General features: G+C 70.4%; 57 protein-coding genes and 8 pseudogenes (1 of these 65 cut by a window edge). 34 read left to right on the top strand and 31 right to left on the bottom strand.

Features of this window, described 5'->3' with window-relative positions; genetic code table 11:
• The 4 genes and pseudogenes from AC31A1_RS03370 to AC31A1_RS03355 form a co-directional block, all read left to right on the top strand.
• Positions 1-94: the 3' end of an alpha/beta fold hydrolase gene (locus AC31A1_RS03370; RefSeq protein WP_489651730.1), read on the top strand. 734 nt of this gene lie to the left of the window's left edge; the window shows 94 of its 828 coding nt (coding positions 735-828); its start codon lies beyond the left edge, outside the window; it ends in the stop codon at positions 92-94.
• A gap of 119 nt (positions 95-213) precedes the next feature.
• On the top strand, positions 214-393 hold the full coding sequence (locus AC31A1_RS03365; protein WP_489651729.1) for a hypothetical protein: 180 nt from the start codon (positions 214-216) through the stop codon (positions 391-393).
• 138 nt (positions 394-531) lie between these two features.
• Positions 532-2,333 (top strand): annotated as a pseudogene (locus AC31A1_RS03360) (thiamine pyrophosphate-requiring protein).
• A 97-nt stretch (positions 2,334-2,430) separates the two neighbouring features.
• Complete coding sequence (locus AC31A1_RS03355; protein ID WP_489651728.1) at positions 2,431-3,003, top strand: Dps family protein; 573 nt, start codon at positions 2,431-2,433, stop codon at positions 3,001-3,003.
• A 219-nt stretch (positions 3,004-3,222) separates the two neighbouring features.
• Here AC31A1_RS03355 and AC31A1_RS03350 read toward each other — a convergent pair whose 3' ends face one another.
• The gene (locus AC31A1_RS03350; protein WP_489651727.1) at positions 3,223-3,708 is read right to left on the bottom strand and encodes a MarR family transcriptional regulator; all 486 of its coding nucleotides are present in this window, start codon (positions 3,706-3,708) and stop codon (positions 3,223-3,225) included.
• A 160-nt stretch (positions 3,709-3,868) separates the two neighbouring features.
• Here AC31A1_RS03350 and AC31A1_RS03345 point away from each other — a divergent pair, with 160 nt between their 5' ends.
• On the top strand, positions 3,869-5,020 hold the full coding sequence (locus AC31A1_RS03345; protein ID WP_489651743.1) for a PP2C family protein-serine/threonine phosphatase: 1,152 nt from the start codon (positions 3,869-3,871) through the stop codon (positions 5,018-5,020).
• Positions 5,021-5,094: 74 nt separating this feature from the next.
• Positions 5,095-6,120 (top strand): PP2C family protein-serine/threonine phosphatase, encoded by a 1,026-nt coding sequence (locus tag AC31A1_RS03340; RefSeq protein ID WP_489651726.1) that lies wholly within the window; start codon positions 5,095-5,097, stop codon positions 6,118-6,120.
• On the opposite strand, the pseudogene AC31A1_RS03335 reads toward AC31A1_RS03340, so the two are convergent.
• Positions 6,104-6,869: pseudogene (locus AC31A1_RS03335) on the bottom strand (PP2C family protein-serine/threonine phosphatase); the annotation flags it as partial. The gene AC31A1_RS03340 and the pseudogene AC31A1_RS03335 sit on opposite strands and share 17 nt — an antisense overlap.
• Before the next feature lie 530 nt (positions 6,870-7,399).
• A complete protein-coding gene (locus tag AC31A1_RS03330; RefSeq protein WP_489651725.1) occupies positions 7,400-8,194 on the bottom strand; it encodes a SigB/SigF/SigG family RNA polymerase sigma factor in 795 nt (264 codons plus the stop codon).
• A gap of 305 nt (positions 8,195-8,499) precedes the next feature.
• Between AC31A1_RS03330 and AC31A1_RS03325 the strand changes: the two genes are divergently transcribed.
• From AC31A1_RS03325 to AC31A1_RS03315, 3 genes and pseudogenes are all read left to right on the top strand, one after another.
• Positions 8,500-8,898 (top strand): DUF2795 domain-containing protein, encoded by a 399-nt coding sequence (locus tag AC31A1_RS03325; protein WP_489651724.1) that lies wholly within the window; start codon positions 8,500-8,502, stop codon positions 8,896-8,898.
• A 575-nt stretch (positions 8,899-9,473) separates the two neighbouring features.
• Positions 9,474-9,656, top strand: coding sequence for a hypothetical protein (locus AC31A1_RS03320; protein WP_489651723.1), 183 nt, complete (start codon positions 9,474-9,476; stop codon positions 9,654-9,656).
• A 99-nt stretch (positions 9,657-9,755) separates the two neighbouring features.
• Positions 9,756-9,839: pseudogene (locus AC31A1_RS03315) on the top strand (ANTAR domain-containing protein); the annotation flags it as partial.
• Between the two features lie 166 nt (positions 9,840-10,005).
• Here AC31A1_RS03315 and AC31A1_RS03310 read toward each other — a convergent pair.
• The 3 genes from AC31A1_RS03310 to AC31A1_RS03300 form a co-directional block, all read right to left on the bottom strand.
• On the bottom strand, positions 10,006-11,034 hold the full coding sequence (locus AC31A1_RS03310; protein ID WP_489651722.1) for a Ppx/GppA family phosphatase: 1,029 nt from the start codon (positions 11,032-11,034) through the stop codon (positions 10,006-10,008).
• A gap of 70 nt (positions 11,035-11,104) precedes the next feature.
• Positions 11,105-12,055, bottom strand: coding sequence for a non-homologous end-joining DNA ligase (ligD, locus tag AC31A1_RS03305; RefSeq protein WP_489651721.1), 951 nt, complete (start codon positions 12,053-12,055; stop codon positions 11,105-11,107).
• Complete coding sequence (locus tag AC31A1_RS03300; protein WP_489651720.1) at positions 12,055-12,402, bottom strand: DUF6479 family protein; 348 nt, start codon at positions 12,400-12,402, stop codon at positions 12,055-12,057. Before AC31A1_RS03300 ends, ligD begins: the two co-directional genes overlap by 1 nt.
• A gap of 144 nt (positions 12,403-12,546) precedes the next feature.
• Between AC31A1_RS03300 and AC31A1_RS03295 the strand changes: the two genes are divergently transcribed.
• From AC31A1_RS03295 to AC31A1_RS03285, 3 genes are all read left to right on the top strand, one after another.
• Positions 12,547-13,131 carry a carboxymuconolactone decarboxylase family protein gene (locus tag AC31A1_RS03295; RefSeq protein ID WP_489651719.1) on the top strand — a complete coding sequence of 195 codons (585 nt, stop codon included), beginning with the start codon at positions 12,547-12,549 and terminating at the stop codon, positions 13,129-13,131.
• Between the two features lie 11 nt (positions 13,132-13,142).
• On the top strand, positions 13,143-14,009 hold the full coding sequence (locus AC31A1_RS03290) for an RNA polymerase sigma-70 factor (protein WP_489651742.1): 867 nt from the start codon (positions 13,143-13,145) through the stop codon (positions 14,007-14,009).
• 317 nt (positions 14,010-14,326) lie between these two features.
• A complete protein-coding gene (locus AC31A1_RS03285) occupies positions 14,327-15,319 on the top strand; it encodes a helix-turn-helix domain-containing protein (protein WP_489651718.1) in 993 nt (330 codons plus the stop codon).
• A gap of 24 nt (positions 15,320-15,343) precedes the next feature.
• Here AC31A1_RS03285 and AC31A1_RS03280 read toward each other — a convergent pair whose 3' ends face one another.
• From AC31A1_RS03280 to AC31A1_RS03270, 3 genes are read right to left on the bottom strand one after another with little or no spacing between them, the layout of a single operon-like run.
• Positions 15,344-16,351: an ABC transporter substrate-binding protein gene (locus AC31A1_RS03280; RefSeq protein ID WP_489651717.1), complete on the bottom strand. Its 1,008-nt coding sequence runs from the start codon at positions 16,349-16,351 to the stop codon at positions 15,344-15,346.
• A 16-nt stretch (positions 16,352-16,367) separates the two neighbouring features.
• The gene (locus tag AC31A1_RS03275; RefSeq protein WP_489651716.1) at positions 16,368-17,135 is read right to left on the bottom strand and encodes an ABC transporter ATP-binding protein; all 768 of its coding nucleotides are present in this window, start codon (positions 17,133-17,135) and stop codon (positions 16,368-16,370) included.
• Entirely contained in the window at positions 17,135-18,226 is a 1,092-nt protein-coding gene (locus AC31A1_RS03270; protein ID WP_489651715.1) for a FecCD family ABC transporter permease, read from the bottom strand. Before AC31A1_RS03270 ends, AC31A1_RS03275 begins: the two co-directional genes overlap by 1 nt.
• A gap of 478 nt (positions 18,227-18,704) precedes the next feature.
• On the opposite strand from AC31A1_RS03270, the gene AC31A1_RS03265 reads away from it, so the two are divergent.
• Entirely contained in the window at positions 18,705-19,250 is a 546-nt protein-coding gene (locus AC31A1_RS03265) for a hypothetical protein (protein ID WP_489651714.1), read from the top strand.
• 19 nt (positions 19,251-19,269) lie between these two features.
• On the opposite strand, the gene AC31A1_RS03260 is transcribed toward AC31A1_RS03265, so the two are convergent.
• From AC31A1_RS03260 to AC31A1_RS03250, 3 genes are all read right to left on the bottom strand, one after another.
• Positions 19,270-20,172 carry a helix-turn-helix transcriptional regulator gene (locus AC31A1_RS03260; protein WP_489651713.1) on the bottom strand — a complete coding sequence of 301 codons (903 nt, stop codon included), beginning with the start codon at positions 20,170-20,172 and terminating at the stop codon, positions 19,270-19,272.
• 109 nt (positions 20,173-20,281) lie between these two features.
• Positions 20,282-21,226, bottom strand: a complete 945-nt coding sequence (locus AC31A1_RS03255) for an alpha/beta hydrolase (protein WP_489651712.1) — start codon at positions 21,224-21,226, stop codon at positions 20,282-20,284.
• Positions 21,227-21,278: 52 nt separating this feature from the next.
• Entirely contained in the window at positions 21,279-21,746 is a 468-nt protein-coding gene (locus tag AC31A1_RS03250) for a cupin domain-containing protein (protein ID WP_366492747.1), read from the bottom strand.
• Positions 21,747-21,933: 187 nt separating this feature from the next.
• On the opposite strand from AC31A1_RS03250, the gene AC31A1_RS03245 reads away from it, so the two are divergent.
• Positions 21,934-22,596, top strand: coding sequence for a TMEM175 family protein (locus AC31A1_RS03245; protein ID WP_489651711.1), 663 nt, complete (start codon positions 21,934-21,936; stop codon positions 22,594-22,596).
• A 60-nt stretch (positions 22,597-22,656) separates the two neighbouring features.
• Here the strand turns inward: AC31A1_RS03245 and AC31A1_RS03240 are convergent, their stop codons facing one another.
• The 3 genes from AC31A1_RS03240 to AC31A1_RS03230 all read right to left on the bottom strand — a co-directional run bounded on the left by AC31A1_RS03240 (position 22,657) and on the right by AC31A1_RS03230 (position 24,704).
• Positions 22,657-23,436 carry an alpha/beta hydrolase gene (locus AC31A1_RS03240; protein WP_489651710.1) on the bottom strand — a complete coding sequence of 260 codons (780 nt, stop codon included), beginning with the start codon at positions 23,434-23,436 and terminating at the stop codon, positions 22,657-22,659.
• A gap of 2 nt (positions 23,437-23,438) precedes the next feature.
• Positions 23,439-23,771: an SDR family NAD(P)-dependent oxidoreductase gene (locus tag AC31A1_RS03235; protein WP_489651709.1), complete on the bottom strand. Its 333-nt coding sequence runs from the start codon at positions 23,769-23,771 to the stop codon at positions 23,439-23,441.
• 270 nt (positions 23,772-24,041) lie between these two features.
• Complete coding sequence (locus AC31A1_RS03230; protein ID WP_489651708.1) at positions 24,042-24,704, bottom strand: ScbR family autoregulator-binding transcription factor; 663 nt, start codon at positions 24,702-24,704, stop codon at positions 24,042-24,044.
• A 181-nt stretch (positions 24,705-24,885) separates the two neighbouring features.
• On the opposite strand from AC31A1_RS03230, the gene AC31A1_RS03225 reads away from it, so the two are divergent.
• From AC31A1_RS03225 to AC31A1_RS03205, 5 genes and pseudogenes are all read left to right on the top strand, one after another.
• The gene (locus AC31A1_RS03225) at positions 24,886-25,767 is read left to right on the top strand and encodes a ScbA/BarX family gamma-butyrolactone biosynthesis protein (RefSeq protein ID WP_489651707.1); all 882 of its coding nucleotides are present in this window, start codon (positions 24,886-24,888) and stop codon (positions 25,765-25,767) included.
• Positions 25,768-26,014: 247 nt separating this feature from the next.
• Positions 26,015-26,407, top strand: coding sequence for a hypothetical protein (locus AC31A1_RS03220; protein WP_489651706.1), 393 nt, complete (start codon positions 26,015-26,017; stop codon positions 26,405-26,407).
• A 420-nt stretch (positions 26,408-26,827) separates the two neighbouring features.
• The gene (locus AC31A1_RS03215; protein WP_489651705.1) at positions 26,828-27,340 is read left to right on the top strand and encodes a hypothetical protein; all 513 of its coding nucleotides are present in this window, start codon (positions 26,828-26,830) and stop codon (positions 27,338-27,340) included.
• Between the two features lie 190 nt (positions 27,341-27,530).
• Positions 27,531-28,172 (top strand): annotated as a pseudogene (locus tag AC31A1_RS03210) (ATP-binding cassette domain-containing protein); the annotation flags it as partial.
• A 256-nt stretch (positions 28,173-28,428) separates the two neighbouring features.
• Positions 28,429-29,451, top strand: a complete 1,023-nt coding sequence (locus AC31A1_RS03205) for a DNA-directed RNA polymerase subunit alpha (RefSeq protein ID WP_033280953.1) — start codon at positions 28,429-28,431, stop codon at positions 29,449-29,451.
• Positions 29,452-29,586: 135 nt separating this feature from the next.
• On the opposite strand, the gene AC31A1_RS03200 is transcribed toward AC31A1_RS03205, so the two are convergent.
• Both AC31A1_RS03200 and AC31A1_RS03195 read right to left on the bottom strand, forming a co-directional pair.
• Entirely contained in the window at positions 29,587-30,162 is a 576-nt protein-coding gene (locus AC31A1_RS03200) for a hypothetical protein (RefSeq protein WP_489651741.1), read from the bottom strand.
• Positions 30,163-30,289: 127 nt separating this feature from the next.
• Entirely contained in the window at positions 30,290-30,862 is a 573-nt protein-coding gene (locus tag AC31A1_RS03195; RefSeq protein WP_489651704.1) for an RICIN domain-containing protein, read from the bottom strand.
• A gap of 724 nt (positions 30,863-31,586) precedes the next feature.
• Between AC31A1_RS03195 and AC31A1_RS03190 the strand changes: the two are divergent.
• Positions 31,587-31,988 (top strand): annotated as a pseudogene (locus tag AC31A1_RS03190) (carbohydrate binding domain-containing protein); the annotation flags it as partial.
• Positions 31,989-32,058: 70 nt separating this feature from the next.
• Here AC31A1_RS03190 and AC31A1_RS03185 read toward each other — a convergent pair.
• Positions 32,059-32,266: pseudogene (locus AC31A1_RS03185) on the bottom strand (IS5/IS1182 family transposase); the annotation flags it as partial.
• Between AC31A1_RS03185 and AC31A1_RS03180 the strand changes: the two are divergent.
• A complete protein-coding gene (locus tag AC31A1_RS03180) occupies positions 32,174-32,407 on the top strand; it encodes a hypothetical protein (RefSeq protein WP_489651746.1) in 234 nt (77 codons plus the stop codon). The pseudogene AC31A1_RS03185 and the gene AC31A1_RS03180 sit on opposite strands and share 93 nt — an antisense overlap.
• 93 nt (positions 32,408-32,500) lie before the next feature.
• Here AC31A1_RS03180 and AC31A1_RS03175 read toward each other — a convergent pair.
• A pseudogene (locus AC31A1_RS03175) lies at positions 32,501-32,665 on the bottom strand (alcohol dehydrogenase); the annotation flags it as partial.
• 119 nt (positions 32,666-32,784) lie between these two features.
• Between AC31A1_RS03175 and AC31A1_RS03170 the strand changes: the two are divergent.
• The 3 genes from AC31A1_RS03170 to AC31A1_RS03160 all read left to right on the top strand — a co-directional run bounded on the left by AC31A1_RS03170 (position 32,785) and on the right by AC31A1_RS03160 (position 35,263).
• Positions 32,785-33,177 (top strand): STAS domain-containing protein, encoded by a 393-nt coding sequence (locus AC31A1_RS03170; protein WP_489651703.1) that lies wholly within the window; start codon positions 32,785-32,787, stop codon positions 33,175-33,177.
• Positions 33,178-33,302: 125 nt separating this feature from the next.
• Positions 33,303-33,893, top strand: coding sequence for an Rv1733c family protein (locus AC31A1_RS03165; protein ID WP_489651702.1), 591 nt, complete (start codon positions 33,303-33,305; stop codon positions 33,891-33,893).
• A gap of 92 nt (positions 33,894-33,985) precedes the next feature.
• Positions 33,986-35,263, top strand: a complete 1,278-nt coding sequence (locus AC31A1_RS03160; protein WP_489651701.1) for an APC family permease — start codon at positions 33,986-33,988, stop codon at positions 35,261-35,263.
• A 31-nt stretch (positions 35,264-35,294) separates the two neighbouring features.
• Here the strand turns inward: AC31A1_RS03160 and AC31A1_RS03155 are convergent, their stop codons facing one another.
• Both AC31A1_RS03155 and AC31A1_RS03150 read right to left on the bottom strand, forming a co-directional pair.
• The gene (locus AC31A1_RS03155; RefSeq protein ID WP_489651700.1) at positions 35,295-35,960 is read right to left on the bottom strand and encodes a VOC family protein; all 666 of its coding nucleotides are present in this window, start codon (positions 35,958-35,960) and stop codon (positions 35,295-35,297) included.
• A gap of 13 nt (positions 35,961-35,973) precedes the next feature.
• Entirely contained in the window at positions 35,974-36,198 is a 225-nt protein-coding gene (locus tag AC31A1_RS03150; protein ID WP_489651699.1) for a hypothetical protein, read from the bottom strand.
• Between the two features lie 32 nt (positions 36,199-36,230).
• Here AC31A1_RS03150 and AC31A1_RS03145 point away from each other — a divergent pair, with 32 nt between their 5' ends.
• Complete coding sequence (locus tag AC31A1_RS03145; RefSeq protein WP_489651698.1) at positions 36,231-36,689, top strand: hypothetical protein; 459 nt, start codon at positions 36,231-36,233, stop codon at positions 36,687-36,689.
• A 143-nt stretch (positions 36,690-36,832) separates the two neighbouring features.
• Here the strand turns inward: AC31A1_RS03145 and AC31A1_RS03140 are convergent, their stop codons facing one another.
• On the bottom strand, positions 36,833-37,348 hold the full coding sequence (locus AC31A1_RS03140) for a DUF2231 domain-containing protein (protein WP_489651697.1): 516 nt from the start codon (positions 37,346-37,348) through the stop codon (positions 36,833-36,835).
• Positions 37,349-37,710: 362 nt separating this feature from the next.
• The gene (locus tag AC31A1_RS03135) at positions 37,711-39,303 is read right to left on the bottom strand and encodes a peptidoglycan-binding protein (RefSeq protein WP_489651696.1); all 1,593 of its coding nucleotides are present in this window, start codon (positions 39,301-39,303) and stop codon (positions 37,711-37,713) included.
• A gap of 468 nt (positions 39,304-39,771) precedes the next feature.
• On the opposite strand from AC31A1_RS03135, the gene AC31A1_RS03130 reads away from it, so the two are divergent.
• The 3 genes from AC31A1_RS03130 (at position 39,772) to AC31A1_RS03120 (ending at position 40,717) form a co-directional block, all read left to right on the top strand.
• The gene (locus tag AC31A1_RS03130; RefSeq protein WP_489651695.1) at positions 39,772-40,095 is read left to right on the top strand and encodes a transposase family protein; all 324 of its coding nucleotides are present in this window, start codon (positions 39,772-39,774) and stop codon (positions 40,093-40,095) included.
• Entirely contained in the window at positions 40,059-40,223 is a 165-nt protein-coding gene (locus AC31A1_RS03125; RefSeq protein WP_489651694.1) for a hypothetical protein, read from the top strand. Before AC31A1_RS03130 ends, AC31A1_RS03125 begins: the two co-directional genes overlap by 37 nt.
• A 332-nt stretch (positions 40,224-40,555) precedes the next feature.
• The gene (locus AC31A1_RS03120) at positions 40,556-40,717 is read left to right on the top strand and encodes a transposase (protein ID WP_489651693.1); all 162 of its coding nucleotides are present in this window, start codon (positions 40,556-40,558) and stop codon (positions 40,715-40,717) included.
• 154 nt (positions 40,718-40,871) lie between these two features.
• On the opposite strand, the gene AC31A1_RS03115 is transcribed toward AC31A1_RS03120, so the two are convergent.
• The gene (locus tag AC31A1_RS03115) at positions 40,872-41,414 is read right to left on the bottom strand and encodes an EF-hand domain-containing protein (protein WP_489651692.1); all 543 of its coding nucleotides are present in this window, start codon (positions 41,412-41,414) and stop codon (positions 40,872-40,874) included.
• Positions 41,415-41,640: 226 nt separating this feature from the next.
• On the opposite strand from AC31A1_RS03115, the gene AC31A1_RS03110 reads away from it, so the two are divergent.
• Positions 41,641-42,540 (top strand): NAD-dependent protein deacetylase, encoded by a 900-nt coding sequence (locus AC31A1_RS03110; RefSeq protein WP_489651691.1) that lies wholly within the window; start codon positions 41,641-41,643, stop codon positions 42,538-42,540.
• Between the two features lie 374 nt (positions 42,541-42,914).
• Here the strand turns inward: AC31A1_RS03110 and AC31A1_RS03105 are convergent, their stop codons facing one another.
• Positions 42,915-44,474 (bottom strand): glycoside hydrolase family 32 protein, encoded by a 1,560-nt coding sequence (locus tag AC31A1_RS03105; RefSeq protein ID WP_489651690.1) that lies wholly within the window; start codon positions 44,472-44,474, stop codon positions 42,915-42,917.
• A gap of 223 nt (positions 44,475-44,697) precedes the next feature.
• On the opposite strand from AC31A1_RS03105, the gene AC31A1_RS03100 reads away from it, so the two are divergent.
• Genes AC31A1_RS03100 through AC31A1_RS03085 form a run of 4 tightly spaced genes read left to right on the top strand, consistent with a single transcriptional unit; the run spans position 44,698 to position 49,349 of the window.
• The gene (locus AC31A1_RS03100; protein ID WP_489651689.1) at positions 44,698-46,107 is read left to right on the top strand and encodes an extracellular solute-binding protein; all 1,410 of its coding nucleotides are present in this window, start codon (positions 44,698-44,700) and stop codon (positions 46,105-46,107) included.
• Positions 46,104-47,066, top strand: a complete 963-nt coding sequence (locus tag AC31A1_RS03095; protein ID WP_489651688.1) for a carbohydrate ABC transporter permease — start codon at positions 46,104-46,106, stop codon at positions 47,064-47,066. The genes AC31A1_RS03100 and AC31A1_RS03095 overlap by 4 nt, the downstream gene beginning before the upstream one ends.
• Positions 47,067-47,088: 22 nt before the next feature.
• On the top strand, positions 47,089-47,961 hold the full coding sequence (locus AC31A1_RS03090) for a carbohydrate ABC transporter permease (RefSeq protein ID WP_489651687.1): 873 nt from the start codon (positions 47,089-47,091) through the stop codon (positions 47,959-47,961).
• Positions 47,958-49,349, top strand: coding sequence for a glycoside hydrolase family 32 protein (locus tag AC31A1_RS03085; protein ID WP_489651686.1), 1,392 nt, complete (start codon positions 47,958-47,960; stop codon positions 49,347-49,349). Before AC31A1_RS03090 ends, AC31A1_RS03085 begins: the two co-directional genes overlap by 4 nt.
• A gap of 102 nt (positions 49,350-49,451) precedes the next feature.
• On the opposite strand, the gene AC31A1_RS03080 is transcribed toward AC31A1_RS03085, so the two are convergent.
• The gene (locus AC31A1_RS03080; protein WP_489651685.1) at positions 49,452-50,516 is read right to left on the bottom strand and encodes a LacI family DNA-binding transcriptional regulator; all 1,065 of its coding nucleotides are present in this window, start codon (positions 50,514-50,516) and stop codon (positions 49,452-49,454) included.
• 310 nt (positions 50,517-50,826) lie between these two features.
• On the opposite strand from AC31A1_RS03080, the gene gad reads away from it, so the two are divergent.
• Entirely contained in the window at positions 50,827-52,227 is a 1,401-nt protein-coding gene (gad, locus tag AC31A1_RS03075) for a glutamate decarboxylase (RefSeq protein ID WP_489651684.1), read from the top strand.
• A 113-nt stretch (positions 52,228-52,340) separates the two neighbouring features.
• On the opposite strand, the gene AC31A1_RS03070 is transcribed toward gad, so the two are convergent.
• The 5 genes and pseudogenes from AC31A1_RS03070 to AC31A1_RS03050 all read right to left on the bottom strand — a co-directional run.
• Complete coding sequence (locus AC31A1_RS03070) at positions 52,341-52,583, bottom strand: hypothetical protein (RefSeq protein WP_489651683.1); 243 nt, start codon at positions 52,581-52,583, stop codon at positions 52,341-52,343.
• A gap of 45 nt (positions 52,584-52,628) precedes the next feature.
• The gene (locus tag AC31A1_RS03065) at positions 52,629-53,405 is read right to left on the bottom strand and encodes a threonine aldolase family protein (protein ID WP_489651740.1); all 777 of its coding nucleotides are present in this window, start codon (positions 53,403-53,405) and stop codon (positions 52,629-52,631) included.
• 55 nt (positions 53,406-53,460) lie between these two features.
• Positions 53,461-53,733, bottom strand: a complete 273-nt coding sequence (locus AC31A1_RS03060; RefSeq protein ID WP_489651745.1) for a cupin domain-containing protein — start codon at positions 53,731-53,733, stop codon at positions 53,461-53,463.
• A gap of 116 nt (positions 53,734-53,849) precedes the next feature.
• A pseudogene (locus AC31A1_RS03055) lies at positions 53,850-53,930 on the bottom strand (helix-turn-helix domain-containing protein); the annotation flags it as partial.
• 104 nt (positions 53,931-54,034) lie between these two features.
• On the bottom strand, positions 54,035-54,496 hold a 462-nt coding region (locus AC31A1_RS03050), incomplete at its 5' end, for an alanyl-tRNA editing protein (RefSeq protein WP_489651682.1).

Genomic DNA, 54,496 nt, shown 5'->3' with positions numbered 1-54,496 from the left:
CAAGGTCTATCCGGGAGCTCCGCACGGCCTGGCGATGGTGCCGAAATTCGCCGAGAGGTTCAATGCTGATCTTCTTGAATTCGCCCGGAGTTGATCGCCACGATCCTGCCGCCGAGTCCGCCAGGCGGCGTTTGAGTCCACGTTCGCAGGGGACCCGAACTGTTAGCTCAAAGGGCCGTATATTTCTGACGCGGAGAGAGAAGTTGAAGCGCTGTGACCGCGCGCACCGTCAAAAAGCAAGACCTGCATCTGCCGCCCGAGACCGGTTGGGCGAAGGCCCGTCGTCGTAGCGGGAAGGCCGTACGCACCTGCATCCCGCCCGTCGACGACAACAGCGTGACACCGCCTCCGCAGACACTCACCGAGGGCAACATCGTCAGAGGAGACGACTGACGAGCCGGAGGAGCAGGGGCCGGACAACGGGCCGGAGGCCGAGGGCTTCCGGCCCGCGGCATGTCGTCGGGGCGGCTTCCGGGGTACCCGACGTAGGTCCGTACCGGACGGACACCCTCCACCGGAAGGACCCCGCCCATGTCCGCCAAGGTCTCCGACCACCTCCTCCAGCGATTGCGCGAGTGGGACATCACGCACGTCTTCGCCTACCCGGGCGACGGCATCAACGGACTGCTCGCCGCCTGGGGCCGCGCGGACGACAACCCCCGCTTCGTCCAGGCACGGCACGAGGAGATGTCCGCGTTCGAGGCCGTCGGCTACGCCAAGTTCTCCGGCAAGGTCGGTGTCTGCGTCGCCACTTCGGGGCCCGGCGCGATCCATCTCCTCAACGGCCTCTACGACGCGAAGCTCGACCATGTTCCCGTCGTGGCGATCGTCGGACAGACCAACCGCAGCGCCATGGGCGGCAGTTACCAGGAGGAGGTCGATCTGCTGAGCCTCTACAAGGACGTCGCCTCCGACTTCTGCGAGATGGTCACCGTCCCGGAGCAGTTGCCCAATGTCGTCGACCGTGCCATGCGCACCGCCATGGCGCGCCGCTCGGTGACCGCGGTGATCATCCCGTCGGACGTCCAGGAACTCGACTACGCGCCGCCGGAGCACGCCTTCAAGATGGTGCCGTCCAGTCTGGGCATGCCGCACTCCACGGTGGTGCCGGACGAGGACGATCTGCGGCGGGCCGCCGATGTGCTCAACTCCGGTGGAAAGACGGCCGTCTTGATCGGGCAGGGCGCGCGGGGTGCCCGTGAGGAGGTGAAGGCGGTCGCCGACCGGCTCGGTGCCGGGGTTGCCAAAGCCCTGCTGGGCAAGGACGCGCTGGACGACGACCTGCCCTATGTCACCGGTTCCATCGGGCTGTTGGGCACCCGGCCGTCCTACGAGATGATGCGGGAGTGCGACTCCCTCCTGGTGATCGGGTCGTCGTTCCCCTATGCGCAGTTCCTGCCGAAGTTCGGGAAGGCGCGGGGCGTGCAGATCGACATCGATCCGCACATGGTGGGGATGCGCTATCCCTTCGAGGTGAACCTCGTCGGTGACGCCGCCGCGACGCTGCGCCGGCTGCTGCCGTTGCTGGAGCAGATGGAGGATCCGGCGTGGCGGGTCAAGATCGAGGCCAATGTGGCCCGTTGGTGGGGGTCATGGAGCGGCGGGCCGCCGTCGAGGCCGATCCGGTCAACCCGGAGTACGTCGTGCACGCGCTCAGCGGGCTGCTGCCGGACGATGTGATCCTGTCCGCCGACTCCGGTTCGGCCGCCAACTGGTATGCCCGGCACCTGAAGTTGAGCGGTGCGATGCGCGGCTCGCTGTCGGGGACGCTCGCCACGATGGGTGCCGGTGTGCCGTATGCCATCGGCGCGAAGTTCGTGCACGGTGACCGGCCGGCCATCGCGCTCGTGGGTGACGGGGCGATGCAGATGAACGGCATGGCCGAGTTGATCACCGTCGCCAAGTACTGGCAGGAATGGTCGGATCCGCGGCTGATCGTCGCCGTGCTGAACAACCGGGATCTGAATCAGGTGACTTGGGGGATGCGGGCGATGGAGGGCGCCCCGCAGTTCCTGCCCTCGCAGTCGATCCCGGACGTCGCCTACGCCGACTTCGCCCGCGCCCTGGGCCTGACCGGCACCCGGGTGGAGAAGCCGGAGGAAGTGACCGGCGCCTGGGAGAGCGCGCTCGCGGCCGACCGGCCGTGCGTGCTGGACTTCGTGACCGACCCCGCCGTACCGCCGATCCCGCCGCACTCCACCCTGGAGCAGATCGAGGCCGCCGCGTCCTCCGTCCTCAAGGGCGACAGTGACCGCGCCGCCGTGCTCAGGCAGGGGTTCAAGGCGAAGATCCAGGATCTCCTGCCCGGCGGACGGCACTCGGGCCATTCGTGACGTATCGCTCAGCGACGGGATGTCTGACCGCGCCGGACAGGGGCACCCGTGAGCAGGTAAGGAACCGCACGCCCGACCCAATGCCCCGAGGTGAACCATGACCAAGGAGATCAAGGACCTGACCCCGAAGTACACCGTTCCCGGTATCCAGCGCGAGGCCGCGGGCCGGCTGATCGGTGTGCTGCGCCTGCGGCTCCACTCGCTGAACGATCTCCACCTGACGTTGAAGCACATGCACTGGAACGTCGTCGGCCCGCACTTCATCGCCGTGCACGAGATGATCGACCCCCAGGTCGACCGGGTGCGCGAGATGGCCGACGACGTGGCCGAGCGCATCGCCGCGCTGGGCGGAGTCGCGCCGGGCACGCCGGGCGCGCTGGTGGCCGAGCGCACCTGGGACGACTACTCCATCGGCCGGGCCGACGCCATCGCCCACCTCGGCGCGCTCAACCTCGTCTACACGGGGCTGATCGAGGACGTCCGGGCCGGGATCAAGGAGGCGGGCGAGATCGACCCCGCGACCGAGGACCTGCTGATCGAGCAACTGCGCGACCTGGAGCAGTTCCAGTGGTTCGTGCGGGCGCACCTGGAGAGCGCGGGCGGCACCCTCGCCACCGGTGACGCGCACTCCGAGTCCGAGGCCGCGGCCAAAGGCGCCGAACTCGGCTGACCGGCCGGAACCCGCACACAACTTCCCCTGCCCGACCGCACGTCGGCAGCGGCACTCGTAAAACTTGCCGTTTGACAACTATGGCCATGAGGCAAGAAAGGAGCGGGTGTCGTCGCAGCAGGGGGAAGGATCCGGGATGTCCCGGTCGGCGGGGGCCACTCCGTGCGCCGGCCACGAAGAGCGGGCGGCCGCCGGGCGGTCGGCTGTCGGACGGCTCTGTCAGGCGGTACGGCTGCTGGAGGAGTCGCCGTGGTCGTGTATCTGCGCCGCGGCCACCGCACAGAACGCCTCAAGGCCGGTGAGGAGCGCGCTGCGCCCCGCGGCCGGCATCTGTTCCAGTACCGCCCCGAGCGCCTCCTCGCGCCGGGCACGCAGGTCCGACAGGAAGGACCGCCCCAGGCTGCTGAGGTACAGGCGCACCTCGCGCCGGTCCGTGGGACTCACCTCGCGGTCGACGAAGCCGACCGCCTGCAGACGGTCGCACAGCCGGCTGGTCGACGGCGGGGTCGAGGCGAGATGGTCGGCGAGGGTGCGCAGGTTGATGCCCTCGTGGTGTTCCAGGATGAACAGGACCCGCAGCTGCGAGGCGGACGCGGGCGCCGTCGAGGCGCGCCCCCACAGGACTTCCAGCAGTTCCGCGGCCGTAGAGGTGACGCGCGCGACCTCGTCGGGTTCGGGGCGGGGGTGGAAGGACGTCACGGTCACACTCTCGCAGGCACAGGGACGGCCTCAGCCTACTAGGCACACGCAACGGACACGGATGGACGAGACGACACGCGGCGCCGGGGCCGTACGGCCCACCGCGGAGCGGGGCGACGCGTGCCTCGGGTGAGAGATTGGCATACCTACGATCGTGAACAGATTCATGGCTGTCCAGCGGGCGCTGTGCACGGCGGCTCCCCACGAACTGCCCGACGTCGTCGGGCAGTTGCTGGGTCGGCACTACGCGGCGGACTCCGTGGACCTGCTCATGGCCGACTACGGCCTGACCGTGCTGCAGCCCGTGACCGACCTGCCGCACACCCTGCCGCCGGTCTCTGTGCACAACACCCCGGCGGGACGGGCCTTCGGCGCCCAGGAACCGTTTGTGGAGGGCAACCTCGGCGACGGCAGCGTGCGCGCGCATCTTCCGATCAGCGTGCGCGGGGACCGTCTCGGCGTGCTCTCGGTGACACTGCCCGGCGGCGACCACGTACGCGAGTGCCTGCCCGAACTGACCGAGCTGGCCGAGGTGTTGGGGCACGAGGTGCTGGTCGCCGAGCGCGACACCGACCTGTATCTGCGGGCCAGGCGCAAGGACCGGCTCACGCTGGCGGCGGAGATGCAGTGGCAGCTGCTGCCCGGCCGCTCGTGCTCCCGCTCCGAGTTCGACCTGGGCGCGCAGTTGGAGCCCGCGTACGCGATCCACGGGGACAACTTCGACTGGTCCGCCACGGCCGATCACCTCACGCTCTACGTCTCGAACGGCATGGGCGAGGGCATAGAGGCATCCCTCCTGACGAACCTGTCGGTCAACGCCCTGCGCAACGCGCGCCGGGCGGGCATCCCCCTCGCCGACCAGGCGGCCCTCGCGGACCAGGCCGTGTACGCGCACTACCAGGGCCGTAGCCATATGTCGGTGTTGATGTTCGACTTCGACCTCACCACCGGGCTGGCGCGGGTGGTGGACGCCGGATCGCCGCAGACGCTGCGGCTGCGCGACGGGGTGGTGGAGCGGATCGCCTTCGACGCGCAGTTGCCGCTCGGCATGTTCGAGGAGACCGACTACGTCGAGCAGGACTTCCGGATCGAGCCCGGGGACCGGCTCCTCTTCGTCAGCGACGGGGTGTACGCCGTCGCCTCGCCCCAGGGTGAGGCGTACGGGGACGCGGCGCTGGCACGGGCGATCCAGCACACGAGGCTGCTGCCCGCCGCCGAGGTGCCGCGGGCCGTGCTGCGCGAGCTGACCGGCCATCGCGGTACGCCGACTCCGGACGACGACGCCTTGGTGGTGTGCCTGGACTGGCGGGGGCGGTGAGCTGCACCCTGCCGTACCCCGCACCCACCGGCGCGGCGCCAGTGTGAAGACACTGAGCCGGAAGGGTGAACGCCGTGAGCACCTCTGAGTCGCTCCCGTCCATCGAGAGCGAGTTGCGATCGGCCCCGCCCAACTCCCTGGTGGAAACGACCCGCCGCCTGCTCGATGACCGGGCCGGAGCCCGGGACGTCACCCTCCTCCTCGCCGACTACGGCCTGCGCGTGCTGCGCCCGGTCGCCCCGCTGCCGGGCACCGGCGAACCGCTGTCCGCCTACGACGGCCCGGCGGGACGGGCCTTCACCGTGCAGACGCCCATCGTCGAACCGGCCGAGGACGCGACGGCCACCGTGTATGTGCCGGTCACCGTGCGCGGTGACCGGCTCGGCGTTCTCTCCGCCCGCCTGCCCGCCGCCGGTGCCGACACCGCCGGGGTGCGCGGGCTCGCCGAGTTCGCGACCGCCCTGGCCCACGAGATCGCCACGGCGGAACGCGACACCGACCTGTACCTCCTGGCCCGCCGCACCCGGCGCCTCACGCTTGCCGCCGAGATGCAGTGGCAGCTTCTTCCTGGACGCGGCTGCGGTCACCCGGAGTTCGTGATCGGCGCCCATCTGGAGCCCGCGTACACCGTCGGCGGCGACAACTTCAACTGGAGCACCGACGGCAGCCGGCTCACCGTGACGGCGACCGACGGCATGGGCCGCGGCATCGACGCCTCCCTGCTCACCAGCGTCACGGTGGGCGCCCTGCGCAACGCCTGCCGGGCCGGCGTGAGCCTCTCCGACCAGGCCCGCCTCGCCGACCAGGCCGTCTACGCCCAGTTCGGCGGCAAGGTGTACGCCTTGACCCTGCTGCTCCGCCTCGACCTCGCGACCGGCACCGTCCAGGCCGTCGACGCGGGCTCGCCCCGGCTCTACCGCCGCCGCGGCGACACGGTCACGCAGATCGACCTGGAGGCACAGCTCCCCCTCGGCATGTTCGAGGAGACCGCCTACGAGGAGCAGATCTTCACCGTACGCCCCGGCGACCGGCCCGTGGCGGTGAGCACCGGCGTTCACGGGGCCCGGTTCCCCGGAGGGCGCCCTGTTCGGCGCCCGTGACACCGCTGAGGACCAGCGTGCGCCAGGCGATGCGCAGGGCCACACCGAGGGGCGGCCTCGTCGGGACCGTGCCCGGAGACGTCACCGACGGCCGCGTGGACCGTGCCGTCGACGCTCTGCACGATGTCGTAGAAGTCGCCTCCGAGCAGCGCCTGCGCGCGCCCGGGACGGTAGCGGGCCACCGCTTCGACGCCCTCGCCGCGCAGCAGGGGGCGAGGCAGCAGTCCCCGTTCCAGACGGGCGTTCTCCTGGGCCTGCATGCGGCTGGCCTGCAATGCGACCGCCGCCCCATCGGCCCGCTTGCGCTGGATCGCGTAGCGCACGGCCCGTCCGAACAGGCCCGGCTCGACCCGGTCCTTGACCAGCTAGTCCTGCGCGCCGGCGGCGACGGCGGCCAGTCCGGTCTCCTCCTCGGCGAGGCCGGTGAGGACCACGACAGCGGCCCGCTCGGCGCCCGCCCGGACCCGGGAGAGCGCCTCAAGTCCCTGTGCGTCAGGGAGATGCAGATCGAGGAGCACGCAGTCCGGTACCTCGGCCGCGAGCGCCTCGGCGGCCTCGGCCATCGACCGCACCCACTGCAGCCGTATCTTCAGCGCGCTGTCGGCGACCAGTTCCTCCACCAACAGCGCGTCACCGGCGTCGTCCTCGACCAGCAGGACGGCGGGCTGCCAGGCCACCCAGGTTTCCGGGCCGACCCCTTCGCCACCCACCGACAGCAGGTCGTCGGCCCGCGGCTGTGGCACCACCATGGCCCTGCCCTCCCCACCGCACGATTTCCCGCGAATATAGTTGCCATAAGACAACAGTTGAGAGCATACCGGTACGCCGGGACGTCCCGTACGCGCTCACCCCGACCATCAGTGGAACGGCCCAACAGGCCCTGCGTTCCGCGTTGTTGAGGGTACGACGGCCACCTGGGAGCCGGCGAGGAACCCCTCCCCCTCACCGGCCTGTGACCACGCGAACACGGCGGGCGGCCGGCGACGGATCGTCCGGCCGCCGGTCCGTACGACGCGTCGCCCAGTGGGCCGGTTGTTGTTTGAGCCGGCCCCAGCCCGGTAGTCCGAGGAGGGTGGCAGGCTGCCCAACCGCTCCCGGGAGGGTTCGGCAGTGAGCCCGCCACCGGCCGCCCTCGGGAGAAGTCCCACAGGGCGGCCGGCCCGCCTCAGAGGCGGGCCCTGAAGGGCCCGAAGGGCCTTCAGGGGCGCGGGGAACTGCGCGACCAGCCACGACGTCGCCGCAGCCGAACAACAGACCATCGCGGCACCCAGCGGAGCGCCTACGCGGCGTCGGCCAGTACGCGTTCGCGCACCTGGGCGCAGGAGGTGCTGATCAGCCGGGAGACGTGCATCTGGGAGACGCCGAGGTGCTCCGCTATGCGGCTCTGGGTCATACCGCGGAAGAAGCGGAGGTAGAGGATGGTGCGTTCGCGTTCGGGGAGTGTCCGCAGGGCGGGCTTGACCGCCTCGCGGTCGACGACCAGGTCGAATCCGGCGTCGCACTCCCCCAGCAGGCCGACGAGCGTCATCCCCGCGTCCTCGCCCGGCGCCTCGGCGTCCAGCGAGAGCGCGGTGAAGCTGTCCAGCGCCTCCAGACCGGCCTGTACGTCCTCCTCGCTCAGCTGCGTGTACTCGGCGATCTCGGCGACGCTCGGGCGCCGGTCCGACCCCGTCGCGGACAGGTCCCGCAGGGCGGTGCGCACCCTGTTGCGGAGTTCCTGCACACGCCGGGGCACGTGCAGGGCCCACATGTGGTCACGGAAGTGGCGCTTGATCTCGCCGGTGACGGTCGGCACGGCGTAACTCTCGAAGGCGTGGCCGCGCTCGGGGTCGTAGCCGTCGACGGCCTTGACGAGACCGAGTGCCGCGACCTGGCGCAGGTCCTCGTAGGGCTCGCCCTTTCCGCGATAGCGACCGGCGATACGTTCGGCCATCGGGAGCCACACCCGGACGAGTTCGTCGCGCAGGGCGGCCCGTTCGGGTCCGTCGGGCAGGTGTGAGAGGCGGGCGAAGGCGGCGGCGGTACGGGGGGCGTCGTCGTGCGGATGGCGCTTCCGGGTGGTGACTGTGTCCATGGTGGTGCTCACAACTCCCTCAAGGGGTTGTCGAAGGACGGTCCCCATGGGAGCGGGCACGCATCGACCAGGCGCAACACACCCGCGATCCGGCATGCACCGGCTCCCACGGACGTGCCTCCTGTCCGAAGCACTCTCCTTGCGCCTTCCCGCGCGAAGAGCCCTGAAACAATTGTCCGAAGGCAATGACTCCCGGCCGTCATGCCATGACGAAAGGTGGTCAATCAGGCGGGCGGGTGAGGGGACGTGTCGGCTCCATGGCCCCGGGTACGCGTCGGACTCCCCCGACAGACATGGAGCGGATCATGGAACGCGGAAGCGACCGACTGAGCGTCCACCGGGACGAGGAGATGAAGCACGAACTGCAGGGGCTGCTGCGTTCCGGGCACCCGACCCGGACCGAGGAGTGGAACGACCCGGAGCCGACCGCCGACGACGACCCGGTGATCGCGGGCGGGCCCGTGACGCCGAGCGGCGCGTCCGTGCCTCTGGAGACGGTCCGGCTGGAACTGGCGAAGATCCTCGGCCGTACGTCGTTCCCCGCGGGCCCCCGCGAACTGGGCGGCGCACTGCGCGAGAAGTACGCGCCGGACAGCCTGGTGGAACTGGTGGAACGGCTGCCGCACGACGCGCGCTACGCCTCGGCGCAGGAACTGGCGGAGGCAGTGGTGGAGGGTGAGCCGGCCGGCCGGAGCGGCGCATGAACGACGCACAGACGCATGGGCGGCGTACGGTCCGACGGGCCACCGACCCTGTCGCGTCACGGCAGTTGAGGTGTCCCTCTAAGCCTCAATGCCTGCCACCCAACGCCCTTGCCGTCCACGGTGATTGACGTACCGTCACAGGTTTGTCAATCACCGGCGACCCAGCACCCCCGCCCCAAGTGGGCGAGTCACTCGGCGAGTTCGGAGTCCGAGTCCTGCTCATCGGCCGGTGCCGTGAACGAGTGCTCGCGCCGGTCGTCGTGCTGGGCGAGGGTGGAGTGGTCCGCCCCTCCCGCGCGTGGGAGAGACAGCCGTCCCGTTCCAGCTCGGAAATGATCTCCTGTACGGCTCTTTCGGTGAGCCTGCATCGCGCGCTAAATGCGGCGGGCAAGACTTGACCGGGCGGAAGACAGGGCGGATGCCTCGGGAGCGGCTGCCATGCAGGAACACGAACGTGGCGCTCCTCTCAGGAGCGGGGTCCGGACGATATGTGCGGTCTTCCCCATGTCCAGGGCGGATCCCCCGACGGTCGTCGTGGTCTCCGGGGAGATCGACGTCGACACGGAACAAACGGTGTGGCGCGCCCTGCGGTCGGCACTGGCCCGGTCGCCCGCAAGGCTGGGCTGGACCTCGACCTGGCCGGAGTCGGTTTCTGCGACTGTGCCGGGGTCGAGCGGCTGTTCGCGCTCACCGACACCTCGTCGCTGTTCAGCCACCTGCCAGGACTCACGGCCGCCGACGGGGTGGTCGACACCTGACACGAACATTCCCCCACGACGCACGACCTGACGGAGGAGAACGGCGTGTCCGACGAGGCCGAGGAGCTGCGCACCGAAGTCGTGCAGCTCAAGCGCGCGATGCTGACCCGGCCGGTCATCGACCTGGCCCGCGGCGTCCTGATGGCCTCCTTCGGTCTCAGCCGCGAGGACGCCTGGAGCGTCCTGGTCGACGTCTCCCAGCGCTCGAACACCAAACTCCATCAACTGGCCGAAGAACTCGTCGACTCGGTGAACGGAGCGCCGCTGCCCGAGCCTCTGCAACAGCGGATCTCGACGGCGGTCGCCGAGATCTCACGCCCGGCGCAGGACGGCGCGGCGCGGACGTCGCCTATCCGCCGGCGGGTCTCGGCTTCGGCACCGGTGCGATCCGCAGGGCGACCGCTCCAGCCGCCTCGGTGTCGTCGCTGCGCCGCGTCATCTCCGTCCACCAGGCCCCGCCGTCCTCGATGTACCGCAGCAGCACTCCTTCACGGATGCCCCAGGGGCAGACGGTGACGGTCTTGATGCCGGTGAGCTTCATGACCGTGTGCCCGACCACGGCTCCGGCCAGGCTCTGCGCGGCCCGCGGTGCCGACACGCCGGGGAGCAGGGCCCGGTCGGCAGCGGCGAGGGCGGCCAGCCGGTCGAGGCCCACGCGCAGGTCCGCCCGCGCCAACCGCCGTTCCACAAAGGGACCTTGGCGTCCGGGAGCGGCGCCGCAGAGCCGGGCCAGCTGTTGAAAGGTGCGGGACGTGACGACGGTGGTGCGGGGCCCTTCCCAGCGGATCCGTGCGGCCACGTCGCGCAGTTGGTGCCGTACCTCGCGACGCAGCGCCTTGACCGCACGCTCGGGCGGCGGGTCCTGGCCGTAGAGGAAGTCCCGGGTCAGCCGGCCTGCGCCGAGCGGCAGGGACGCGACGAAGTCGGGCAACCGGCCGCGGCCGAAGGCGACTTCGAAGGAACCGCCGCCGATGTCGAACAGGGCGAGCGGTCCGGCGCGCCAGCCCATCCAGCGGCGGGCGCCGAGGAAGGTCAGCTCGCCCTCGACCTCTCCCGGCAGCGTGCAGAGCCGTACGCCGGTCTCGGCGCGCACCGCGCGGAGAACGTCGAGCCGGTTCGGCGCGCCCCGAACCACCGCCGTGGCAAAGGCGAGTGGGCCTGCCGCGCCCCAACTGCGGGCGGTGTCCGCGGCGGCCGACACCGCCTTCACGAGGTGGCGTACGGAGTCCTCGGGGATCTCCCCGTACGGCTGGCCGACGCGCTCGGAGAGCCGTAGCTTCCACTTGGCCGTGTGCACGGGCAGCGGCACGCCGTCCTCCAGGTCGGCCACCACAAGCCGCACCGTGTTCGAACCCACGTCCACCACACTCATTCGCATGAACCGGTGAGTACCCACAGGCCGATCCGTCAGTCGTCCTGGTTGATCTTCGTTGCGAGGCGTTGGTCACTCAGCCGCGCAGGTCGTCGAGCCGTCGTCCGGCCGGGGCGAGGGAGCGTCCCCGACCCGTCAGTCCCGCCCAGGGGTTGGTGCGGGCCTGGTCCACGGCGTCCGTGATGGTCCAGCGGCGGGCGCCGAGGTCCGGGTCGTCGAGTTGGTCCCAGCTGACGGGCACGGCGACCGGGGCTCCGGGTTTCGCGCGGACGGCGTAGGGGGCGACAGCGGTCTGCGCGTAGCCGTTGCGCTGCACGTCGAGGTAGAGGCGGTCGCCGCGGTCCTTCTTGCGTGCGGCGGTGGTGAGTTGGCCGGGGTGCGCCTCGGCGAGGTGGTCGGCGACATCCTTGGCGAAGGCGCGTACCGCGTCGAAGTCCTGCTGTCCGTCGAGGGGCACGACCAGGTGCAGACCGCGTGAGCCGGTGGTCATCGGCGCGGACGGCAGCCGTAGTTCGTCGAGCAACTCCCGCAGGAGCAGGGCGGCTTGGCGTACGGCGGCGAAGTCGTCCCCGTCGCCTCCGTCCGACGGGTCGAGGTCGAAGACCAGGCGGTCGGGCCGGTGGAGCCGGCCGGCCCGGGACAGCCAGCGGTGCGGGGTGAGGCAGGCCTGGTCGGCCAGATACACGAGCGTGGCGGTGTCGTCGCAGACGAGGTGCGTGACCGTGCCGCCCTCCTTGGTCACCTCGACGCGTCTGATCCAGTCCGGGTAGTGCGCCGGGATGTTCTTCTGCATGAACCGGGGGCCGTCGACGCCGTCCGGGTGCCGTTCCAGCATCAGCGGGCGTCCGCGCAGGTGCGGCAGTATGAAGGGGGCGACGGCCCGGTAGTACGCGACGAGGTCGCCCTTCGTGTACTCCTTGCCGTTCCCGTCAGCGGGGAACAGCACCTTGTCGGGCCGGTGGACCGCGAGGCTGCGGCGGCCCGCCCGTACGGTCCGGGTGTCGCCCGTGGTGCGGATGCCGGCCATCAGGAACCGCCGGGCCCCTCGTTCCAGCGCGGACGCTCCTGGTTCTCGCTGCGCCGGCTTCCGGAGTGGTGGAGGTCGTGCGGCAGGAGCCGCTCGCCGTCGGGGGCGCGCGGCACCTCGTCCGGCTCCCGATGTTCCAGGATCTCGCCGACGGCACCGGATTCCGGCAGCCGGGGCTGCTCGTCCGGCCGCGGCGGCGCCGGTTCCCGCTGCCGCACGTTGATGCCCCATCGGACGGCCCACACCAGCAGCGCGACGATGACGAGTCCACCGGCGAAGGCCACCACCAGGCCCATGGCGGCGCCGGACGCGGCGAGGTCCACGTGTTCGTTCTCGGAGATCATCATGACGGCCGAGTACCCGCGCGCGAAGCGGCCAAGCACGGTGGCCGACCCGGAGCCCCCTGGTCCCGGTGTCACATCCGCGGGCCGGCCGGTGTCTTGATGTCGAACCGCCACCGGCACACGTACACCACATGCAGGGAGAACACCGTGACGCTTCGCGTTCCGAAGGCCGAGCTTCCCGCCGGGCTCCGCGAGAACATGATCAAGCAGCTCGGGGCCGTGCCCGAGCCCGTCGAAGTGCTGTGGAACCAGCCCCGACTCGCCGAGGCGAACCAGGAGTTCGCGGCGAAGGTGAGCACGTGGGACGCGGCCGACGCGGGTCTCAAGACGTTCGCGCACATGGCCGTCGCGGCCCAGGTCGGCTGCAGCTGGTGCCTCGACGTCAACTACTTCCACGCTTTGAACCAAAACCTGGACCTGGCCAAGGCGAGCCAGGTGCCACGCTGGCGGCAGTCGGAGGTGTTCACTCCGCTGGAGCGGGACGTGCTCGCGTACGCGGAGGCCATGACGAACACACCGCCGACCGTCACCGACGAGTTGTCCAAGAGCCTGCTCGACCGGCTCGGCCCGGCCGCGCTCGTCGAACTCACCGTGTTCATCGGCTTCGCCAACATGGCGGCCAGGTGCAACACGGCGCACGGGATCACCTCGCAGGGATACTCGGACGCGTGCGGGATTCCGCCGGCCTCCCGGGCGGGGCACGCCGGCGCCGACGCAGCGTCGACGGCATGACGGCCGACGGCGTGACCGGGGACCCGTTCGTCGCCCACCGCGGCCTCCTGTTCACGGTCGCCTACGAGATGCTCGGGTCGGCGGCCGACGCGGAGGACGTGCTGCAGGAGTCCTGGCTGCGGTGGGCCGACGGTGACCGGTCGCAGGTGCGGGACCCGCGGTCGTACCTGATCCGGCTTGTCACCCGGCAGGCGCTCAACCGGCTGCGCACGGTGTCGCGCCGCCGCGAGGAGTACGTGGGCGAGTGGCTGCCGGAACCCTTGCTGACCAGTCCCGATGTCGCCGAGGACGTCGAGCTCGCGGAGAGCGTCTCGATCGCGATGCTGACCGTGCTGGAGACGCTCGGACCCACCGAGCGGGCGGTGTTCGTGCTGCGCGAGGTCTTCGAGCTGCCGTACGGCGAGATCGCCGAGGTCATCGGGAAGTCCGCGGCCGCGGTGCGGCAGGTCGCGCGGCGGGCGCGGGAGCACGTGGCGGCCCGGCGGCCGCGGGTACGGGTGAGCCGGTCGGAGCAACAGGCCGTGGTGGAACGGTTCTTGGGCGCCTTGCGGACCGGGCAGTTGCAGGAGCTGATGGAGGTGATGGCACCGGACGTGGTGCTGGTGACCGACGGTGGCGGGGTGGTCCCCGCCGCGCTCGCCCCGATCCACGGCGTCGAGCTGGTGGCGCCGATCCTCGCCCGCGCGCACGCGTTGGTGGCCGCCTTCGACACCACGCCCGTGTGGCTCAACGGTGAACCGGGGGGCCGGATCGAGTTCGACGGCGAACCGTCCGCGATCAGTGTCGTGGTGGAGGACGGCCGGGTCACCCGGATCTACGTGGTGCGCAACCCGCGGAAGCTGACGCAGTTGGACGAGCCGACCGAACTCGTCAGGTGAGACCGCCGCCGATCTGAACTTCCCTCTGTGCAGGTCGAGTTGAGGCACTAGGGCACTACGCTCGACTCGACTGTACGCATCGTGTGCGCAGCCGGAAACACTGCGTGTCGGCGGGGCGGCGGCGGTCTGCGGGGGCCTGCTGCTGGGGCGTACGGGCGGTGACGGGGGTTCCGCGTCACCGCCGGCGCCGTCGTCCGGGACGTCCCGGAGCAGTACCGCCGACCTGCGGCCCACGGAGTCGGCCACCCCTGGGACGGATCCGAGCAGGGCCCAACCCCCTTGACTCTCAGGTCACTTGAGATCCCATAGTGCTGGGTGTGAACGAACGGCAGCTCTACTCCATCGGGGACGTCGCCCGCCGCACCGGCCTGAGCGTGAGCGCGATCAGGTTCTACGCCGACGAGGGCGTCGTCACGCCGACCGGTCTCACCGAGGGCGGCTTCCGGCGGTACGACGTGCACGCCATCGCCCGGCTCGAACTCGTGCGCACTCTGCGCGACTTGGGCGCCGGCCTGGACGGCATCCGCCGGGTACTGGCCGAGGAGACCAGCCTGCACGACCTTGCCGTCACGCATCTGCGGTTGGTCGAGGACCAGTTGAGGCAGTTCCGGGCGCGTCGTGCCGTGCTGCGGTCCATCACGCGGCAGCACACCACAGCGGAACAGGTGAGCCTGATGCACAAGCTCGTGTCGATGTCCGACGACGACCGTGACCGGCTCATCGACCAGTTCTGGGACTTCGTGACCGACGGCCTGGACGTCCACCCCAGCTATGTCGAGGGACTGCACGGCTTGCGGCCGCATCTGCCCGAGGAGCCGTCCACCGAGCAGTTGGAGGCCTGGATCGAGCTCGCCGAGGTCGTGCGGGACGAGGAGTTCCGCACGGCGCTCCGGGACTTCTTCCACCGCACTTTCAGCACCCCGCAGGGCACGTTGATGGCCTCACCGGAGATGACGGCCCGTGTCGAGCGGCACCGGAAGCTCCTCCTGGAGGCACGGGCCGCCCAGGAAGCCGGTACGCCGGCGGAATCGCCGCGGGCCCGGGAGCTCGCCGAGCGGGTGGCCGCCGGCAACGCCGAGATGGTCGCCGCCATGACAGGGGACCACGACATCGACAAGGCCCGGCGCGGCATCGTCGAGTTCGACCCCAACGGCAAGGCGGCACAGCGGCTGGCGAAGGCGACCGGTCTCAGGCTGCTGACCAGGTACCAGTCCCTGGCGGCAACGGTCAACGGCACGCCCAAGCCGGACCCGGACCGGGCGGCGGCCGTCCGGGAGTGGATGGCCACCGCCCTGCGCCAGGCGCCTTGACCCGCAGGGGCCCTGGCACTCTCCCTAGTCGGTGGCCTTCGCCGCGGCCACCGTCCGCAGATACGCGCCGAGTCGGGCGATGGCCGACGGGTTGCGGGGGCTTTCGACGAGGTCGACGTAGTCGAGGGCGAAGATCCGGTGGTGCTTGACGGCGGAGACGTTGCGCAGCGGGGCGTAGGAGAGGAGGAACTTCTTCTTCTGTTCAGCGCTCACGTCACCGTAGTCGCAGATGACGATGACGTCGGGGTCGCGCTGCACGACGCTCTCCCAACCGACCGTGGTCCAGGAGTCGTTGACGTCGTGCATGACGTTGGTGCCGCCGGCCTCGCTGATGATCTGGTCGGGGGCGGCGTAGCGGCCGGAGGTGAACGGGGCGTCCTGGCCGCTGTCGTAGAGGAAGACCTTGGGGCTCTTCGCCGGGGCCTTGGTGTGCACGGCGGCGATCTGCTTCTTGAAGTCGGCGATCAGGGTGGCCGCGCGCTTCTCGACGCCGAAGAGTTTTCCGAGGTTGGTGAGGTCCGCGTAGAGGGCGCTCAAGGGCGGCATGATGCCGCGTGAGATGTCGGTGCGGCCGTTGCGGCAGGACTCGGTGAGGACGTACGAGGGGATGCCGAGCTTCTTCAGGGCGTCGGGGGTGAAGCCGCTGTCGTCGCGGAAGCCGTAGTTCCAGCCGGCGAAGACGAGATCGGCGCGGGCGTCGAGGACGTTCTCCTTGGTGAGTTGGTCCCTGGACAGCCACTTCACCTTCTTGTAGCCGTCCTTCCAGGGGACGTCGGTCAGGTCACCCTTGTCGTCGGGCATGGCGAACCCGGCCATGCGGTTCTCCAGACCGAGGGCGAACATCAGCTCCGTGATGCCGACGTCATTGGTGACGACCCGCTCGGGGACCGTCTTGTAGGTCACCTTCTGGCCGCAGTTGGTGAGGGTGACGGCGGAGGACATGGCGTTCCGCGGCGTGGGCTCGACTGTGGCGCCGCACCCGGCGGTGACGGTCGCGGCGAGGCAGAGGGCGGCTGCAAGCAGCTTGCGCATGGGGGGGAGTTGTCCTTTACACAGCGGGCGGGAGCAGGTCGAACAGGAGCTGGACGGCGCCGGTCTCCGGGTGCCGTACGGGGTGCGCGCGGACCCCGAACACCTCGGCGAGCAGGGCGGGTTGGAGGACCTCGTGCGGCGCGCCGGAGGCGACGATCCGGCCGTTCGCGATCACGTACAGCAGGTCGCAGTGGGCGGCGGCGAGGTTGAGGTCGTGCAGGGCCGCCAGCACGGTCAGGCCGCTGCCGCGGACCAGCGAGAGCACGTCCAACTGGTGCGCGATGTCGAGGTGGTTGGTGGGTTCGTCGAGGACCAGGACGCGGGGGCGTTGGGCGAGAGCGCGGGCGATCAGGACGCGTTGCCTCTCGCCGCCGGAAAGGGCGAGGAACCCGCGGTCGGCGAGGTGGGCGACACCGGTGCGTTCCATGGCTCCGGCGCAGATCTCCCGGTCCGAGGCGGCAGTCCGGTCCCGGTGGGGCAGTCGGCCCATGGCGACCACTTCGGCCACGGTGAAGTCGAACTCGGCCGACGACTCCTGCGGCAGCGCGGCCAACTGCCGTGCGGCGGCGCGTGGTTCCATGGCGTGGACGTCGCCGCCGTCGAGCCGGACCACGCCGTCGGCCGGTCGCAGCGCCCGGTAAACGCACCGCAACAGGGTCGATTTCCCACTGCCGTTGGGGCCCACGAGCCCGACGAAGGCTCCGCTGTCCACGACCAGCCGGATGTCCTCCACCAGCCGCACCGCGCCCGCGTCGACCGACAGCCCCTCGATGTCGAGCCTCATCAACGCCCCCCGAACCCATAGCCACCGCGCCGCATGAGCAACAGGAAGGCGGGCACTCCCACGACCGCGGTGATCACGCCGACCGGCAGTTCGGCGGGCGCCAGAAGCAGCCGGGACAGTACGTCCGCCCACACCAGGAGCACCGCTCCGGCGAGCGGAGCGACCGCGAGGACCTTGCGGTGATCGGCGCCGACGAGCATCCGTACGAGGTGCGGCACCATCAGTCCGACGAAGCCGATGGCTCCGCTGACGGCGACGACCGTGCCCGTCACGGCGGCGGTCACGAGGAACAACTCCCGGCGCAGCCCGGCGGGTTGGACGCCGAGCGCGGCGGAGGTCTCGTCCCCTGTCGCGAGCGCGTTGAGCGACTCCGCGCGCCATCGCAGCCACGCCCAGCCGGCCGCCACGGTGACGGCGGCCACCGGCACCTGTGCCCAGGTCGCCCCGCCGAGGCTCCCCAGCAGCCACATCATCGCCGAGCGGGCCGCCTCGCCCCGGGCCGCGCCGAACACCATCACGGTGGTGACGGCTTCGAAGCCGTACGCCAGCGCGGTCCCCGTCAGGATCAGCCGCAGCGGGGTGAGACCGTGCGGCGAGCGGGCCACGGCGTAGACGAGGACCATGGCCGCGAGTGCCGAGGCGAAGGCCGACGCCGACAGCGCCCACACTCCCAGCCACGCGAACGCGCCCAGCAGGATGACGGCGTTGGCGCCGACCGCCGCGCCCGAGGAGATGCCGAGCACGAACGGATCGGCGAGCGCGTTGCGGACCATGGCCTGTACGGCCACGCCGACGGCGGAGAGTCCGGCCCCGACGACGGCCGCGAGGACGACCCGTGGCAGCCGGATCTCCCAGACGATGGTGTAGGCGGCGGCGTCGCCGGCGTGCACGGTCCCGCCGGTGGCGCCGGCCCACAGGAACCGGAACATGTCCCCCGTGCCGATTCCGGCCGCGCCCAGACCGACGCCGCACACGACGGAGACACCGAGCAGGAGCAACAGCCCGAGCAGCAGAAGGGGTTGGGGTATGCGGCGGGGATCACGCCCTGGACTCTGGCCACGGCCGGAGCCGGTTCTGGGACGTCGGAGCACGATCGGCGGTCCTTCACCTGGGGCCGCCTGGTGAGCCTCGATCGAGGAGACAGCCCGGACGACCGTGCCGGCCGCTCGATCTCCTCTCGCAGTCCACGGCGAGCAGTCAACGGGTCGCACCACCCACGGGCGATCGGACTCGCGCGACGACCGGGGTCGCCACGCACACCGTTGCGGGTCAGCGCCGGATTCTCACCGGACTTCCCCCGCGGGAGGCCTGGGGAGCGTAACAAACGACGCGGACGAGTTGATCGGCGCCCGCGTCGCCTGGTCCGAGCGGGAGTACGCCCACACTTCCGCCCATCGGCCCGCGTTCTAGAGCGCACTGCACATGCCTTCGCCCGCCCACCGGAAGAATCCGGACTCCGCCACCACCCCGTAGCCGTGAAACCCGATAAACCCCCACCTCCGACCGCACCGGCCATCTACTGTACGAACACGTGGAGTTACCCACCGCAGTCACCCGAGGAGGAATCCTGTGTCATCGCCCTGCGACCCCGCGCACGCTCCCGTCGGTGATGTCGGTGCGGCGATCATGATGATCGACTCTCGGCTGAAGACCGTTCATGACGGGAAGAGTGCGACCGATCCCGAACAGCAGGCGTTGATGGACCAGTTCATCGCGACGCTGGGGGCCAAGGGGCTCAATGACATGCTGGACGGCACGTGCACGCTGATCTACATGTTCATGACGTGGCTGCGGAAGGCTCATGAGGAGCACGAGAAGGACGTCATCGAGTACGTGGTGCCCAGCCTCGTGGCCACGATGCGGATGATGCCCAGGAGCGTGCGCCCGGAAGCGATCCCGATGATGGCCGGGCTGGCCATCGCCGCGGGCACCGGGCTGAGCCCGAACCTGTGGCGTGCGCAGTACGGGGACTGGACCAAGGAGGAGATGACTCCGCTGGAGGCCACGGCCTTTCTGCTCGCGGAGCACATCAACCGCATCACCGACGACGAGGACTTCGCCACCCGCCTGATCACCGATGCCCTGTCCGTCGCGGACGGGGACCAAGAGGGCTGACGGACCGCTGCCTTCGTCCTCAACTCGCGGCGTCGCGGCCCGACATGGCGTGGGCCAGGCCCCGACCCGGCTCCGGACAGGTGGCACGCAGGGCGTCCAGCTTCTCCGCATCCGTCGTCCCGGCCGCCGCCGTGTACGTGACGATCCTGAGGTCGGTGCCCGCGGCCATCACGACGTCGAGGTCGAGGCCGATGTTCCCCACCCGGGGGTGCTCGACGGTCTTGCGGTCGCCGACGTTGGTGCGGGCTGTGCCGTTGGACCAGAGGCGGGCGAAGCGCGGGCTGTCGTGCAGCATGCGGTCGACGAAGGCGGCGAGCCGCGCGTCATGGGGATGGGCGGCCGCCGTCATCCGCAGGTCGGCGACGAGGTCCTCCTCCTCGACCTCGTCGCCCGCCCAGGACCGCACCGGCCAGGCCGCGATCGGTTCCCGCCGTCGACCATCGATGGACCGGAACATCCCGGCGACGAGGTTGAGTTCCCTCCAGCCGTACGTCCGGGGGTCACCGACCACCTCGTTCCACATCCCGTTCCAGCTGATGAGGGTCCAGTCGGCGGCGAACACCGCGGTGGGGTTGCCGGCCAGCTGCCCCACCAGCCGGTGCACCCTCGCGGGGACGTGACGGGACACGTTCCCGGCCGGGGGCGGTGCGAGGTGGGCGCAGCGGAACAGGTGGTCGCGCTCGGACGGTTCGAGGCGCAGCGCCCTGGCCAGTGCGGTGACGACCTGGGCCGAGGGGTTCCGGGCGCGGCCCTGTTCCAGCCGGACCACGTAGTCGACCGACAGACCGGCCAGCCGGGCCAGTTCCTCCCGGCGCAGGCCGGGAATGCGCCGGTCCCCGCCCGCCTCCAGCCCGCTGTCCTGCGGTGACACGCGCTCGCGCCACCCCCGCAGAGCGATGCCGAAGTGGTTCGTCGTAGCCATGGAACACATTGTTGTTCAACTGGCGCGCGGTACACGGACGTTCAACGTCCGGGCGGCGGAGTCTTTACTCTCCGCCGGCCCGCGCCGTCGTCCGTCGTCCGCCGTCCGCCTACGACGAGGCCCCGGTCGGCAATGCCTCGTCCGGCTTGCCTGCGTCGGCGCCGTCGGCCCACCGGGCCCGGATGAAGGCGCCGGCGGCGTCGAGCGCGGCGGCGCCCTCGTCGAGCATCGCGGCGAACGCCTGGAAGACGTGCGGGACTTCGGGCCAGACCTGGAGTTCTACGTGGACGTCGTGCTCGGCGGCGCGTGCGGCCAGCCGTACGGCGTCGTCCAGGAGGATCTCGTACGAGCCGACCTGGATGAACAGGGGCGCCAGGCCGGTCAGATCGGCGAAGACGGGGCTGACGTGCGGGGTGGTCGGGTCCGTGGTGCCGAGGTAGTCGCGGGCACGGATGCGCAGGCCTTCCGGGGTCAGTGAGGCGTCGACCGCCGCCTTGCTCACCGCGCTGTCGCCGGACACGGTCAGGTCTACCCACGGGGAGAAGACCGCGGCCGAGGAGGGCTGAGGCAGGCCCGCGTCCTTGACGGCGACCAGTGTCGCGGCGACGAGACCGCCGCCCGCGGACTCCCCGACGAAGGCGATGGCGGTACTGGGAATTCCGCCGTCGAGCAGGGCCCGGTACACGGCCAGGGCGTCGTCGACCGCCGCTGGGAAGGGGTGCTCGGGGGCCAGCCGGTAGTCGACGCAGACGGCGCGGGCACCGGTGCGCCGGGAGACCTCGGCGGCCAGACCCGCGGCGTCTGCCGCCGAGCCGATGACGTACGCGCCGCCGTGCAGATACAGCAGGACGCTCGCCGGGTCGTTCCCCGGCGTCTCGACGGTGACGACCGGTACGCCGCCCAGTTCGCCCTCGGTGGTGGAGACGTCGGGCGGCAACGGTATGGACGTCATCATGCCGTGGAAGAGGGCGCGCTGTTGGGCCACGTCCCCTCCGAGGTCGAGCGGGCCGTGCCGCAGCATCTCGTCGAGGGCCTGGCGCTGTTGCCGGGACATGGCTGAGCCTTTCTTGGTTCCGGTCGGTGCGGTGGAGCCGTGGAGCCGTGGGTCAGCGCGGCGGGCCGACGATGATCTGGCCGTACATGTCGGCGGCCTCGGCCATGATGTCCCGCGAGATCTCGAAGCCCTCGGGGCGCGGGGTCGTGAGGTCACGTCCCGCGTGCCGGAACATGCCCTCGATGCCACCGGGCGTGCAGATCATCAGCAGGTCGGCGGTGTCGGAGGTGATCCGGTAGCCGTGCGGCACGTTCCGCGGCAGGAAGACGATGCCGCCCTCCGACAGCTCCATCTCCTCATCGTCGCACCACAGCAGCGCACTCCCCTTGATGAGCATGAAGACCTCGTCCTCACGGGTGTGCTTGTGGTACGGCGGTGCCTCGCCCTTGGCGACGGAGAACCGTCCCACGGTCAGCTGTCCGCCGGTGGCCGCGGCGTCGAGGAGTACGGCGAACTCGCCGCCGTCGAGCCATTCGAGTCTCTGCTGCTGCTCGGGCTGTGCGAGGTAGGCCATGGTCATGCGGCTGTCCGTTCTGCGCGATCAGCTGTCTCCGGTCGGGGCCGTGCTCTGTCCGTCCGATGATCCTCTTCCGCACGCGCCGGCCGCCAGCCGTGCGGGTAGGACCAGCAGTACCACTCCCCCCGGCCCGGCCCTCGGTGCCAGGCGCGTCCGAGGGGCCCTTCGGCCTGTGGCATTCTCTGCTGCCATGGATGTCTCGACTGATCAAGAACTGCCGTCCGCGGACGAGGACATGGAGGTCCGCGCGGTCTCCGGCGAGCGCCTCACGTTCTTCGGGGACGCGGTGGTCGCCATCGCGCTCACACTGCTGGCTCTGGAACTTCCGGTACCGGAGGGAACGACCAACTCCGAGCTGTGGCACTCGGCCACGTCACACCGTGAGAGCTACCTGGCGTTCATGATCAGTTTCGTGGTGATCGCCGCGCACTGGCGCTCGCACCACCGGGTGTTCCGCCACGTCACGGCGACCAACAGCCGGTTGACGGCCCTCACCATGTACTGGCTGCTGATGCTGGTGGTCACCCCGTTCGCGACCGACGTGATCAGCGGCGAGGGAGGGTTCCAGGCGCGGTTCGTCTTCTACGCCGTCGTACAGTTCCTGGCCTGCCTCCTGTTCATACTGATGGTGCGCGAGGTCCCCCGCGACGGCCTCCAGCGCCCCGGCACCCCGCCCCAACTCTTCACCCGGGCCATCCGCCGCCTCGGCATGGTGGCACTGGGCTTCCTGATCTCGATCCCGGTCTCGCTCTTCACCCACTGGGCCTACCTCTGCTGGATCGTGGTGCCGCTCGCCGACTCGGTCGCCGACAGGCGCAGGAGCCGTTCCGGGCAGCGGGGCTCGGAGGATTGAGCCGAGAGCTCGCCGACGACATCGACGCCAGTGGTCGGGTGAGAGGTCGTCACCGGGTTCCTACGACACCGGCTTTCCGGCGGCGCTGTCCAGCTGCGCGGACAGGAACCCTCCGGCCCGGTCCAGCGCGACGGCCGCTTCGTCGAGGAGCGGCTGATACGCCTGGAGGACATGCGGGACCCGGGGGGTGACCTCCAGCGTGACCTCGACGTCCGCGCCGGCGGCCTGCTGGGCGAGGAGTACGGCGTCGTCGAGGAGGGCCTCGTGGGTGCCGACCTGGATGATCAGGGGCGGCAGGCCCGACAGGTCCGCGAAGACGGGGCTGATCAGGCCGAGAGCGGGATCCTGTCCCGCCGTGTAGTCGGTGACCCGGGGTTCGAGGAGATCCCGGCTGAGCAGCGGATCGGCCTCGCGCTTGGTCTCGATGCTCGCCCCGGCCAGGGTGAGGCCGACGTACGGCGACATGACGTAGGCCGCGGCGGGCAGCGGCAGTCCGCGGTCACGGGCGCTGACCAGGGTGGCGACGACGAGTCCGCCGCCCGCCGACTCCCCGGCGAGGACGATGTCCACGGGGCCGGTGCCGTCCTTCAGGAGGGCTTCGTAGGTCGCCAGGGCGTCGTCCACCGCCGCCGGGTACGGGTGCTCGGGGGCAAGCCGGTAGTCGACGGAGTAGACCTTGGCACTGGTCCGCCGGCCCACCTGTGAGGCCAGGCCTGCGGCGCTCGCGGCGTCGCCCAGAACGTACAAGCCGCCGTGGAAGTACAGGACGACGTGCCGGGGTTCGACTCCGTCGACCGTGATCGCGGCGACGGGGACACCGCCCAGCGTGGTCGACGTCATGGTCACGTCGGGGGCAAGGGCTGCGCCGACGTCAACTCACGGAGCGGCCGCCGCTGTTCGGTGACGTCACTGCCGACGGGGCGGAACGCGCCGAGGGTGTTCACCAGTGCCTCGGGAGGTCCGGACTCGGTGGCGATCCGGTCGATGGCGCTCCTGGCCACGGCCGGGTCGGTCGCGTCGCCCACCTCCTGGCGGGTGCTGTCGGGCAGTCGCTCCGGCGCCTTCTCCGTACGGTCGACCGCCGTCACGCCGAACCCGGCGTCCGCGAGTACCTGTGCCGTGGCAAGACCCAGGCCACCGCCCGCACCGACCACCACCGCCACACGCTCACTCATGAGACCGCCTCCTTGCCGGGCGTTGCCGAAGTCCCTGCACCCCAGGTTTGCCGTAGGGCAGGTGAGCGGTCCTGGGGGTAATGACGGGCGTGGTCCGGTCCGGACTGATCGGCTGCTGCGGCGTCTTGAAGTCACGCCGATTGAACCCGCGCCGATTGAACTCACACCGATTGAACTCACACCGACGGTAAGGGTGTTGAGCGGGCGGCCGTGCACTTCGGGAGCAGCATCGCCTCGGTCAGGCAACGCCCGGTCGGATCGCGCGCGCTCTCATTTCACACTCGGCGCAGGCCACCCCCGAGTAGCCCCCAACAACGTCCTCGCCCCCTCCAGGCACTTCGCCGGATCAACCGGCGCCGCCTGCAACCCCGGCAGCAGGATCATCCACAGGTCGCTCACCGCTTCCTCGATGTTGCGGCGGTCGTCCAGTGCGTCCGAGACGGTGTGCACCCCGAAGAAGCTGGAGACGAGGACGCGTGCGGCGCGCTCGGCGTCGACGCCGGGGGCGAGTTCCCCCGCCCGCCCGGCGGCGGCCAGCATGTGGGAGACCACGTCGATCCAGCCCACGAACGGCCGGGGCAGGGAGACGGGGATGGTTCTGCGCTCGTTCCAGAGCCTGTTGCCGGCGCGGACGATCACGTTGTCACGGAATTCCCGGGCCACGGCGAGGCTCAGACCCACCAACCGGTCGAGTACAGGACCCTCCTGGGATTCCCAACGCTCCACATATCGAGGCCATTCGGCGAAATGGGCTTCCAGGACACCCCGGGCCAGCCCTTCCTTGCTGCCGAAATGGAAATAGATCGCCCCGCTGGTGTACCCGCTCGTTCGCGCCACATCGCTGATGCTCGTACCGACGTACCCATGCTGTTCGAACAGCACCGCGGCCGTCGCCAGAACAGCCCGTCGGGTGACTTCCGCGCGTTCCTGCATATTCTCGGTCGTCCCTGTCCTGCGTGCCAGATCGTCTTTTCCGGTGAATCTAGCCGACAGGCAGCCATTTCCCGCACCGATGCCAGGGAACCATAGCTTCTATTATTTAATGACTGAATCACCTTCTCTCACACCTCCGGAAGCCGACGCGGAAGAGCTGACGCTGAGCTGGGACAGTTGCGTGTCCCGGACCCTCGTACACCGGAACGCGGTCGCCGAAGTCCTGCTCACCGACGCCCGAGCGCTGCCCGACGGCCGTTACCTCCTCGCCGCGCAGTGGCCACGCTCGTACGCCACATCCGGTTCCGGTTCCGGTTCCGATCCCGGTTCCGCCGAACGGCACGATCCGATGCTGGCCGCCGAGACCATCCGCCAGGTCGGCCTATACATCTGCCAGCGCTTCCTCGGCGTCCCGAGCACGAGCAAGCCCGTCATCAGAAGCGTCGGCTTCCAACTCGACAACGCCACAGAACCGGTCGTCGGCTACGGCGCCACCGACGTCCTGTGCCGGGCCGAGGTGCACGACGTACGCCGCGTCGATGACGTCCCCTGGCCGGTCGCGCTGAACGTACGGATCCAATTCTCCGCCGCCGGGCGGGAGTTCGGCTCGGCCTTCGGACGCGTCCGTGTCCTGTCGGAGGAGGAGTACGAGACGCTCCGCGGCCCGAACGCCACTGCCGGCCCCATTCCGGACAACGTGCACTCGCGCCCCTTGCCCACCGAGGTGTCGGTCCCTTCCCCCGGCGACGTGATGCTGGTCCGCGCCCCCTCCGGAACCTTGCTGGTAGCACCGGCCGACCTGCGCCATCCACGCTTCTTCGATCACCCGAGCGACCACGTACCTGGCATGGTCCTCCTGGAAGCGGCCCGCCAGGCGGCCTGCTTGTCAGGCGCCGCCCCAGGCCGACTGAACGGCTGCCACATGCAAGCCCTGCGCTTCACCGAATGGAACGCACCCGTCCATGTCGAGTGCGCGCCGGTCGAGGACGGCTGGGCCTTCCAGATCACACAGAACGGCGATACGACCGCGTCCGGCACGCTGTCGTTCGCGACGAAGGGGTAACTCACCCTCAGGGCCGCGACTTGACGTTCACTCTGCTCAACAGACCCGCGCCTCCTCACCCGCTGACGGCCCGCGATGGACGCCCGTTCGTTCGAAGGACGGGCGTCCATCGCGAACAGCACCTCCCACTCCGCCACGACTTGGGCAACAGTCGACTTACCGATGTCGAACGTCCCGCCGAATACCCAAGTGCCCGAACGGTGCCGGGCGCCTCTTCCTGCGGCAGTTTGAGGCCTTCGAGGCGGAGATGCCCGCACCGGAAACCAGCCGCATCGGCAGTCGCGTCAAGCGCGACATGCAGGTCCCCGGCAACCCCCAGACCACGTCAACAGCCGTCGCCACCACACTGGACACCCGGGCGCGCGAGATCACCCCGATCGATGACCCGCCGAATCGGCGCACCCAGGACCCGGACCACCCCTCACCGCCCCAACACCCTGAACCAGCCTGCCGTTTCCACCACGCGATCGCCGAGCGCGTTCGCAGGGCGAGGGCGGGTCGCACCACGCTGGTCGTCACCAACAGCCCCACGTGGTTGGCGCGTTGCGATCATGTCGTCCAGTGCCGGTTCAACAGCCGCGCAGTTCAAGGCTGTTGCATCGCGGACTGGTCCAACGTCCGCGAACCCCAAGACCAGTGAGCCGGTCGCCGATCCGACACCCCCACGCCCCGGATTGACTACACCGAACACCGATCCGACACCCGCACGACGAGGACGACTACACCGAGCGGCGGCCCATCTCTCGCGCCCGGCAGGTCCGTTGCTCCGAGCGCAGGTCTAACTCCCCCGCACCCCGACACCCCCAGGACCACAACCCGATGACCACCGCACCCGCCACCGCCCATCAGCCCCTCACCCCGGCGCCAGTACTGCCGGCGGCCACGGCTCGGCAGACGCGGGCCCGGCTTCGGGACGCGCTTCAGGGCCGGTGGCTCATGCTGTGGGCCGCCGTCGCAGCCCTCGGGATCGACAGCGCCCGCACGCTCGCCGGGCCTACGGCCATCGGCCGTTTCACCCGGGCCATCGCCGACCGACGGCCCCGTCGCGCTGGTCGGCCCGGTGCGGTTGCCGGCGGGGGCCGCCGCAGCCGGTGCCGTGACCGGTTGGTGCGCGGCCGTACTGCCGGGCGCGCTCGACCTGCCCGTGAACGTCGTCAAGGCCGGCGGCACCGGCGATCTAGTCTCCCGGGTCTCCGGTGACGTGGACCGGGAATCGCAGGTGGCGTCCGGAGCGCAGGGCGCCTCCGTCACGGCGGCGCTGACGATCGCCGCGAGCCTCGTCGGACTGGCCGCCCTGGACTGGCGGTTCGTGCTCCCGGCACACCTCGCGGTGCCGCTCCAGGCGTACGCCCTGAGCTGGTACCTGCGCACCTCGCACCCGCTCTACGCGGCGCGCCGTACCGCCGACGGACGCCGTGCCTCCGCGCTGCTGGGCGCGTACGCCGCGCTGCGCCTCGGCCTGAGCACGGTGTTGGTCCCGGCGTACGCCCTGGTGCACGCGGGGCCGGCCGACGTGTTTGCCGCGACCATGGCCGCGCTGTTCTTCGGGGGCTGTTCGACCCCGTCAACATGATGCTCGGCAGCTTCGACAGAGTGCAGGAGGCGGCGGCCGGCCTCGCCAGGGTCGTCGGCGTCACGCTCGGCGGACCCGCACCGGCCGAACGTCCGCGGGGCCCGATCAGCCGTCCAGGAACGGCACTTGTGGTGCATGAACGTCCACCACCGTTACGGCACCGGCCCCCGCGTACCGCACGGGGTCGGGCAAGTCCACGCTGGCGACCCTCATCGCGGGCCTGCGTCTCTCGTCCTCGGGACGGTTCACCCTCGGCGGCGCCGACACCGCCGACACCGCCGACCTCGCCGCCCCCACGCCGGACGGGCGGCGCCGGATCATGCTGGTGACCCGGGAACACCACCTGTTCCTCGGGACCCTCGCGGACAACCTCCGACTCGCCCGCCGTGACGACCCGGCGCCAGACCTGGCCACCGCGCTCGCCGCCGTAGGCGCATCGGGGTGGATCGACGCGGCCCCGGACGGCGTGGACAGCCCGGTCGGCACCGGTCGCGTCGGTGGCACCCCGCGCCGGGCACAGCAACTCGCCCTGGCTCGCGTCCTGTTGCTCGACCCCGAGGTGATCGTCATGGACGAGGCCACGGCGGAAGGCGGTAGCGACACCGCCCAGGCCCTCGACCGGGCGGCCCTCGCCGTGGCCGAGGGCCGTACCGCGGTCGTCGTCGCCCACCGCCTGTCCCAGGCGGCCACCGCCGATGTCGTGGTGGTGATGGACGACGGCAGGGTCATCGATCGGGGGCGCCCCGACGCACTGCGGCCCACAGACGGGCGTAGCCCTCCGGCACGCCCCCGCGCTGGTCGACGCGATCTTGGAGCCGCATATACTCCATGACCACGACATCAGCCGACCCTGACCTCACATCCCTGCCTGCCCGTCCCGCGCACCCGAGTGCTGGGGACATGGACAAGGCGGAAACGGTTGTGGGTGGAGGCGGCGGGCGGAAACAAACGGCCCAAAGTCTCCTCGCCGGGTCGGGGAGACGGGCGGTTCGGCCACGGCAGAGACCGTATCGCCCGTGCCGCCCCGTAGGCTTCGTGGTGTCTACGGCGTCACATAGCGGGCGCCAAACCACTGGAGGCAACACCGCATGCTGATCGCTCAGCGCCCCTCGTTGACCGAAGAGGTCGTCGACGAGTTCCGCTCCCGGTTCGTGATCGAGCCGCTGGAGCCGGGCTTCGGCTACACCCTCGGCAACTCCCTGCGCCGTACGCTCCTCTCCTCAATCCCCGGTGCGGCTGTCACGTCCATCCGTATCGACGGAGTGCTGCACGAGTTCACCACCGTGCCGGGCGTCAAGGAGGACGTCACCGACCTGATCCTCAACATCAAGCAGCTCGTCGTCAGCAGTGAGCAGGACGAGCCTGTCGTGATGTACCTGCGCAAGCAGGGTCCGGGTCTGGTCACCGCCGCCGACATCGCGCCCCCGGCCGGTGTCGAGGTGCACAACCCCGACCTCGTCCTCGCCACGCTCAACGGCAAGGGCAAGCTGGAGATGGAGCTGACCGTCGAGCGCGGCCGCGGCTACGTCTCCGCCGTGCAGAACAAGCAGGTGGGCCAGGAGATCGGCCGTATCCCGGTCGACTCCATCTACAGCCCGGTGCTCAAGGTCACGTACAAGGTCGAGGCGACCCGTGTCGAGCAGCGGACCGACTTCGACAAGCTCATCGTCGACGTCGAGACGAAGCAGGCCATGCGTCCCCGTGACGCCATGGCGTCCGCCGGCAAGACCCTGGTGGAGCTGTTCGGTCTCGCCCGCGAGCTGAACATCGACGCCGAGGGCATCGACATGGGCCCGTCCCCGACGGACGCCGCCCTTGCCGCCGACCTCGCCCTGCCGATCGAGGAGCTTGAGCTCACGGTCCGCTCCTACAACTGCCTCAAGCGCGAGGGCGTCCACTCGGTGGGTGAGCTTCTGGCTCGTTCCGAGGCCGACCTGATGGACATCCGCAACTTCGGTGCGAAGTCCATCGACGAGGTCAAGGAGAAGCTGGCCGGCATGGGCCTCGGCCTGAAGGACAGCCCGCCCGGACTGAACCTGTCCGCCGCTGCCGACACCTACGGTGCCGACGACGACGTGGACGCCGGTTTCGTGGAGACCGAGCAGTACTGATGCCGCGCTGCGCCGGCCTTGGTGACACTTCGCGGACGGGGACAGGACACCTCCACACTGTTCCCGGCCCGGAGAGAAACCTCGGCCGGCTCCGCGCCGGCGCACAGACCCTGGCGAGACTTTCGACAGTCCCGCTCAGGGCTCGGGGGTCCATTCCACGGGCGGTGGCGTACGGCTGTAGCGGGCTCCCCTGGTGCCGTAGTGAGCGAGATGGAGCGTCTCACCGTCGACCTGGAGTTCTGCCGGCGGCGGGTTGGGAACGGACATCCGCGGGTGGGCGTAGGGGTGGCCCTCGATGAAGAGCGGCTCCCGGTTGCTGTTGCAGCCGTCCGCCCAGCTCTGGGCCCGCTCGCGCGTCCACGGGTCCTGCAGGGTCCGCGGGGCGGACGGGTCGTGCCGGTAGCCGTTGAGGCTGCGGACGAGGGCCTCGCTGTAGACACCCTTGACCCGGAAGTTCTCCAGGTCCTCCGCGCGCACGACCATGTTGACGTACCGGCGGCCGTTCCCGCGGTGGCGGCCGACCGCGGGCCAGCGACCCCAGCCGGGGTCCCAGGGGACGGGCGGGATCCACAGCAGGGCACCTGTGCGGAAGTGCTTCGTGCCGTGCTGGATGTCGAGGCCGCCCTCGCCGTGTGCGGTCTCCCGCGCCACGTTGGCCACCAGGCACCAGCCCAACAGGCCGTCCGGTGTCTCTTCTTCGCTGGGTCCCATGTCCGCCACGCCGAGAATTTTCCGGCACGGGTCGGGGCACGGGCAAAGCCTTTGTCAGCTGGGCCCCCGAACCACCAAGGGGCCCTGCCGTTGTGCCGTGGCCGCCGACAGGCTCTTCAGCAACGACCTAGCTCACGGTCCACACCTGGGCCGCTGCCGGGTGTGCGTCGTCGCAACTCCATTGCATGAGCTGGCTGCCGGTACTGCTGACCGTGTCGAGGCACAGATTGGTACCCACGTGCCTGAATTTCGCGCCGACCTTCTGGTCGACGATCGCGGGGGTCTCCACCCACTGTTCCGACGCCAGTCCGTCGCAGAGGTATTCGTCGACGGCCTCTCCTGGAACGCTGGTGCCGTTGTTGACTTCGGCGCAGTACCCACTCGCCTGATTCACCAGGTAGTAGGTGTCCGCAGCACCGGTCGACACGAACGCCCAGTTCTGGGTGCTGGAGCCGTTGCAGTTGGCCAGCTGGAGTCTGACGTTGAGTACCCCGCCGGGCGCGTCCACGCATTGGGTGTAAGCCATGTTCTTGATCGTGTGATAGCTGCTCGCAGCCGCTGCGGCCGTGACGCGGGCGGATATGCCCGCCGTAGAGTCCGTGGTCGGCGTGGCGGCGCTTGCCCCCGTCGCCAACGTGACCATGCCCGCACAACTCACGAACGTCGCCGCCAGGACCGTGATCCTGTTTCGGATCTTCATCGTCGTGACTCCTCTGACTTGTCGACCGGAAACCCGATATCGCCTTGTTCGTGGACAGCGTGTTCCGCCGAAAGCACGGCGTCGCCCTGTGTTCCGCTCAGCGGACCGGCCACCGCTCAAGCGGGCTGATTCACCACGTACGAGCTGTGCGGTGCTGCCAGACCAAGGTGCCCTGGCGTCTGCGGTGCACCGGCTGAACCTCCGGCGCGGGCGTTGCGTATCCATTTCGCGAGGGACAGCCCCGGTCCCCGCCACGGGACGGAAGGAAAGCACCGTGCCCACACCACCCGCCTCCGGCTCACCGGACGACCACACCGCGCTGGAGCCCGTCCTCGTGGTGCGCCCGCGCAGCACCGACGCACTGGCCCAACTCCTCGACGAGATACGCCAGGACAAGGACTACCGCACCCACACGGCCGAGGCCGTACCCGTCCCGCACACCCCGACCGGCGGCGATACAGAGGAACTCCCGCCCGTCCGCGGCGGCACGACGGTGGAAGTCCCCGTACTCGACGACGGCGTCCGGCCACCGCGCTCCGCAGACCGCCCGCGCCTGGGGCCCGGACAGCGCCGGGCGGCCGTGACGATCGCGGTCGCCGCCGCCGCGGCCGTCGCCGGCTTCGGCTGCTCCCTCCTGATCCCCAGCGCTACCGAGGCCACCCCGGCCGCACCCCCGGCAAGCGCCTCAGCCACCCCGACATCGGCCGCCCCGAGCGCCGTCGGGGCATCCGACGTCCTGACCAACCCCGGCTTCGAGTCGGGCAACGTCTCGCCGTGGAACTGCGCCGGCAACCCGGGTTCGATCGTCGCCTCCCCCGTCCACACGGGCTCCAAAGCCCTTCAGGGCAGGGTGAGTTCGCGCGACACCGCACAGTGCGACCAGACCGTCGTGGTACGGCCGAACACCACCTACTCACTCAGTGGCTGGGTCCGGGGCTCCTATGTCTACCTGGGCGTGAACGGCGGCACCTCCACCTGGACCAATTCCCCCTCCGCCTACCGCCCTCTGACCGTCTCGTTCACCACCGGCGCGTCCCAGACCAGCGCGACCATCTACGTGCACGGCTGGTACGCGCAGGGCACGTACTACGCCGACGACATCACCCTGAGGGGGCCGAGCGGTGGCAGTCATACCTAAAGGGTGTTGCAGAAGGCCGTGAACTGGGCAGTCGGAGCGGGTGAGTGGCGTCGTGCGTTCATGAGGCGAGGGCAAGGTTGTACAGGTGGGCGACGGTCTGGACGGCGTGATGGAGGCCGTCGCAGCGCTGCCGGCAGTCGCGGCGGATCTCGTAGTTCTCCAGGCGGGATGACATGTTCCACACGGGCGCGGACCTCACGGTGAGCGGCATTGTCGTCGTGCGGCACCGCCATATCGCGATTGAGGTAAGCGCCGTCGCCGAGCAAGGCAACAGCTCCCATCGTGAAGGACACCCGGATGCGGGCACCTGGACCTCCCCGAAAAGCGCGATCATCGTCACCGGAGGCTGTGGCCCGTCCTCCCTCCTGCCGATCTCAGGTCAAGAAGGCACAGCGGTCGGGTTCTGACGGGCCGGCACAGGCGATCGGGCCGGTGTTGTCGCGTCAGTACGCGGGGCGTAGGGCGGCAGGGCGGCGAAGGACTCCAGTCCCGTCGCGCCGGCCAGGGTGCACCTCGGGCACGTCGCCCTTGAGGATGTGCAGATCGGTTCCGCAGATGGTGACGGCGTCGACGCGCACGATCACGTCGATGGCGTCCTCGATGCCGGGATCCGGGACGGTGTCCCAGGAGGACTGTCCCGGCCCGTGGGAGACGAAGCCCTTCATGACGTTCCTTCCCCATTCGGTCGACTGCCCCCGTCTGTCCAGCGTGTCCGGGGCCGTCGGTTCTGGCTTGGGCCGGTCGACCCTTCCGTGCGGGACCACCTGGCCGGTTGGCTCGCACCATGACCGAGATCCACACCACCGCCGCCCTGCGCTCCTCGGAACGTGTGATCACCGGGACGACCGTCGTGGCGCTGCGCGGCGAGATCGACCTCCTCGCGGCGCAGCCGCTGTCGGCGCACCTGGACATGCTGACCGCCGGCCCCCGCCCCGATCTCGTACTGGACCTGCGCGCCCTGTCGTTCATCGACTGTGCCGGGCTGGGAGTGCTGTGCCGGGCACGGAACCGGACCGCGGCCCGCAGCGGACGGCTCCGAATCGTCACCGGCAAGACGGGCTTCCTGCGGATCCTGCGCCACGCCCAGCTCGGCGGCGGCTTCGAGATCCATGCACGGCTGCCGAACGCCCTGGCCGCCGGGCCGGAGTCCGGCGACGCCTCCGCCACAGCGGGCTGAACGGCCCGTCCGGGCCCGGGAGGCGGTGCCGATGGGGCACCCGACAGCCCCTGTTCGGCCCAAGCGACGTCATGTTCCCGACTGACACCTTCGGCATGGCGACCACGACGAGGAGGTGCGGAACCATGGGCAGGAACAGGCGTATGAAGAAGCGGCAGTGGCCGTTGCGGAGCAACCCGTTGCGCCGACACGACGACATCGCCGAGGCCTGGATCGTCCTGGTCGTGTGGGCGGTGGTCCTGGTGGGCAGCGCCCTCGCCGGCTTCGTGACGTCCCACGCCGCCGACGAGGTGTTCGCCGCGCAGCGCACCGAGCGGCACTCCGTGCAGGCGGTACTCCTCACGGGCACCCCGTCCCCCGCCGCGGGAGTCGGATCCCGCGGCCTGATCAAGGCGAAGGTCCGCTGGACGACCGCCGACGGCACCCGCCGTACGGGCAGCGCCCTGGTGGACACGGGGCAGAAGGCCCCATCCAAGGTCGTGATCTGGCTGGACTCCGCAGGCAACTCCACCATCGAACCGCCGAGTTCGAAGGAGGCGACTCTCGAATCCGCCGTCCTGGGCCTGACCGCCGCACTCGCCTTCGCCGGTCCGGCGTGCGGCAAGAGGCCCTCGCACGGTATCGGCTGGACCGGCGCAGTATCGACTCCTGGACTTCGGAGTGGGACCTGGTGGGGCCGAGTTGGGGTCGAAAGACCAGCTGACAAGACCAGCTGACGCCCGGCACACGGCACAGTAGGACCATGCCTCTCCGGCAGCAACTCCCTCCTCCTCGGCTACCGTGCGCCGAGTACGAGGAGGAGTGAGCGATGAACGCGGACAGAGCCCAGACAGGGACGGGTGGGATGAAGCGGCGTCTGGACGTGTCCGACGCCGTGGTGATCGGTCTGGGGTCGATGCTCGGAGCCGGGATCTTCGCGGCCCTCGGCCCGGCGGCCGACGCCGCCGGTTCGGGGCTGCTGCTCGCTCTGGCCCTGGCGGCCGTCGTGGCCTACTGCAACGCGACGTCCTCGGCACGGCTGGCCGCCCTCTATCCGCGGTCCGGCGGCACCTACGTCTACGGCCGCGAACGCCTGGGCGACTTCTGGGGCTACCTGGCCGGCTGGGCGTTCGTCGTCGGCAAGACGGCCTCCTGCGCGGCCATGGCCCTCACCGTCGGCGCCTATCTCTGGCCCGGCCAGACCCACGCGGTGGCCGTGGCCGCCGTAGTGGCGCTGACCGCGGTGAACTACACCGGGGTACAGAAGTCCGTCCTGCTCACCCGCGCCATCGTCGCGGTCGTCCTGGCCGTGCTCGCCGCCGTCATCGTCACGGCGCTGACCTCCACCCGTGCTGACACCGCACGGCTGGACATCGGCACGGACACCAGCGTCGCCGGGCTGCTCCAGGCCGCGGGCCTGCTCTTCTTCGCCTTCGCCGGCTACGCCCGTATCGCCACCCTCGGCGAGGAGGTCCGCGACCCCGCCCGCACGATCCCGCGCGCCATCCCGATCGCGCTCGGAATCACCCTCGCCGTCTACGCCCTCGTCGCCGCAGCCGCCCTGACACTGCTGGGCCCGCGCGGGCTGGCGGACGCCACCGCCCCGCTGTCGGACGCGGTGCGCGCCGCGGGCGCCGGCTGGCTGGTGCCGGCCGTCCGTGTCGGCGGGGCCGTCGCCGCGCTCGGCTCACTGCTCGCGCTGATCCTCGGGGTCTCCCGCACCACCCTCGCCATGGCCCGGGACCGGCACCTGCCGCACGCCCTGGCCGCCGTCCACCCCCGCTTCGGTGTCCCCCACCGCGCCGAACTCGCGGTCGGCGCGGTGGTCACCGTCCTCGCCGCGACCACGGACGTGCGCGGCACCATCGGCTTCTCCTCCTTCGGCGTCCTGGCCTACTACGCCATCGCCAACGCCTCCGCCTGGACCCTCACCGCAGAAGAGGGCCGGCCGAACCGCCTCGTCCCCGTCACCGGCCTGGCCGGCTGCGCGGCCCTCGCCTTCGCCCTGCCCACGAGCACCGTCGTCTCCGGCGCCGCGGTTCTCGTCCTCGGGGCTGGGCTCTACGGTCTACGACAGGTCACGACGGCAACGAGCGGTGGCCAATAGGCATGGATCCCCTGAAGTGCGATTCAGGCGGTCATCCTTCGTCGTAGCAGAGGCAGAAGGGGTGGCCGGCGGGGTCGAAGAGCACTCGGACGTTCTCCTGCGGCTGGGACTCCGCGACCGTGGCGCCCAGGGCGACCGCCTCGGCGACCGCCGAGTCCAGGTCGCCCACCTGGAAGTCGAAGTGCATCATCGGACGCTGCTCCCCGTCGGCCGGAGGCCAGACCGGGGCCCGGTAGTCGTCCGCCTGCTGAAATGCGAAGAAGGGCCCTTGCGGTGAGGCGGCGACAATGGCAGTTCCCGGCTCCTCGTGTCCGATGTGCCAGCCGAGCAGTTCGGCGTAGAACCTCGCCAGGCCGCTGGGGTCCGGCGCCTCGATCGCTGTTCCCCACCACATGCCGTCAGTTCGAGATTTCATTCCCGCAGCCTGCCGTATACCCCGTTTGTCGCGCGAGAAGCGTGATCGGGCAGCTTCGATGGCCGAGACGATGGTGGTGAAGTCGTCGTCGGTGACCACCATCGTGGAGGCTTCCCGCGCGACGGCGGCGCCGGAGCGGCCCAATGCGATACCGATGTCGGCGATGCGGAGCTTGGCTTCCGGTGTGCTGCGGGCGAAGACCACTTCGCCTTCCGACGCCAGGAGTTGATCCAGTTCTGGTTCGGCGAGCCGGTCGAGTTCGGTGCCGGTGACGACGTGCACGCGAATGCCGGCCTTATGGGCGCGGAAGGTCGCTCATAGCGACCAGGCCGAGAAGACACAGGTCGAGTTGGGCTTCTTCGCGCTGCGCGGGGACCGGTGCTCCGATGGGCAGTTGACGGACAGCGACGGCCGGTACGCGCAGCCCGAAGTCCGCGTAGTCGTTCATGGCCGAGGTCGCGGCGGCACGGTCGTCGTAGGTCAACGGGTGTACGCCGCCGGGGTGTTGGAGGCGGTACACCTCGGCAGCACCTCTTCGGGGGCGCCATTGGTGTGCACCGTGAGGACAGTGCCGCCCTCTGCGTCCTGCTGCTCGTCCACGGGCCCCAGGGCGCGTTGGTCGAGGGTGACCGGGCAGCCGAGGACAGTGGCCAGCTCCAGCAGAGCGAGTTCCGTGGGGTCCCCTTCGCCTCGGCCGTAGCGCTCCCGGGTAGTGCGGCGTTGGTGCAGGCTGCGGCGGAGCGCACCACGAGGTCGGTCTGCGGCATCGGCACACGCGGGTCCGCGGATCCCTCGGAGGTCCACAGCGAGGTGACGCGCATGTGGATCTCGGTCAGGGTGCCGGTCCTGTCGGTGCAGATCACCGTTGTCGAGCCGAGCGTCTCCACGACGCTGAGGCGCTTGACGACGGCGCCGCGCCCGGCCAACTCCCGGACGCCCACGGCCAGAACCAAGGTAATGGTGGGCAGCGGCCCCTCGGGCACGTTGGCCACCACCAAACCGATCGCGTAGAGCAAGACCCAACTGGTCCCACGGTGATCGCCGGGACTGGACACCTTGCTCGCCGACGGCACCGCCGCCCCTGTCATCGCTTGGGGGCATCACGCCGAGTGCTGGTCCGGAGACGCCCGCCCCCCACGGCGGCCCTCGTCCTGTCAGCCGCCGTTCTGCGTGGCCGTCTTGGAGTAGTTGTCCTGCCAGGCGGCCTTGGCACCCGAGTCACCGATCCGGTAGACGTCCACCACGGCGCCGACCGCGACAGCAAGGGAAAGAGCCACGACCACGCCCCGAACCAGTACCGAGGGCGACCACGAAGCACTCGCCAGCCCTTCCTCGGCCGGTGCCGAGCGGCGGGCCGTCCACCAGACGACGGCCGAGAACGCGAAGAGGCCGAGAGCCCACGGCAACAGGCCGTCGCCGAGTTCGGCGTGCTTGCGCACCAACGGGTCGCTGCCGACGTGCTGTTCGAGCCACTCCCCCGCGTGGGTGGCCACCGGCACGCTGGCCAACGTCACGAGCGCGAGGATCGGAAGCAGAAGTCCCAGCCGCCGGGCACCTGCGGGCCAGGCCGCGCACACCACGAGCGCCAGGGCGCTCAGGGGTACGAGCACGATGACGAAGTGCACGAACAGGACGTGCGCGGGCAGTCCGTTGACGACAGTGAGGCTCATGAGGGCTTTCTCCATGGGAGGTTGGCCGGACGGCGGACGCCGCGGAACCCTCCGCACTTTTTCACAGGGACTTCTCAGTTACCTCTGAGCCTCATCCGAATCACGCTCCCCGTGACCCCCACGGGGAGCCGGTTCACGAAGCGAGTGAGAAGCAGTTCTTCTCCTCCTGGCTGAAGTGCGGGCGGAGAACGGCACGGAGCCACATCGAGCGTGACGTCGCGTCAGCAAGCCGGATCAGTGCACCGCTCACCTTCGAAGACCTCGGAAAGCGGGCCTGTCTCCGCCGCGGCGAGCGAGTGCGAGACGAACGAACCGTCATGGTCACTCCGTCCCGCACACTCGCCGCCGGAGGGGCTGGGCGGTCAGCTACCGACGAGCATCTGCCAGGTCTGCGGTCCCACCTGACCGTCCACGCCCAGGCCGTGCGCGGACTGGAAAGCCCGGGCGGCGCTGTTGGTGCCGGAGCCGAAGCTGCCGTCGACGGTGAGACCGTAGCCGAACTTGTTCAGCTCCACCTGGGCTGCCCGGACAGCGTCACCACTGGAGCCCGATTGGACCTGGACGATCAGCGCCGACCACGTCTGCGGACCAATCTCGCCGTCGACGCCGAGACCGTGCGCGGACTGGAAGCTCTTGGTCGCGGCCAGGGTCGCAGACCCGAACTGGCCATCAGCGGTGATCGACGCACCGTGGTAGCGCAGCAGGTACTGCGCGGCCAGCACATTGTTCCCGGTGTCGCCGTCGATGACGTTCGGCCAGGGCGGCGCGACGGTGCCACCGCCCGTTGCGCCGCTCCCTGTGCCCACGAGCATCTGCCAGGTCTGCGGTCCCACCTGGCCGTCCACACCCAGGCCGTGCGCGGACTGGAAAGCCCGGGCGGCACTGTTGGTGCCGGAGCCGAAGCTGCCGTCGACGGTGAGACCGTAGCCGAACTTGTTCAGCTCCACCTGGGCTGCCCGGACAGCGTCACCACTGGAGCCCGATTGGACCTGGACGATCAGCGCCGACCACGTCTGCGGGCCTATCTCGCCGTCGACGCTGAGACCGTGCGCGGACTGGAAGCTCTTGGTCGCGGCGAGAGTGGCCGGCCCGAACTCGCCGTCGGCGGTGATCGAGGCACCGTGGTAGCGAAGCAGGTACTGCGCCGCCTGCACGCTGGGCCCCGTCATGCCATCGGTGATGTTCGGCCAGGACGGCAGGATGACACCGGTACCGCCGCCGCCCGTGCCGCCCCACTGGCCGAAGTCGGCGGCCATCGCCTGGTCGAGGTCCGCGTCGTGCCCGGCGACCGCGATGCCGTTCTGGACCTGTCTCAACTGCGCGCGGCTGTCCCAGTTCCCGCCGGACCACGCGTACGTCTGCCAGCCCCAGGCTATCTTCCCGCTGTCGAAGAGCTCCTGGATCACGTGGTAGCCGCCGTACGCACCGGTCCGGGACCGGCCGATCACCGAGGCGACGCCGTCGAAGTAGGAGTTGAGCGCGGAATACATCGAGGGCTGGAGGTCGAAGTCGACACTGAAGTAGATCGGCCGCGACGACGGCATCCCGTTGGCCAGCGCTTGCCGCTGTGCCTCGGTGGCATGCCCGGCCCCCTGGGCGTAGGGGTCTGAGGGGACGCCGCTCTGCCAGTCCTGCAGCCCGTCGGACTCCCAGTTGGAGACGATGCCCAGATCCGCGGCGGTCAGGGCCTGAGCCTCGGACAGGGTGAGGACCTTCGGGTTCGGCAGCCAGCTGAGGTAGCGGCACACGAAGCCGTAGCCCGCCGCGGCCACCGAACCTGCGGTGAGCGACGCGTCGGAGTAGTCGATCCCGTAGCCGGTCGCCGAGGCCGCCGCGGAAGCCGCGGAAGCCGACTGGGCGAATCCGATGCCGGTCGCGGTGGCCACCGCGGCACCTCCGGCGAGGGTCAGCAACCTGCGTCGAGACAATTGACGGCTGTGGCCGAACAGGCTCATGACATGTTCCAATCCTTGACGTCTGGTTGCGGGTGAACAACGCGGGATCCGCCGGGCGACACGGCATGCGAGTCCTGCTGCCGGAGCCAGCTGTCCGGCGCTTGGGCGGTGCCAGTCGGAAGCAGCGCTGCAGGTGATCTTTCGGCCCCGTTCCGGCCCGTGTCCACGGCGAGTCGGGATCTGGCGGGATCGCGGGACCTCACCGGCACTGACCTGCCGGGATCCGCAGCAGCGTGACGATCGAACGGGACAGTTTCGGCGCGGCCGCCGAACAGGGCCGCTGCGTGGGTGCCGGCCCAGGTCTCGGTCGCGATGGGCTCTGGTGCTGTGGAAGCAGCGCGAAGCCGCCCAGAACTCTCCCGGGTCTTCACAGGTGAGCGGTGCGCCGGTTCGGCTTGCTGACGCGACGTCACGCTCGGTGCCGGGTCCAGCGGCTCGGCCCTCGACGCAAGGTGCCCGTCGACCTGCGTGCTCATTTCTGTTCTCCACGCAGAACGATCATGCGGGAGCCGCGGGCCTGCTCAACGATACGGCGTCGGCGCTCGCCCTCGACGGGGTGTCCGTCGGCCGCGTCTCGCGGCCGGCGGACGGGACACACCGGGTCCACCTGGCCACCGCCGACCAGACGGCCCGGGTGTGTGCCCGGTCTGCGGGGTGTTCGTCACCGGAGTGAAGGGCTCGGCGGTGGCCCGGCCCCGCGATCTGCCGTACGGCGAGAGCGGGTTGGAGTCGCGCCGGCACAAGCGCCGCTGGTCGTGCCGAGAGCCTGGCCGCTGGCGCAGGTCCTACTGACCGTCGTCCAGCTCGTCACGGCCACCGACCGCGCCCGCGCCCAGGTCCACACCGGCCTCGCGCACTTGCGCCAGGACGCCACCGCGAAGCGCCTGCCGCCGATCATCTGGGGCAGGGCACGGGGCTAACGGATGCTGGACGGCGCCCGGGAGGCCCGGACCGGCTACGAAAGGGCGCTCTTCGAATCGGTGCACCACCGGGTCGCCCACTTCATCGCCGGGATCCGGCTGCCGCACCGGAAGAAGACACCCGACGCCCCCTGCAGCCGCACGGTCATGGCACCGATGGGCGCGATCGAGTCCAGCCAGCCCGCACCTCCTCGCCGGCCTGGAGCGACCAACCCGTGGAAAGCAACGGGACGCAACCGCCCAGCAGTTGACTCTCCGTCAGGCAACGACCTGACACCCCGCCAGGACCCTGCCCCTGCCCCGCCGCCCCCCTCCGACACCAGTGACCTCGAATGGCTCCTCCTGGAACGGCTCCTGCCCGTCCCCGCCTGCCAGACCTCCGAGGGCGAGGCCCCGAGAAATGGCCCCGCCGACGCGTCGTCGACGCCATCCGCCACATCACCGCCAGCGGCGCGACATGGCGGGCACTGCCCGCCGACTTCGGCATTCCCTGACGCATTTGTGCTCGGCTACTTCGCCCGCTGGGCGAAGGACGGCGTCCTGCGTCACATCCAGCGGATGACGATCCTCGCCCGGGCCGCGCCCCGTATGCACCTCACCTGGCAGGCGGCCCGCCGCGGCCGGACCTGGACGGCCGCCGACTGTGCCTCACCCGGCGCCGATCGGGCCGCACATCAGGTTGCCGGGTTCGGCAGGGTCGTCGCTGGTCCAGAACTGGGTCCACAGCGCGGCGAACTCAGGGCGGCTGAGGTAGCCGTCGGCGTCCTGGTCGAGCCGGTCGAAGGCACCGCCGGTCGCCACGGGCCGCCCGTGCCAGGTGTCGACGAGACGCTGGTGCTCGCCGCGCGAGATGCGCCCGTCGGCGTTCTCGTCGACCGCGTCGAAGATGGTGTCGGCGGTGGCGGTGACGGCCTCGGGGATGGTCGGCAGCAGGTCCACCATGGCGAGGAAGTCGTCCATGTCGATCCGGCCGTCCCGGTCCGTGTCCACCGTCTCCGACAGATGCTGCCACCAGCCCTTCAGTACGCCGTCCACGCGCGCGGCCAGTTCCGATGCCTCTCTCACGCGCGGCAGCCGGCCCCAGCGGTCCGCCAGGGCCACGAAGTCCGCCTCCTCCAGATAGCCGTTGCCGTCCGCGTCGAACGCCTCGAACATGGCCTGGAGCTTGGTCCGCTGGAACTCGCTGGACATCACGTGCCTCCTCACTCGCGGTACTGAGGACATGCTGTGTACTGAGGACATGCTGTCCGCGGCCGGCCGCCCCGCAACGGCGCTCGCGCTCACCGCGGCGGACACCCGCGCGCCCACGAGCCCGCCCGGTGCGGCGAGCGCCGGTTTGCCCGCATTGGACGGGGAGCGATCCCCCGCAACTGTCCACGCCCGCCGGGAGCCGCCGCCGATTCCGTACCCTGGCGGCATGCGCATGCGCCCCACCCTGAGCTGGACCCCCGCCGCGGCGGATCTGCTGCCGGGCACCACCGACCTGGAGCCGGTCGTCGACGCGCTGAGCGCCGGCGGTGTGCTGGTGCTCAGCGGGGCGGGCCTCTCCACAGAGTCGGGCATCCCCGACTACCGGGGCGAGGGCGGGAGCCTGAGCCGGCACACCCCGATGACCTACCAGGACTTCACCGCGAGCGCGCACGCGCGGCGCCGGTACTGGGCGCGCAGCCACCTCGGCTGGCGCACCTTCGGGCGGGCCCGCCCCAACGCGGGACACCTGGCGGTGGCCGCCTTCGCGCGGGACGATCGCGTCTCGGGCGTGATCACCCAGAACGTCGACGGCCTGCACCAGGCCGCCGACAGCGAGGGCGTCGTGGAGCTCCACGGCAGCCTGGACCGGGTCGTGTGCCTCTCCTGCCGCGCCATCAGCCCGCGCCGCGAACTCGCCCGCCGTCTGGAGGCCGGGAACCCGGGCTTCGACCCGGTCGCCGCCGGGATCAACCCGGACGGTGACGCGGACCTCACCGACGCACAGGTCGGGGACTTCCGCGTCGTGCCGTGCGCCGGCTGCGGGGGCGTCCTCAAACCGGACGTGGTGTTCTTCGGCGAGGCGGTTCCGCAGCAGCGCGTCGAGCACTGCCGACAGCTGGTCCGCGAGTCGACCGCGCTGCTGGTCCTCGGCTCGTCGCTGACGGTCATGTCCGGGCTGCGCTTCGTCCGTCAGGCGTCGCAGGAGGGCAAGCCGGTGCTGATCGTCAACCGTGACCCCACCCGGGGCGACCCGCACGCCCGCACCCGGGTCGCGCTGTCGCTGGGAACGGCCCTGACGACCGTCGCCGACCGACTCGGCATCCCGGGCGGCGGGACGGCGGGCTGACGTCATCCGCTTCCGAAGGTGATCGGTCGGTTCGGGGCCGGTGGGCGTGAACTCCGGTTGGCGACGGGAGAGATGGGTGTGATCCGTCCGCTCGGCCCGCCCGCGGCGGATTCCCCCGACGCGCAGGGGCTCCACCAGAGCAAGGTCCAGGGCTGGCCGAGAGCCACGTTCGCCCGGTTCGATCTCGGTACGCGGCGGGAGGTCGGGAGAGCCTCGCCGGCACGGGCCGTACGACCCGGACGCGGAAGACGTTCGGCTTCGCCGCGTCGGCGGGGCGGAGCGCGGATCCCCCACGACCGGGCGGCCCGTTCCGGTGTTGCCGATCGGGTTCACGCGTACGGCGCGCACCCGCGCCCCGGCCGGCCTGACCGGCCTTACACCGAGAACTCGCGTATCACCGTGTTCCGGAACACCGCACTGCCGCCGATCGTGAACAGCGCGAGCCGGGTGTCCAGCAGGTACGGGAACACCTGACTGGTGTGTACGTAGCGGCCGTCGTCGACGAACATCTCCACCGACGTGCGGTCCACGAGGATGCGCAGCTTCACCGTGCCGGCGGACGGGTCGAACGGGGTGTGGCTCTCCTGCCACTTGCCGGACGTGTCGGCGTTCACCGTGTTGCGTCGGTTGAGGAAGGCGTAGTCGGCGTAGACACCGGCGTCGACGTGCCGACCGCCGCTGGGTGAGCGCCTCAACTGGAGGCCCGCGCCTATGAGTTGGGACCAGGTGATCTCAGTCGTCACCTCGTAGGAGATACCGGTGTAGTCGAGCACCTTCGTGCCGTCCACGGTCACGTCGCCCAGATTCACGGTGCGGGAGACATGCGCGTCGAGGCCGGCGACGGGCTGGGAGGCGAGGTAGTAGGTGCCGTCGGACGCCTTCTTCAGGGTGATCTCGCGGACGATGGAGTCGGTGCCGTTGAAGCCGTCGCAGTCGATGGTGGGGGTGGTGTCGGCGTAGTCCCAGTTGTTCACCCACCCGATCGCGTAACGGGCGGCCGTGTCCACCGCGCCGCTCGCGGACCGCTTCTCGAAGGTGACGCCGGCGTACCAGTCCCAGCCGTGGTCGAGCCACTGCGGGTCACTCGTGTCAGCGGTGAACGCGCTGCCGTTGAAGGAACCCGTCCAGTAGGCGTACGTGTTGGGCAGCCCCGAGCTCTTCCCGTTGGCGCTCACGCCGAGCACCCATTTCACGGTGCCGTCGCTGGCGGTGATGCGGAACAGGTCGGGGCACTCCAGGACGCCGATGCCGTCGTGGACGAAACCGTTCACGTACGTCCAGGACTTGAGGTCGTCGGAGTGGTAGAAGCCGATCTTGTCGTTCTCGGCGAGGGCCATCACCCAGCGGCCCCGGTCCTCGTCGCGGATCACCTTGGGGTCGCGGAAGTCGGCGACGCCGGGGTTGGGCAGGACGGGGTCGGTCCCGTGGTTGGTGAAGGTGAGACCGCCGTCGGTCGAGTAGTACAGGAACTGCTCCTGGTGGTCGGTGCCGCCACCGGGGGACATGGTGACGATGACGACGACCGCGCCCGCGCCGAATCCGGCCGTGTTGCCGGTGTCGACCACCACCGAACCTGACCAGAGATCGCCATTGACCGTGGTGTCCTTGGGCACGGCGACCCCGCGGTCGGTGAAGGAGACCAGGTCCTTGGTGGTGGCCAGACGCCACGCGGTGCCGACGACGCCGGTGAAGTAGTCGGCGTTGTAGAGGTAGTAGTAGTGGTACTCGCCGTCGATCCAGACGGGCCGCTGCGGGTCGTTCTTCCACTGGTCGGGGACCGTGAAGTGGTATGCGGCGCGGTAACTCGCCCCGCTCACAGCCGACTTGGGTTTCGGGGCGGCCATGGCCGTTCCGGTGGGCAGCAGCGCGGCGGCGGTGCCCGCCGCCGATCCCGCGAACAGTGATCTCCTGGAAAGTCCCGACGTTCCGGGCATGACGCATCGTTCCTCTCGTGACGGCCCATGAGGGCCCGTGGCGGCTCGTCACACACGCGAGTGCGGCTCACGGTGCGGAGGGGGTGAAAAATCGGCTCCTGCGAACGAGGACTGTAGACCTAACTCGTTAAAGGTCAAGCGTTCCCGACCCTTGACAGGCCTGCCGCCCGCTTCCCATCATCTGGGGCATCATCCCTGAACTAACACGAGTTAGGCCCGTTAGATGACTGACTCGCACCTCCCCCGCCGCACGCTGCTGCGGTACGGCGCGTACGGGACCGGAGCAGCCGCTCTGGCCGGTACCGCCGCGAGCTGGGACCGGCTCACGGGAGCCGACATCCCCGGCCGTGACGACGGCTCCCTCGTCGTCGCCACCCTCGGCTCCGCCTTCGACCCGGCCACCGTCGACGCCCTCACCAAGGGCTTCCACCGGATCCACCCGGACATCCCGCTGCGGGTGAACGCGGTGCAGGCCGTCGACTGGTCGGACTTCTTCGCGAAGATCCTCACCCAGATCGCCGCGGGCACCGCCCCCGACCTGGTGTATGTGGCCACCGAGGGCGTGCAGTTGTTCGCCCACCGGCTCGGCGTGTCCCTGGACCGCTGGGTGCGGCGGGACGCGGCGGAGCTGCGCGAGTACTTCGCCGACGTCCACCCCTCGCTGGTCGAGTCGATGATGTACGAGGGGCACCTCTACCAACTCCCGATGGAGTTCAACGCCGCCGACATGTACCTCAACAAGCAGGTGCTGAAGCGGGCGGGCGCGGAGTTCCCGGCGGCCGACTGGAGCCGCGACGACTTCACCGCGCTGCTGCGGCAGTTGAAGCGTGGCGGCGGCGCGCACTTCACGCCGTACTTCTGGACCAACCGGCTGTGGGGCGGCGTGGTGCCCTGGCTCTTCGCGAACGGCACGAACCTGCTGAAGGAGTCGAAGGCGCCCGGCGGCTCCTGGCTGTGGGACACCTTCTACCCGGCCGCCGACCGGAAGGGGCGCGGCGGAGGCTTCCGCTGGACGACCCCGCAGGCCACCACCGACCGCGTCGAGGAGGCGTACGACTATCTCGCCTCCCTCGTCCAGGAGGACCTGTGCACCCGGCCCGAGGGCGGCAACGGCAGCAACCTGGTCGGCGTGTTCTCCACCGGCCACGTCGGCGTCACACCGGCGGGCGGCTTCTGGGCGGGCGGTCTGCAGCTGGCCGGCATGCGGGCCGCCGACTACGACGTGCAGTACTTCCCGCGCTGGCGTACCCAGCGCCACCAGTTCGGCGCGGCGGGCTACGCGCTGCTGCGCACCTCGAAGAAGCAGGAAGCCGCCTGGGAGTTCATCAAGTACGCGGCGCGCAAGGACACCATGACCCGGCTGTTCAAGAGCAACCAGACCACCCCGGCCCGGCGTTCGATGCTGGACACCGCCCGCTACGCCGCGAGCGGCCCGGCGCACTGGCAGGTCTTCTACGACACCCTCGACCGGTTTCCCGACACCGGCCCGATCCCCGCGCCGCCGCAGGTCGCCGAGGTGACCGACGTGCTGCTCAAGTACACCGGCACCGCGCTGGCCTCGCCGCGTGCGGTGGGTCCCGCGCTGCGCCGGATGCAGGGCGACCTGGAGCAGGCCATGGAGCGTGAGGTATGACGAACACCCAGGTCCCGAACTCCCAGGTTCCGCCCGTCCGTTCGCGGCCGACCGCGCCACCCGCCGCCGTACGGCCGTCCGTCCGCGACCGCGGCGCCCGGCTGGTGGCCGCGCTGTTCCTGGCGCCCACGGTCGTCGGCATCGTCGTCTTCACGGTCGTGCCGATCATCGGGTCGATCGTGCTGAGCCTGTTCCAGTGGAACGTGATCGACCCGCCCCACTTCGTCGGCGGCGCCAACTACGGCACGACCTTCACGGACTCGACCGTCCTGGTCTCCTTCCGCAACACGCTCCTCTTCATGGTCCTCGCGGTCGCGCTGCAACTGCTGATCGCGCTGTCGCTGGCGCTCGCCCTGAACGGGCGGATGCCGGTGTGGCTGCGGTCGGTGTTCCGCTCGGCGTTCTTCTTCCCCCTTGTACTGTCCGCCGCGTCTATCTCGGTGGTGATGAAGTACCTGTTCAACCAGGACTTCGGGGTGGTGAACTGGCTGATCGGCCTGGTCGGCGTCGCGCCCGTGCCCTGGCTGACCTCGGAGCACGCGGCGATGGCCACGGTGGTCCTGGTCTACGTCTGGCAGCAGTTCGGTTTCTCGTTCCTGCTGTTCGTCGGCGGTCTGAACAACATCCCCAAGGAGATCCACGAGGCCGCCGCCCTCGACGGCGCGACCGGCCTGCGCAAGCATCTCGGCATCACGCTGCCGCTGCTGTCGCCGACGCTGCTCGTCGCGACGGTGGTCGGCATCATCAACGCCCTCCAGGTCTTCGAACAGCCCTACGTCCTCACCGACGGCGGACCCGGCGACGCCACCCGCACCGTGGTGATGGTGATCTACGAGAGGGCCTTCGAGCAGCTCGACTTCGGCGAGGCATCCGCGGTGGGCGTGCTGCTCTTCGTGCTGATCATGGCGGTCACCGCCCTCCAGTTCCGGCTCAGCCGGCGTTTCGTCCACTACCAGTGAGCCGGTGAGCCGCATGAGCGCTATGAGCCAAGCAACCCCGACCCTGAAAGCAACCCCGACTCTGAGCCGCGTACGTTATTCACTCGCCCCCTGGGCCCGGATCGCCGCACTGACCGTGTGCGCCCTGCTGACGCTGGGCCCGGTCATCTGGACCGTCGCCACCTCGCTGCGCACCCCGGCCCAGTCCTTCGACCTGCCCCCGCAGATCATCCCGACGCACCCGACGACGGCGGCCTACCACGGGGTCTTCCAGCAGATCGACGTGTGGCTGCTCGCCCTGAACTCCACGCTGGTGACGGCGCTGATCGCCGTCGGCCAGATGATCACCGCGGGCCTGGCCGGATACGCCTTCGCGCGCCTGGAGTTCCGTTTCAAGAAGCCGCTCTTCGGCCTGGTCCTGGCGACCATGATGGTGCCGTTGCAGGTCACCATCGTGCCGGTGTTCCTGGTGCTGAAGACGATGGGCCTCACCGACACACTCCTCGGCCTGATCATCCCGGCCTTCCCGACCGCCTTCGGCACCTTCCTGATGCGCCAGTACTTCCTCGGTATGCCGAAGGACCTGGGCGAGGCGGCCATGCTGGACGGCGCGGGGACCTGGCGGATCTTCCGCTCGGTGTACGCGCCGCTGGCCACACCCGGCCTGGCGATCGTCGGCGTACTGGCCTTCAACTACCACTGGAACGAGTTCTTCCGCCCGCTGATCCTGGAGACCTCCAGCCAGAACTACACGCTTCCGCTGGGTCTGGTCTCCCTCCAGGGCAACCTCGGCACCGGGTCGATCTCGGTGGTCCTGGCCGGGGTCGTGCTCTCCATGCTCCCCGCCGTCGCCGTGTTCGCCGTCGGCCAGCGCCCTCTCCGCGAGGGCATCACCTCCGCAGGAGTCAACCGTTGAGCACTGACCCCAACGCGCCGCGTTTCAGGGTCCGTCCGCCCGCCGGCTGGATCAACGACCCCAATGGGCCGTTCCGTTGGCGGGACCGCTACCACCTCTTCTATCAGCACAACCCCGACGCACCGGTGCACGCGAACGTCCACTGGGGTCATGCCTCCAGCGCCGACCTCGCGCACTGGGAACACCACCCGATCGCGCTCACCCCGACGCCCGGCGGCCCCGACGAGGCCGGCTGCTGGTCGGGCTGCGTGACCGACGACGCCGGCACACCGACCGCCGTGTACACGGGAGTTGACCATGCCCACACCGGACTGGGCACCATCTGCCTGGCGCGGGCGGCGGACCCGGACGACGAGCGGCTGACCGAGTGGAAGCCGCTGCCGACGCCGGTGGTGGCAGGGCCGCCGCCGGGACTGGACGTGGTGATGTTCCGCGACCCGTTCGTCTTCCGCCACGCGGACCGGCGCTGGGCCCTCGTCGGGGCCGGACACGCCGACGGCACACCGTCGGTCCTGCTCTACGACTGCGACGACCTGACCGACTGGCGGTTCGCCGGTGTGCTGGTGGACGGCAGGGACCCGGTGGCCGCGGGCGCGTTCGGCGACAAGTCCGTGGGCTGGGAGTGCCCGCACCTGTACCGGACAGCAGGCAGCGACCACGTACTTCTGGTGTCCCTGTGGGACGGGGATCCCTGCTCCACCGGCTACCTGACGGGCCGTCTGGAGCCTGACGGCCAGGGCGCGTTGAGGTTTGTGCCGCGCGCCGGCGGCCGGCTCGACCAGGGGCGGGACTTCTACGCTCCCGCCGTGCTCCAGGAGCCGGACCGCGCGCTGCTGTGGGGCTGGTCGTGGGAAGCCCGCCCGCAGGAGGAGGTGCAGCGGGCCGGATGGGCGGGCGTACTCACCGCGCCCCGGGTGGTCGACGTCCACCCCGACGGTTCACTGCGGGTGAGTCCGGCCCCGGAACTCGAACTGCTGCGCCCGGCCGAGCCGTTCGTCACCGCGCCGGGCCGGGTTCCGCTCCCCCACGCGTACGACCTGACCGTCACCGCATGCGGACCAACCACGGTGAGCCTGCTCCGGGACGCGGCGGGCCGGGAGCTGACCGTCCGGGCGGACCCTGCCTCGGGGACCGTCGTCCTCGACCGCGGCGCCTGGCCCCGGACCGGCAGGGAAGGCTCCGCCCCGATCACCGTGCACGTGCCGAAGGGGCCGGAACTCGCGCTCCGGCTGCTCGTCGACGGCTCGCTCCTCGAACTCTTCGTCGCGGACCGGGCCATGGTCACCGAGCGCGTCTACCGGCGCCCCGGCGACATCGCCGATCTGGCCGTCGACGGGCCGGGTGCCCGGGTCACCGGGTGGGCGCCGGACCCACGGAGGCATGGCTGATCTCGGGGCGGACCGGGCACAGGCACGGTGACCGGGTGAGCGCCGGATGCACGGAGACGTGGCTGATCACGGAGCAGGCCAGGCACGGGCCGCGCGCCCAGGTCACCAGGTGGGCGCCGGACCCACGGAGGCGCGGCTGACCACGGGGCAGGCCAGGCGCCGCACGGTCGCGGGCGGCGTGGGGCCGGCTTCGATGGCGTCCAGGAGCAGCCGGGCCGCCGCCTCGCCCATCGCCCGGTGCGGCAGCGCGATGGAGGTGAGCGGCGGGGTGAGGAACGCGGCCATGTGTTCCTGGTCGTCGTAGCCGACCACCGACAGATCGGCGGGCACGTCGATGCCGAGCCGGGTCGCGGCGTGCAGGACACCCGCCGCGACCCGGTCGTTGTAGCACAGGACGCCCGTGGGGCGACGGCCCGGCTCGACCCCGTCGAGCAGGCGCAGCGCCCCCGCGTGTCCGGCGGAGATCTCCCCGCCGCCGCGCACGATCCACTCCGCGGGCACGGTGACGCCCTCGGCGCGGAGCGCGTCCCGGAAGCCGCGGGTACGTTCCACCGAGGCGATGTCGTCCAGACCGCCGATCACGGCGAGCCGACGGTGTCCCGCGGCGAGCAGCAGCCGGGCCGCGGTACGGCCACCGGCGCGCTCGGCGGGGACCACGGCGGGCAGGGAGTCGTCCTCGGGCAGGCAGTTGGCCAGCACGGAGTGGGTGCGGTGCAGGCCCTCGGGCACGCGGACCCGGCGTAGTGACATGGCCGCGTAGATGATGCCGTCCACGCGCCGGTCGAGCAGTTCCGCGACGGCCGCGTCCTCCTTGGCCGGGTCACCGCCGGAGTCGACGGTGAGGACGAGATGGTCCCTGTCCCACGCGGTCTCCATGGCGCCGCGCAGCAGCCGGCCGGCGAACGGCGAGGACGCGATCTCGTCGGTGACCAGCCCGATCACGGCCGTACGGCGACGGCGCAGACCGCGGGCCACCGGGTCGGGGCGATAGCCCAGCTGGGCCGCGGCCTGCCGGATGCGTTCCTGGGTGGCGGGCGAGAGGTTGCCCTCGGCGCGGCCGTTGAAGACGAAGGACACCGCGGTATGGGACACGCCGGCGATCCGGGCGACGTCCCGTGACGTCGGGCGCCCGGTGCCCGTGTTCCTGCTCTCCTCGGCACCGCCCACGCCGTCCGCCGTCCTCGCCCAGCCCGTCCCTGTCGATCACCGTCCACCCTATCCGCGGGGAGCGCCACGGCACACAGGAGATCCTCAGAGCGCCGCGGCGCGGGCGTCTGACGTGCCCAGAAGAGGGAAGCCCCCAGACGCGAGTCCAGCCCTGCGAAAAGTAATGCCCAGTATGTACAAGGGAAAATCCGGTTCATCAGTCCGCAAATCGATCACTGGATCGGTGTAATCGGCACCTACGCCGTACCGCTCGGCGATCTAGCGTCGGAGTGCACGGGGCCGCACGGACCAGAAAGGCATCCAGACACTCATGCCCATCCCGCATACCGACGTCATGCCCGAAGCCGAGTTCGACACCCTGACCGTTTCCCGCGGCGGCGGGCTCCCGCCGGCCGTCGACCTCCTCCAACCCGTCGACGAGCTGCCCGAGTTCGCGTCGGAGCCCGACCTGGTCTGCCGCCGGGTACGCGACGAGCTGATGCTCGACGGCAACGCGCGTCTGAACCTCGCCACCTTCGTGACGACCTGGATGGAGCCGCAGGCAAGGGAGTTGATGGCGGAGACCGCCGAGAAGAACCTCGCCGACCGCGCCGAGTACCCGCAGATCACGGCGATGGAGGAGCGCTGCGTACGGATGCTCGCCCGGCTCTGGCACGCGCCGCACGCGGAGCAGGTCCGCGGCTGCTCGACCACCGGCTCCAGCGAGGCCGCGATGCTCGGCGGGCTGGCGCTCAAGCGCCGCTGGCAGGAACGCCGCCGCGCCCAGGGCAAGGACACCGCGCGCCCGAACATCGTGATGGGCGCGAACGTCCAGGTGTGCTGGAAGAAGTTCGCCAACTACTTCGAGGTGGAGCCGCGTTACGTCCCGATGGAGCCGGGCCGCTACCACCTCACGGCCGACACGCTCACCGCCTACTGCGACGACAACACCATCGGCGTGGTGGCAATCCTCGGGTCCACGTTCGACGGTTCCTACGAGCCCGTCGCGGACATCTGCATGGCCCTGGACGGCTACCAGGCCGCCACCGGCACCGAAATCCCCGTGCATGTCGACGGCGCGTCCGGCGCGATGGTCGCCCCGTTCCTCGACCCGGGCCTCATGTGGGACTTCCAGCTCGAACGCGTCGCCTCCATCAACACTTCGGGACACAAGTACGGCCACGTCTTCCCGGGCCTGGGCTGGGCGTTGTGGCGCGACGCGGAGGCCCTCCCCGACGACCTGGTGTTCGAGGTCGACTACCTCGGCGGCAGCTCCCCCAGCTTCACCCTCAACTTCTCCCGCCCGGGCGCGCATGTCGTCGCGCAGTACTACAGCTTCCTCCGCTACGGCGTCGAAGGGCTGCGCAATCTGGCGTCCCAGAGCCGCTCCACGGCCCGCGCACTCGCCGCACGCATCGCGACCATCGCGCCCTACGAGTTGATCACGGACGGCTCCGAACTCCCCGCGTTCGCCTTCCGGTTGACGCCCGGCACGCAGGGCTTCACGGTGTTCGACGTCTCCCACGCGATGCGCGCCCGCGGCTGGCACCTGCCCGCCTACAGCTTCCCCGCGCCCTGCCAGGACGTCTCCGTCCTACGTCTCGTGGTGCGCACCGGGTTCACCGCCGAACTCGCGGGCATGTTCATCGCCGACCTGACCGAGGTCACCAGGAACCTCCACGAGACCCGCCCGACGCTCGCGCCGCCGCACCAGCCGCTCGTCACCGCCTGACGACGACGTCCGGCGACACTCCCCCACCCTGGCCTCCATCTTCGTAGAAGCCAAGTCGCCTTCCCCGAGGCCCCGTTGGGCGTCGGCCGGTACGCGGTCCGCGGCAACGCCCGTCAGTGGGTGTGGCGGCGGACCGCGTCCAGCAGTTGGTCGATGTCGTCGGCACTGTGCGAGAAGGCGGTGACGAAGCGGACGATGCCCGGCTCCCAGCGGTCGTGGTAGAAGGCGTAGCCCTCGGCGAGGAGTCCTTCGGTGACCTGCTGAGGCAGGCGGCAGAAGAGGATGTTGGCCTGCGGGATCGACAACAGACCTGCCCCGGCGACGGACTTGAGGCCGTCGCCGAGCCGAGCGGCCATCGCGTTGGCCTGGCGGGCGTTGCGCAGCCAGAGATCGTCGGTGAGCTACGCGTCGATCTGGGCCGTGTTGAAGCGCATCTTGGAGGCGAGTTGCCCGGCACGCTTGACGCGGAAGGCGAGTTCACCGGCGAGCGCGGGGTCGAAGGAGACGATGGCGTCGGCGCTCATCGCACCGTTCTTGGTGGCGCCGAAGGACAGTACGTCGATGCCCGCCTTCCACGTCATCTCGGCCGGGGTGGCGCCGAGTTGGACCAGGGCGTTGGCGAAGCGCGCCCCGTCCATGTGGACGCGCAGGTCCGCGTCCTTCGCGATGGCGGACAGTTCGCGGATCTCCTCCAGGGTGTAGACGCTGCCGCTCTCGGTGGCCTGGCTGATGCTCACCGCGGACGGCTGCACGCTGTGCACGTCACCGGTCCGGCGACGCACCGCCGTCCGCAGCGCCTCGGGGTCGATCTTGCTGTCGTCGCCCGGCACACCGACGAGCTTGGCCCCGTTGGTGAAGAACTCCGGCGCGCCGCATTCGTCGGTGTTGATGTGGCTGTCCGGGTGGGAGAGCACGCTCCCCCACTGCGGGGTGAGGGCGGCCAGGCTCAGGCCGTTGACCGCGGACCCGGTGGAGACCGGGAAGACATCGACGTCCCGCTCGAAGATCTCGCCGAGCCTGCGGCGGGCGCTGTCGGTGAAGGGATCGTTGCCGTACGGCAGGAGCTGCCCGGCGGCCGCGTCGGCGACGGCGCGGGCTATCTGCGGGGACGCTCCGGCCATGTTGTCGCTGATGAAGGCACGGCTGGAGGGAGTGGTGGCGATGGTGGAGGTGCTCATGAGCGGGGGTCCCTCGGTCTCAAGTACTGCTGAGGTCACGGCCGTTGACGGGGTCTCAGGTGCTGATGGGAGAGGCGAAGACCACGGTGATGTCGACTTCCTCGGCGCCGGTCCGGTAGAAGTGCGGGGCGTCTCCGGCGAAGGCGAGCATGTCGCCGGGGCCCAGGTCCTGCGGGGCGTCGACGGGGCCGGCGGTGACGTGTCCGGTGGCGATGAGCAGGTGTTCGATGGTGCCGGTGACGTGCGGTACGCCGGCCAGCTCCGTCTCCGGCGGGATGCGCAGCCGCCAGATCTCCAGGCTGTTGCCGCTGCTGATCCGGCGTAGCAACTCCCTTGAGACCTCGCCGGGTTCGATGTCCGTGCCTGCCCGGAAGACCGGCCGGTGTCGGCGTCGCGCGCCAGCAGGTCGGCGATCGGGATGCGCAGGGCGATCGCGATCGCGTCCAGGGTGTCGATCGTGGGATTGCCGTTCCCGGCCTCCAACTGCGACAGGGTGGCCTTGCTCAGCCCGGCCCGCCGGGCCATCTCGGCGGCGCTCATCCCGCGCTGCTGACGGCGCAGCCGGATCTTGGCACCGACCGCGGCCGCGGTACTGCTCACCGGCCGGCGGCCGGAGGGCGGGGGTGTCATCAACGGCTCCGGTGGGTCGCGGTGTAGGACACGCGGATACGGCCCTTCTTGACCTTCAGCGTCGGCAGCACCACGTCGGCGAGGTCCCCGAGGCTGCGTACATGCGTGCCGCCGCACGGCGCGGAGTGCAGCGCGCCGAGCTGCACCACGCGCCGCCCGTCGGGGAGGTACCGAGCGGAGACCGGCAGATCGTCGGCGACGGCGGCCGCCACCGCGGCGCGCAGCAAGGAGGTCACTTCCTCCCGCCCGTCCGGGTCGGCCAGCCGTGCGTCCGCGTGCGGCGCCTGGAACTCGATCCGAGCCTGACCGGGAAAGTGAATACTCCCGGCCATCTCCCACCCCTGCATCCGCCCCACCGCCTCGACGATGTGCCCGGCGGTGTGCAGCGCCGCATGCAGCATCCGTTCCCGCAGGTCGATCCGGGCCCGCACCGCCTCCCCCACGGCGAGGTCCGGAAGACC

This window comes from Streptomyces sp. P5F9, from assembly GCF_057961495.1.
This window is presented reverse-complemented; position numbering and strand designations above follow the sequence as displayed.

Coding starts and splice junctions, on each gene's coding strand:
- AC31A1_RS03355 (WP_489651728.1), top strand. CDS start 2,431: ATGACCAAGGAGATCAAGGACCTGACCCCGAAGTACACCGTTCCCGGT.
- AC31A1_RS03345 (WP_489651743.1), top strand. CDS start 3,869: ATGGCTGTCCAGCGGGCGCTGTGCACGGCGGCTCCCCACGAACTGCCC.
- AC31A1_RS03330 (WP_489651725.1), bottom strand. CDS start 8,194: ATGGACACAGTCACCACCCGGAAGCGCCATCCGCACGACGACGCCCCC.
- AC31A1_RS03325 (WP_489651724.1), top strand. CDS start 8,500: ATGGAACGCGGAAGCGACCGACTGAGCGTCCACCGGGACGAGGAGATG.
- AC31A1_RS03310 (WP_489651722.1), bottom strand. CDS start 11,034: ATGCGAATGAGTGTGGTGGACGTGGGTTCGAACACGGTGCGGCTTGTG.
- ligD (WP_489651721.1), bottom strand. CDS start 12,055: ATGGCCGGCATCCGCACCACGGGCGACACCCGGACCGTACGGGCGGGC.
- AC31A1_RS03300 (WP_489651720.1), bottom strand. CDS start 12,402: ATGATGATCTCCGAGAACGAACACGTGGACCTCGCCGCGTCCGGCGCC.
- AC31A1_RS03280 (WP_489651717.1), bottom strand. CDS start 16,351: ATGCGCAAGCTGCTTGCAGCCGCCCTCTGCCTCGCCGCGACCGTCACC.
- AC31A1_RS03275 (WP_489651716.1), bottom strand. CDS start 17,135: ATGAGGCTCGACATCGAGGGGCTGTCGGTCGACGCGGGCGCGGTGCGG.
- AC31A1_RS03260 (WP_489651713.1), bottom strand. CDS start 20,172: ATGGCTACGACGAACCACTTCGGCATCGCTCTGCGGGGGTGGCGCGAG.
- AC31A1_RS03255 (WP_489651712.1), bottom strand. CDS start 21,226: ATGTCCCGGCAACAGCGCCAGGCCCTCGACGAGATGCTGCGGCACGGC.
- AC31A1_RS03250 (WP_366492747.1), bottom strand. CDS start 21,746: ATGACCATGGCCTACCTCGCACAGCCCGAGCAGCAGCAGAGACTCGAA.
- AC31A1_RS03245 (WP_489651711.1), top strand. CDS start 21,934: ATGGATGTCTCGACTGATCAAGAACTGCCGTCCGCGGACGAGGACATG.
- AC31A1_RS03240 (WP_489651710.1), bottom strand. CDS start 23,436: ATGACGTCGACCACGCTGGGCGGTGTCCCCGTCGCCGCGATCACGGTC.
- AC31A1_RS03235 (WP_489651709.1), bottom strand. CDS start 23,771: ATGAGTGAGCGTGTGGCGGTGGTGGTCGGTGCGGGCGGTGGCCTGGGT.
- AC31A1_RS03230 (WP_489651708.1), bottom strand. CDS start 24,704: ATGCAGGAACGCGCGGAAGTCACCCGACGGGCTGTTCTGGCGACGGCC.
- AC31A1_RS03220 (WP_489651706.1), top strand. CDS start 26,015: ATGCCCGCACCGGAAACCAGCCGCATCGGCAGTCGCGTCAAGCGCGAC.
- AC31A1_RS03205 (WP_033280953.1), top strand. CDS start 28,429: ATGCTGATCGCTCAGCGCCCCTCGTTGACCGAAGAGGTCGTCGACGAG.
- AC31A1_RS03200 (WP_489651741.1), bottom strand. CDS start 30,162: ATGGGACCCAGCGAAGAAGAGACACCGGACGGCCTGTTGGGCTGGTGC.
- AC31A1_RS03195 (WP_489651704.1), bottom strand. CDS start 30,862: ATGAAGATCCGAAACAGGATCACGGTCCTGGCGGCGACGTTCGTGAGT.
- AC31A1_RS03180 (WP_489651746.1), top strand. CDS start 32,174: ATGTTCCACACGGGCGCGGACCTCACGGTGAGCGGCATTGTCGTCGTG.
- AC31A1_RS03170 (WP_489651703.1), top strand. CDS start 32,785: ATGACCGAGATCCACACCACCGCCGCCCTGCGCTCCTCGGAACGTGTG.
- AC31A1_RS03165 (WP_489651702.1), top strand. CDS start 33,303: ATGGGCAGGAACAGGCGTATGAAGAAGCGGCAGTGGCCGTTGCGGAGC.
- AC31A1_RS03160 (WP_489651701.1), top strand. CDS start 33,986: ATGAACGCGGACAGAGCCCAGACAGGGACGGGTGGGATGAAGCGGCGT.
- AC31A1_RS03140 (WP_489651697.1), bottom strand. CDS start 37,348: ATGAGCCTCACTGTCGTCAACGGACTGCCCGCGCACGTCCTGTTCGTG.
- AC31A1_RS03135 (WP_489651696.1), bottom strand. CDS start 39,303: ATGAGCCTGTTCGGCCACAGCCGTCAATTGTCTCGACGCAGGTTGCTG.
- AC31A1_RS03120 (WP_489651693.1), top strand. CDS start 40,556: ATGGCTCCTCCTGGAACGGCTCCTGCCCGTCCCCGCCTGCCAGACCTC.
- AC31A1_RS03115 (WP_489651692.1), bottom strand. CDS start 41,414: ATGTCCAGCGAGTTCCAGCGGACCAAGCTCCAGGCCATGTTCGAGGCG.
- AC31A1_RS03110 (WP_489651691.1), top strand. CDS start 41,641: ATGCGCATGCGCCCCACCCTGAGCTGGACCCCCGCCGCGGCGGATCTG.
- AC31A1_RS03105 (WP_489651690.1), bottom strand. CDS start 44,474: ATGCCCGGAACGTCGGGACTTTCCAGGAGATCACTGTTCGCGGGATCG.
- AC31A1_RS03100 (WP_489651689.1), top strand. CDS start 44,698: ATGACTGACTCGCACCTCCCCCGCCGCACGCTGCTGCGGTACGGCGCG.
- AC31A1_RS03095 (WP_489651688.1), top strand. CDS start 46,104: ATGACGAACACCCAGGTCCCGAACTCCCAGGTTCCGCCCGTCCGTTCG.
- AC31A1_RS03090 (WP_489651687.1), top strand. CDS start 47,089: ATGAGCCAAGCAACCCCGACCCTGAAAGCAACCCCGACTCTGAGCCGC.
- gad (WP_489651684.1), top strand. CDS start 50,827: ATGCCCATCCCGCATACCGACGTCATGCCCGAAGCCGAGTTCGACACC.
- AC31A1_RS03070 (WP_489651683.1), bottom strand. CDS start 52,583: ATGGCCGCTCGGCTCGGCGACGGCCTCAAGTCCGTCGCCGGGGCAGGT.
- AC31A1_RS03065 (WP_489651740.1), bottom strand. CDS start 53,405: ATGAGCACCTCCACCATCGCCACCACTCCCTCCAGCCGTGCCTTCATC.